Raw genomic sequence first — 57,671 nt, 5'->3', positions numbered from 1 at the left:
GCATAGCGCTCATCTCCAGGCTTGAAGCCAGGGAACGAATAGATGATCACTTCATCTGTGATCGGAGCCAGCGTAGCCAGCATTTTCGCGCCGCGTACGACCAACCCTTCCGGCGTTTCCTTGACGGCACCCAGGTGAGTGAACATGTCGTTCTGTTCATGGGAGCTCTTGCTGCGGTCGTTCTGCGGATTGATGATGGCGTGCGTCAGGAACAGGTCGTTATCGCGGATATAGCGATAGTAATTTTTGATGTTTACCGCCCAGTCAGGGTTGTACTTGTCGAGGAAGTCCGCGTTGCTGTACATCGATGTAACCACGACGTTCAGGAAGTCCGGCGTTCTGCCCATCAGACCGAATGTCGCTCTTGCGAAAACCTCGAACACCGCTCTGCGCTTTTGCAGATCTTCGTAGTTTCTTGGTACGAGGAAAGCGTTGTTGACGCGCTCCCCTGTCTCCTCACAGATGTGCGTGATTTGATCCTGGTATTTGGGATCATGCTGCATGTCATACAGATTGGCCATTTCGAGAATCGGACGTTTGAATACTGGCTCCTCGAAAACATTGGTGATTTTGCGTCCCGACATCCATACTTCCGGCTGGCGGGATTTTACCGCTTCGATATACTGAGCGCCTGTGCGAATACCCATAAGAAAGCCTCCTTTTTGCTGTCATGCTTATCGTTGCTGTTTTTAAAAGATTACGAATATTTACCTTGTGCTTGTCACCCGCCTTCTCGCTTTTCTTCGTTTGCGTGTGTTCCGCTCTTAGTTGCATTATAAACGCCATGCAAAATGCTTATTGTATTGTAGTTAACGTTTTGTTGAATAAGAAATGAAACTGTCGAAACTTTCCCAAAAGAAAAAAACCGCCCTTGAGCCTTCAAGGCCAGGCGGTCTTCTCACTGGAACGAGAGGGCAGGTCTACACTCATTCAGGATTACTTCCCCGAAGATTCGCTGTCATTGCCGTTCTCGTCATTGAATTTATCCAGCATGGAAATCGCATCAATCAAATGGTTGTTAAAAATCTGCCGGGCGATCTGCAGCAGATCTACAATCAACGGCTCGCGCAGCGCATAGAGCACCTTGTTGCCGTCTTTGGTTCCGTACACGATATTTTTTGCCCGAAGAATGCTCAATTGCTGCGAGACGGCGGAGCCCTCCGTGCCGATCAGCGACTGCAGCTCATTTACATTTTTGTCGCCTTCTGCCAGCAACTCTAGTATCCGTATGCGCAAGGGGTGAGCCAGGGCCTTGAAAAAGTCAGCCTTAAACTGTTGCAGTTCTAAATTCATCCGTCTCCTCCTTTTGAGTTGGTAAGAAGCGGTTTGATCGGATTGGACAGAAGCGTACATTCCTGAAATGCGAAATGTTTACATCCAATACACTTCTTATTTTCAAGTTTGGTCAGGGCAAAATCAATCGCTTTGCCTGTATGTTCAAAGAAATGTTGTTCGCCAATCATCCTGTATAATCCTGTTTTTTGCAGCATTTCGCGCGGTTGCGCCTGAATGCCCGAGACGAGCACTATCCCGCCGCTTCTATGGACTTGCTCCACAATATCAGCCAGATTTTGATCTGCCGTCGTATCCAGATAAGGTACTTTGCCCATCCGCAGCAGGAGGATCCTTTGGGTGTGCGGGAGCGTGTCTAGGACCAAGCTGCCAAATATTTTCGCTGCACCAAAAAACAGCGGGCCTTCTACCGTACAAATCCGAAATTGCGGACAATCATGAAGCTCTGACACGACATGCGCTCTCACTTTGTTGCTTCTGTCTTCATGATCCGGAAGCACCTTGGTCACCTTTACAGAATTGCTCATCTTCCAAATAAACTGAAGGATCGCCAACGCCAGCCCTGCTTCCACCGCTACAGTCAGATTGACAAATACGGTCAACAAAAAGGTTGCCAGCAGAATGACGGAGTCACTTGTCCTGGTCCTGAGCAGCGAAAGAAACTCTTTTCGTTCACTCATGTTCCAAGCGACTACCATCAACACCGGAGCCATGCTGGCGATGGGAATACGGGAAGCGTACGGAGCAAACAAGAGCAGGACGGCCAAAACGACCAGGGCGTGGACAATGCCTGCTACTGGCGATGCGGCACCGTTGCGAATATTTGTAGCAGTCCGTGCAATCGCCCCTGTCACCGGTATGCCTCCGACCAGTGGAGCCGCGATATTGGCGATTCCTTGCCCGATTAGCTCACGATTGCTGTCGTGCTTGCTTCCCGTCATCCGGTCCGCCACAACCGCCGAAAGCAATGATTCGATACCGCCAAGCAGCGCAATGACCAGCGCGGGCTGCAGCATATTCACCATGCTTTCCCATGAAATCGACGGCCAACGAAGAGCGGGAAAGCCGCTGGCAATCTCTCCGAAAGTGGAGCCAATCGTCGCCACCTGCCCGGGGTAAAAAAGATTGGCCACTACGCTGGCCACGATCAGCCCGGCTAATGGTCCTGGAATGCGTGGCAGAAGCCTGGGAGTAGCCAATATCAGTACAAGAGAGAGCAAAGCAGTACCGACGCTGTAGACATTCAACGTGTTCAGATGGGAGATGACCTCTGCCATGCTGGAGATAAAATCCTCGTGTCTCTCCATGCCGGAAAGGCCGAGAAAATTGCCGATCTGCCCCGAAGCGATGATCACAGCGATCCCGGAGGTAAAGCCGACTGTGACGGGGCGAGGGATAAATTTGATCAGGGAACCCAGGCGAAAAACGCCCATCAACACCAGGATGATACCCGCCATGAATCCGGCAATCAACAGGTTTTCGTATCCGTAGACCATGACGATGCCGAGCAGGATCGGGATGAATGCACCCGTAGGCCCGCCGATCTGAAAGCGGGACCCGCCAAAAAGAGAGATGAAAATACCAGCAATAATAGAAGAATAAATGCCGTACTCCGGTTTGACTCCTGACGCTATCGCAAAAGCCATGGAAAGCGGAATCGCCACAATCCCTACGATCAGGCCTGCCAGCAAGTCCTCTCGCAGCGATTGGAACGAATACCCCGAGAATCTCCCCCATGCTGTCTTCACAAAGCATCCCTTCTTCTTTAGTATTATTGAATATTTGATTTTTTGAATATACGTATTATAAAGCATGAGTGTTGAAGATTGTCAATCACCGAAAGCACCAGAAAATGAAAAAGCGCCCGCGATGGAGATGGCGCTTTCTCTCCATTACGGGCGCTTTTTTACTTCCTATCCATTAGTGAAACTCATGTACCTTTGTCCATTGCTTGCCGCCGTCCGAAGTCGTGTACATTACAGAAGGCTCGCTCGCATCTGTTGTAATCAGCCAGCCTTTTTGGGCGTCAGCAAAAGCCAAGAGCATCGGGCCGAAGCCGCTGAACTTCTGGTCCGATTTCCCCAACGTCTTCCCGCCGTCCTTCGTCCAGCCGATCGTATTGGGCACATCGCAGGCCATGCATTGTTCCCCCAGGAAGGCAACCTTCGTATCTACGACGTAAAAAGGACCCGGACTCGATCCGCCAAGCGACGGTCCCTCGCGATAATCTGCCGGGAAACCGGGAGCGGGACCTCCTCCTGCAGAGGACTTCGCGATTACGACCTGCCAATCCCCGCCGCCATTTGCCGTATGAAACAGCGAGTATGAGGTTTGTGTCATCCCCGTACCGCCAATCCATTCAACCCAGGCATCTTCTCGCCCCGCTGAACGGATGATGGCATTCACAGGCGGTTCTACCACTTCACGGGACATCACTGTTTTCCAAGTCTTGCCTCCGTCGACGGTTCGCTTCACCTGAGCGGTCTTCTGTTCCTGGGTGACTGCCCACCCATTTTGCTTATCGTGGAAATACGCCTCTCCTATGACATGCTCCGGAATCGGCAGCTTGCTCCACGTCTTTCCGCCGTCCGTCGTCCGCCAATTGCCGCTAAACGCCTCCTCTGGGGATACGAAGTGGAAAAAACCATTGCCCGGCACTTTCCCGGCAGAAGACCAATTTTTCCCGCCGTTGGTTGTATGAAGCAGCAGACGTTCCCCGGCTGTGGTCTCATCTGCGGAGACGGCCGCCCATGCTTCCTGTGAGTTGAGCGCAAACAATTGGCTGACGGTGCCATCTACCCGTTGCTGCACCTGCCAGTTCTTCCCGGCATCCTCTGTTCTGGCAATCCAACCCTCTCCACCGACCCAGCCTGTGGAAAAGTCGGCGAGTCGAACCGCTGTAACTTTCTTTTGGTCAGGCTGTGTCTCTTCTGATGAAGGCGTTTGATTATCCGTTTGTTGCGGGGGTTCGGTACTCGGGGCTGTAGCTGGTTGCGTCGTCTGTACGTCGCGGCCTTGGCTTTCCTCCGTGGACGTCTGGCACCCTCCCACCAGCAAACTCAAAACGAGAGTAAGAATGGCTGCCCATGCTCCCGCAAATCGAATCTTCATTGTTGATCACTCCCTCAGTTGGTTGGGATGAGCCTTCCACTACGACTCTCTATCAGTTTTGACGGACTGCCTTCATAAATATTACAGCTGATTTCACTTGGCATCATGAAAAATGATCCCCAACGTGTAGCGAAGCCCGGATGTGACCGTGCTGACGCCGTGACGAAGCGTGGCCTTGTAGAAGCCGCGCGTTCCCTGCACAGGCCGGTGATTTGTGGGAAAGACAAGCCCTTCCCCTCTCTCCAGAGTAATCACATGGCCCCTACTTTGCATTCGGGGGCGCTGCTCGACGAGAAGAAACTCGCCTCCGGTATAATCGTCTCCCTTTTGATTGAGGGCAAACACGACCTGGAAGGGAAAATAGACGTCGCCGTACAGATCCTGATGCAAACAGTTGTAGCCGCCAGCTTCGTATCTCAAGATCAATGGGGTAGAACGTGTCTGCCCCTGCTGGCGGCAATGCTCCAAAAAGGCGGACAATGCGGACGGGTAGACCGCTTCCTGCCCAAGCTGCTCACGCCAGCGATTGGCTGTTTTTGCCAGCTCCGGATACAGGCTCTTGCGAAGGTTTTGCAGAATGTCGGGCAGTGGAGACTGATAGTAGCGATACTCGCCCACGCCGAAGCGATACCTTGCCATATCGATGGTAGCGCGAAAAAGGGCAGGCTCCTCATAACCCCGGATCAAATCGTCGCATTGCTCCTGGTCCAATAGGGAGGGAATTTTGGCAAATCCCTGTTCATCCAGTGTTTGTTGCAGCGTGTCCCAATCCCAAGCAGCCATTTTTGTCGCCAGTCGATCAGGCATGTTGCCGGCTCCTTTCCTCCCGGGAAAACTCCTTCTCCCCCTGCAGCAGCTTCTTTTTCATCTCCAGGCCGCCACGGTAGCCGGTGAGAGAGCCATTTTTGCCAATTACCCGATGACAAGGCACAGCGATCAAGACAGGATTCGCGCCAATCGCCGCCCCCACCGCTCGTACCGCCGCCTTTTTGCCCATTCGTTCGGCAATCTCTGTGTAAGACCGGGTCTCCCCGTACGGAATCTCGCACAGCGCATTCCACACCTCTCGCTGGAACGGAGTGCCGTGCCAATCCAACTGGATGGTAAAGCTGTTTCGCAACCCTTGGAAATACTCACGAAGTTCTGTCGCATACGGATGCATGGTCTTATCATCCTGTACAAGCTCACCAGACGGAAAGTGCTGTTGCACCCAGGCAACCAACTCGTCTACGGGCTGATTGGGAGAGCCGACATAGCAGAGTCCTTTTGAAGTCGCAGCGATATAGAGGCTCCAGTCCTCCACTGACAGCAGCGTCCAGTATATCGTGGACACGGGTTTCTTTTTCATCAAGCGTACACCTCCATTGCGGATTTCATTTCGTTTCCCATTCCACGGAAAGTATACCCTCGATGGCTGTTGTCTGTACCCATTTTTGAATGGATGAGCAAGATTATGAAGGAAAAATTTTTCTCTCCGGCTTCCAATACAACAAAGCGGCCTTAAATCGATGTATATATGCAGGCTTGCCGTCGATCCACACCAGGTACTTGCGCAAAATCGCTTCTGCTTTCTCCCTGTCGTACTGGGTCTCCATAATCGCCCGAAGATTATCTTTTACAAATTCCTCCTCAGAGTCGTACAGATACGTCTTTTGAAGATCGAGAATCTTGCAATTTACGTCAATCCCCAGCTCGTACAGCAAGTTGGTTAGATGAATATAATCTCTTCTGGCAAAGCGAATGCGGTATCCGAGCTTTTCGTAAATCTCCCAGTAATGCGGCTTTTCCGGTCCGCTGGTTAAGCCGACTACGGCCAGACGACGCGCTGTATTGTTCATATGGAGCAATGCCTGGTCGATCTCCTTCATCCGGTAATAGCAATTCACCCCAAACACCACATCATAGTTCTTGGGAGATTCATATCCCTCCCATTTGGCATGGACAAAGCTCATGTTGGCAATGCCTTTTGTCTGGGCTTCCTTCGCCAGGTAATCCAGTACGCTGGCGGAACTGTCCACACAAGTGAGAGCGGATGCTTTGCTGGCTGCGGAAAACGTATAATTCCCCCACCCCGGCCCTATTTCCAGCACTTCATCTTCGGGTTGAATCAAAGCAACCAGCTCCCCGCAGATGTCAGCCACATAAGCATCAGGTTCGGGACGGTTCGATTTATCCTGCAAAAATTGGTTCCAGAACTTCTCTTCCAGCGCGTCGTCCGTCATGCGTGGCGGAAGTATGCCTTCCCAATTCTTCATTCCTTCGAGCCAGCGCGATTTGGAATCCAGCGACAACCTTACTCCATGGTACATATGGTTTCTCCCCTTTCTTTATCTGCTGACAGGACGAACGGCGGTCATTTTCAACCCGTAGCTGCCTGATTCGATCTCGACCTGTACACCGTATACCTGCTCGAGATGGGAAGGTGTACATACTTCCTCTGGTCTGCCGGAAGCAAAAATCTCTCCGTCCTTCAATAGATAGATGTGATCCGAATATCTGGCAGCCAGCTCCAGGTCGTGCAGAATGAGGACGATCAACACCTGCTGCTGAACAGCCAGCTCCCGAACCAGCTCCAGCACCTCCAGCTGATGCCGGATGTCCAGCGCGGAAGTCGGTTCGTCCAACAGCAGCACCTCCGGCTCCTGTGCCAGCGCGCGCGCAATGAGCACCTTCTGCCTTTCACCGCCGCTCAATTCATCCAGGTATCGTTCGCTCATGGCCGTAAGCTGCAGCTTGTCCATGATGTCGGTTACGACTCGCATGTCTTTTGCCGTGATGCCCCATTTGATATACGGTTTTCGTCCCAAAAGAATGGTCTCCATTACGGTCAGAGGAAAGCCGAAGGACGAGTGCTGCGGGACATAGCCCTGTTTTTTCGCCAGCTCATTCGCCGCAAACGAGCGGACATCCCGCCCGTCGAGCCACACCTTTCCTCTGGCCGGAGGGAGGATCGAAGCAAGGCTCTTGAGCAGCGTCGTTTTCCCCGCGCCGTTCGGACCGATGATGCTGACGACTTCACCGCGTGACATGCTCATCACGATATCCTGTAAAATGGTCTTGTCCCCGAATTGCACGGATAAGCCCGTAACCTGCATATACACGTGATCATCCCCCCTCATGCCCAGTAATCCCGGCGCTTTTTCACGAGCAGATAGACGAAAAACGGAGCGCCAAACAGCGCGGTAATGATTCCCACGGGTATTTCGACCGGAGACAGCAGCATGCGGGCTGCGGTATCAGACAGCAGCAGCAGCAAAGCTCCGACAAGACAGGAGCAGGGCAGCAGAAAACGGGTGTCCGTGCCGATGATGATCCGACTGATGTGCGGCGCAACCAGCCCGATAAAGCCGATAATCCCGGTAAATGCAATCGTCGTGGAGGCCATCATCGTGACGATGAGCAGGCAGACCCAGCGGATGCGTTTTACTTTTACCCCTAACGTCCGCGCCACTTCTTCGCCGGCGCTGAGCGCGTTCAGATCCCAGGCGTACTTGATCAAAATTGCCAATGATACGACCAGCAGCGGGATCAAAATCTGCAGGACCTGCCATTTCGCTCCCCAGAAGCCGCCCATGAGCCACACGACCAGATCCTTTAATGCTTCGTTGTCGGAAAAGTACTTCAAGCCGGAGACTCCCGCCGAGAATAATTGGCCAATCGCCACTCCTGCCAGCAAAAGCACGGTGGTAGAACTGTTTTTTAGTCTCGCAATGCCGTATACGACAAGGACAGCCAGACAGCCAAAGACAAAGGCATTGAGCGCAATCATCCAATGCCCCGACTGGACCAGATTGATCCCAAACACGCTTGCCCCGGCTACAATCGCCAAGGCCGCGCCAAAAGCCGCACCGCTGGATACCCCCAAAGTAAACGGATCTGCCAGCGGGTTGCGCAGCAAGGCCTGCATGATCACTCCGGCGCACGAGAGCGAGATTCCCGTCACGATCGCCATGACGATCCGTGGAAGCCGCACTTCATAGACAATGTAGGTAAGCATCTCATCCGAGCTCTGACCGAATAAGATCTTAAGCAGATCGTACAGCGGCACCTCTACCGCGCCCCGACTGATCGCATACAGTGTCGAGGCGATCAGGAGCAGCATGGTTGCGCCGAGCAAAAGCAGCTTTCTTCGGACACTCCCCTGATACAGGGCCATGACCTTCCCTTCGATCGGCACGCGGACGCTCCTCTCTTTACTTTGCATCTTTATAGGAATAGGTCCATATCCCTTTGTACGGGACATTCAACCACTTTTCATAATACTCTCGGGCATATTGCTCAGGGTCGACGTCCTGGAACAAGTCCGGATACAAATATTTCGCCAGCTGCAGCGTGCCGATATAACGCTTGTCCGACCCTACAAAATTGGTGTAGAAGAAGTAGATATCCCGGGTTTGCCCTGCCTTGAGCCGGGAAACGGAGGTCGTTTTCATGATATTGTCCAGCGCTTCTTCAAACGGCTTGGCATCTTCCGTCTCGTATCCGCCCAGCCAGGTGCCATGCAGGGTAATCACATCCGGGTTGCGTTTCAGCACGTACTCCTCGTCCACCATGATCGTGGTCGATGACTCGGCCGGGTTCCACTCCAGATCCGCAGCATCCTTTCCGCCCGCCAAGATCGTGGCGTAGCCTTCTCCCACTCCCGGTTTTCCGCCTATCGACTGACTGGGAAAAATGCGATAGCCGCCGTTCGTATTGAGAAAACCTGCGGATAGTGCCAAGACGCTTTTCTTTTCTTCCTCCTTCAAGCCTGCCACGCGATCTGCCAAAAGCTGCTCGATGGAATGCTTCCACTCAAGGAATTGTTCTGCCTTGTCGGTTTTGCGGAACAATTTCCCCAGCAGGCGAAGCTCCTCGTCCATCTGCTCCGGCAAGTAATTATTGATGCGGACGACCTTGATCCCCGCAGGCTCCAGCTTTTCCTCCAGCGTCTGATCCGGCCGGTTGGTATATGCAAACACAACTTGCGGCTTCAAGCTCAAGATCAGCTCCAGATTGACCTGTTTGGTCTCGCCCACGTCCGGCTTGCCCGCCAATTCCAAATAGGGGTTGTTTTTGATCGTCGTATCGCCTGTCGCCAGAATGGCATCTTTTGCCCCCAGCAAGGTGATGGCTTCCGCCGTATTACGATTGAGCACGACCGCCCGCTCGATTGGCAGAGGCAGGGTGATTTCTTTGCCTGCCGTGTCCGTAAACGTCAGGACTTCGGGTTCGTGGGTTTCGGTGGCAGGCGACGCCTGATTCGGCGGCGATGATGGCTGTTCAGGCTCAGAGCTGGGCGCAGAAGCGCAGCCCGTGAGCAGCAGGATTGCGAATATGGCGATCAACCACGGTATTGTGATTGTTCTTCTCTGTTTTGTGATTGTCATCTCGGTTCTCTCCCCGATTTTATTCCTTCTTGCCTGTTTTCTTGGAAATCCCCACAGAAACGTCTTGTGCAGGTACGAAACCATTCTGATACGTATAGAGGAGATTTTCTTGCAACGGCTTTCCTTCTCGTACATGCTGCGTGATGATTTGCTGCGCCAGGTCAGGCGTCACATCCTTGTACCAGACGCCGAGCGGGTAGATCATGACGACGCATGCATTCTCACAGCGTCCGTTGCACCGGGTCCGCGTCGTATGTATCAAATGATCGGCTTCGTTCTCCCGGATGGCATCGCGGATCGCTTGTGTTACCTCCTCTCCGCCACGCTTCATGCAGCTCCCCCCATTGCAGATGAATACATGCTGCTGGGTTCCAGACAGATTCCAGGTTGTCATTCTCTCTCCACTCCCTCTATACATCTTATTGCGGCTTCATAAATCGTAATAATTACGTTTTAAGGATAGCTGTTGCTTTTTTCCATGTCAACTCCTCCACGACACGAATGTATAATCGGGTAGGAGGCTACCCATTATTTGGGCAGCCGACCTCCCACACCACCGTACGTACCGTTCGGTATACGGCGGTTCCTAAGTTTACGCAGTGACTTGTCGATAATAATCTGAAAAGAATATGAAACCGAGTCCTTTGATCGTGTTGTTTCCGAGGGATTGGGCGAGGATGGGACTATTGGAGGTTCTCCAGTAGCTCTTTCTTGTGTTTGCGTATTCCCATGCCTTCTGGTCTTGGACTCCGAATAATTTCAGCATTTTAAACCTTGTCCTTATCCGTTTCCATTGCTTCCAGTAGATCATGCGAATTCGCCTTCGCATCCATTCATCCGTGGTTTGGAGCAGTTTCTTCATGTCGGCAATTTTGAAATAGTTCACCCAGCCCATGATATATCGTCTGAGCTTCACGGCTCTGTCTTCGTTTCCTATTCCGTTGCTTCTTGCGGTCAACTCCTTAACCTTGGTTTTCATCTTCACGATGGATTTCGGATGGATTCTGACTCTCGTCTGCCCCTTGAGGGAGTAAAATGAGAAACCAAGAAATTTGACCTTCCTCGCCTCATCCACGACCGTCTTCTCCCGATTTACTTTGAGGAAGAGTTTCTTCTCGATAAAGGGGAGGATGTTCCTCAGCGCTCGCTCAGCACTTTTTCTGCTCTTGCAGAAGATGAGCAGATCGTCCGCATAGCGGACGAACCTATGACCTCTGTTTTCCAGTTCTGTGTCCAATTCGTTCAGCATGATATTGCTAAGTATTGGACTCAGATTGCCCCCTTGCGGTACACCGACTTCCGTTTCTTCAAACTTATGCTTCACGATGACGCCAGCTTTTAGGTACTTGTGTATGAGTGAGATGACCCGCCCGTCCTTGATGGTTCTCGATAATACCTCGACGAGTTTACTTTGATTCACGGTGTCGAAGTATTTCTCCAAGTCCATATCCACCACGTATTTGTACCCTTCTTGTATGTTCGCCTGACTTCTTCTGATTGCATCATGTGCGCTTCGTTTGGGGCGGAAGCCGAAACTATTCTCGGAGAACTCTTTCTCATAGATCGGCGTAAGCACTTGCGCTATGGCTTGTTGGATGACTCGATCAACAACCGTCGGGATTCCCAGGTTTCTTTTCTTTCCATTCTCTTTGGGGATTTCTACCCTCCGAACGGGGTTCGGACGGTATTTCCCGTCCAGGATTGATTGCCTGAGTGTCTCCCCATTCTCTTTGAGATGTTGTAGAAGTTCATCCACTCCCATCCCATCAATTCCGTGGGAGCCTTTGTTCGCTTTGACTCTCTTGAACGCTTCGTTCAGATTGTTCCTGCTCACAATTTTCTCGAGCAATCCATCCTTCGGCAAGTCTGTGTTGGTGTTATCCGTTTCAGTTATCCTCGCAGGAATGTGCGCTCCCGCATATCCTTCGTGTTCCGCACTATCTTTCTGCGTGAAGCCTTCCGTTGGAAGTTGGCTGCCCTTTGCTCCTGTTTTGGTAACTTTCATTGACTCACACCTCCTTAGGTTCGGCCCTTCCCGCATGTTGTCGACTGCATGCGGTACTATGGCGTCTGCTGACTTCTCATGATAAATCTTGTTTCAACCGTGATTCGAAGTGCATCTCCTCACGTCCATGAGACCTCCCACGGTAAGACGATTCACTTTCCTTCCATATACCCACATCATTTACATTGGTACGTCCGTGTAGTTAATTGGACTTCGTCTTGTTTGGCAGACTCATCCCGTATCCTATGCCTGATGATGTTCGTGTTCCTTGGGCCGGAAGTTTGCCTCCAGCTTCCTTTGGATTCCACCTCGCGGTGGACACCCTTGCTCTTGGCTAGTGGTTGGTAACTACAAACCCCCACAGTGGACTTTCACCACCTAGTTAATCGCCATGCGTGGCACACCAAAAAGACCCCGCCATACCGGACGGGGTCAACGCAGATGATTCACATGAAATAGACACAAAAAGGCATTCTTTCCACGCTTCATCCACCTCTCCTTTCCGCGAAGGCACTTTGGGTGTGACAAACTAGGTAGGTCTCCTGGCTTCGGTTCATCGTGCTCTTTCGCCTTCCCCGGCAAACCGAGTGGCATCATCGAAAGAGAACTCACCTTTACAGTGGCGGGACCGCTCGGGATTTTCACCCGATTCCCTGTTACCCCTCGCTCTCGCAAGGGCACCTAGCAGCATCCGTATAAAATTTCGCACTCAGCTACAATTCCCTATATGTTTGGAAAATCCTTCATTGTTGATACATCTCCATCCCGAGACGGAGCCGGATTCGATCTGTGGGTCGTTACCCCCTCTTTTTCTGCCAGCTAAAATTACGAAGAAAGGTATCAGCAAGACCGGTAAGCAGTGCTGCACGGTCCACACAAAAATGGAGGAAAGAATGAACCAGGACACAGTCGTTCAATTGCGGGATGTTACGAAAAAAATCGGTCTGAAAACCATTATTCATACGATCAGCCTCGATATTCCGAGAGGAAAAGTATTTGGCTTGCTGGGACCAAACGGAGCCGGAAAAACCACCCTGATCCGCATGATGGTGGGCTTGACTTCCATCACTGGCGGTCATATCACGATCCACGGATCCAACGTGAAGCACGAGTTTGAAAAAGCGATTCAACACGTCGGCGCAATCGTCGAGAATCCGGAAATGTACAATTATATGTCGGGTTGGAAGAATCTGATCCACGCGGCCAATATGCTCCCTGGCGTGAATCGCAAGAGGATGAAAGAAGTAGTCGCGCTGGTCGGATTGGAGAAGCACATCCATCAAAAGGTGAAAACCTATTCGCTAGGGATGAAGCAGCGGCTTGGAATCGCTCAGGCATTGCTCCATCGTCCCTCTGTCCTGATTCTGGATGAACCGACGAACGGATTGGACCCTGCCGGGATTCGGGAGCTTCGCGACCATTTGCGTAGATTGGCGGATGTGGAAGGCACGGCTGTGATTGTCTCCAGCCATCTGCTTTCGGAGATGGAGCTGATGTGCGACGAGATTGCCATTTTGCAAGAAGGGAAATTGGTCGATGTGAAGTCCTTGAAGGATATGATGCTTACGGATACATCGAACGTGACGATCGTGCTGGATGTTGACCAGCCACAGGAAGCCTATGCGCTATTGATGCAAACTCCTTGGGACATCTCGTGCGCCATGCACAATCAGACACTGAAGGTACAGCTCTCCAAAGAACAGATACCGTCTGTAGTCTATGAACTTGCGCATGCACAGATCAACATCTATGAAGTGAAGATGTTGACGAAGTCGCTGGAGGATACATTCTTGGAAATGACGGGGGTTCATTAAGTGTACAAACTGCTGCGCAATGAAAACATGAAACTGTATTCCAAATTCGGCACCTGGCTCATGATGACGCTCCTACTGCTGATCGTTGCTCTCGTCGGAGTGGTCAACCAATACGAATCCCCTCCAGCGGATGTATCCCAATGGCGGACACACGTCGAGCGAGACATCGAGCAGATGAAAGCTGACATCCTGAACGAGCCCAATCCCCAAATCATCAAGCAACTGGAAAGTCGAATAAAAGTACAGGAGTACGCCTTATCTCACGGCATCGTCCCGCTGGATTACACGCCCTGGAGCTATACAATGGAAGGGAGCTCCATGATTCCTCTCGTCAGTCTGTTCGTCATTTTCGTCGCGGGAGGCATCGTTGCAAATGAATTTGCCTGGGGAACGATCAAATCCCTGCTCGTGAAGCCTCACAGCAGGGCCAAAATCCTGTTGGCCAAATATCTGTGTGTCCTGCAGTTTGCGCTGCTTCTGCTCGTGATGCTGTTTGCTGCAACCTTTGCTTGCAAAGGATTTTTCCATGGTTTTTCCTATTGGGATACTCCCTATCTGTTCACAGACGCGCAAGGCAACGTCCAGGAAGGAAATATGATTCTTCATCTGTTCTCTGCATATCTCCTGAATTCAGTCGAGCTGTTGTTTGTGGCAACGATCTCTTTTATGATTTCCAGCCTCTTCCGAAGTCCTTCGCTGGCGATAGGCGTTTCCATGCTGCTGCTCCTAGCAGGCGGACTGACAACCAGTTTATTGGCAGTCAAATACGACTGGATCAAGTATACCCTGTTCGCCAACACCTCCTTGTCGATGTACCTGGAGGGATCTCCCCTGATCGAAGGAATGACGCTTCCGTTTTCGCTAATCGTTCTTGGTGTCTATTTTAGTGTGTTCATCATTACTACCTGGACCGTTTTTACCAAGCGCGATGTGGTCAGCTAATGAAAATGAAAAAGCCTCCACCCTGCAATAGGGGGAGGCTTGATGCCCATTAGACGAAAGCATTTCCGGCAGCCTTGGGATTGGCTCCATATTGGTTGTCTTCTTGGCTGTCTTGGCACATAAATACAATCAGAACAATCGTACCGATCAGCGGAATCAACCCGATGAGAATCCACCAGCCGCTTCTTCCTGTATCGTGCAGTCGACGAACTGTAACACCTAAGCTAGGCAACAAAACAGCTAATGAATAAATTCCGGTTAATACCTGGGTAATACCAATCATATTCTCCACGAGGGAAAGCACGATGGATACGATGAAGTTGAACAAGATGAACATCCAGTATTCTTTACGTCTGGCTCTACCTGTAAATGCCACGTAATCCTTCAGAACCTTCAAATACCATTGCATCAAAAACACCTCCATTCTTGCGGGAAATCCGATACACTCAAATATCATATCACCAAGCCTCAGGAAAAAAAACCGTGAACAGTCAGGTTTTGCCTATTTGGTTCCATGGAATCATTTTCCATTTAGGTCCTTAGTAATGATCCGATTGGGCAACACCTCCCTCCCCATACCCTTTTGGCGGCCATAACTATACTCGTTCTTCACAACAAGTTGTATGAGATAGCCTGCCATTTCTGGCGTAAAATCCCGAGCCGATTTATACATGATGGTGAATGACACCTGGTAATCCCTCTATTATGCTAAATCTGATGTAGAAATATTCTAAATTTTATAAATGCTAGGAGGGTGTTTATGCCAAAGTGGCTACTCCGTATTTCTGTCACAGCCCTGCTCTTTAGTCTGGTAGCAGGGTGCAGTACAGCATCGACCGACACAACGAAACCTGCAGATGGTGCCCAGACCGTCGCTGAACCCGCAGCAGCCGAGCCCATGGTGTTGAACTGGAGCATTCCGGGTGAGCCGCCGACACTAGACCCCGGCATTGCTTCCGACGCGCCTTCCATGGATATGATCAATCTGGTGTTTGAAGGGTTAACCGCCGTCGACCGCCAAGGGGAGATGGTCAATGCGACGGCAGAGAGCTTCACCCAATCCCCTGATTTCTCTCACTACGTCTTCACCATCCGCAAAGATGCCAAATGGAGCAACGGCGATCCGGTCACCGCCCATGACTTCGAGTACGGGATCAAGCGAAACCTCGACCCCAAGACTGCAGCAGACTACGCTTATCAACTATTCTATATCAAAGGGGCCGAGGAATATTACACAGGAAAAGGCTCGCTGGATGATGTCGGCATCAAGGCAACGGACGACTACACGCTCGAGTTCACCCTGCGCGCCCCTACACCTTATTTTCGTGAGCTGACTTCGTTCACCACCTACTATCCGCTGCATAAAAAGACCCTTGAGAGCAATCCGGACTGGGCGAATGACGCCAAAACCATCGTCGGAAACGGTCCTTTCGTGATGGATGTCTGGGAGCACAAGGCCAAGATGCAATTCAGCAAAAGCCCAACCTACTGGGATCAAGCCAACGTCAAGCTGGACCGCATCGAGATCGCCATGATCGAAGACCCCAACACAGCCTTGTCCATGTTTGAAAACGGCGATCTGGATTGGGGCGGGTACCCTGCCTTCAACTTGTCTCCAGATGCGATCGGGAAGCTGAAAGAGGAAGGCAAAATTATCGTGGCGGACAATCCGGGGACGCGGGGCGTCATTTTCAACACGACCAAACCGCCTTTCACCAATAAAAAAATTCGTCAAGCCTTCGCCTATGCGATCGATCGAAAAGAGATCATCGACGGCATTCTGCAGACAGGAGTTGCACCCGCTTTCGGCTGGTCCCCTGTATCCATGGGCTTGAACCCGGACGGCTTCTTCAAGGAAGATCCGGAAAAAGCGAAGCAATTGCTGGCGGAAGGCATGCAGGAGCTGGGACTGAAGGAATTCCCCAAACTGACGTACTACTATGATGTCGGCGAAACGGACAAAAAGATTGCCCAGGCCCTGCAGGACAGATGGAAGCACACTCTCGGCATCGACATGGAAATTCGCACAGCCGAATGGAAGGTCTATTACGCCGACGTCCTAGAAGGAAACTATCAATTCGGCATCTGGCTGTGGGGTGCGGATTTCAACGACCCGATCAACTTCCTGGAGATGTTCAAGGACAAAGATGGCGGCAACAACGTCGTCCGCTTTGACAACCAGGAATACCGCGAGCTGTTGAATCAAAGCTACTATGAAACAGACCCGGAAAAGCGCAACAAGCTGATGTTCGACGCGGAGAAGATTTTAATGGAAGAAATGCCGGTCGCACCGATCCACTTCCGCGGAAATCCCTATATCAAAAACGACAAGGTGAAAGACTTTGTGATTCTTCCGCTGGGCGGCTCCTACTTTAAATATGCCTATGTAGAAAAGTAAGATCCGATGTGAGCCCTATCAAAAAAGCCGGTTCCCCACTCAAGGAGGAATCGGCTTTTTGCCTTTTTACATAGGCAGATTTTCGCTTTGCTCTGCTTTGCTGTTGCTGCGGGACCAGATCACTACCGGGATCAGCAGCAGCGACAACACTCCCCCCGCAAACGAGAGCGTGGCATAACTGGACCTTGCAACGACCATCCCGGACAGAGCCCCGCCCGATGCGCCAGCCAATGCGATCAAGACATCGATCGTGCCTTGCGTTTTCGCTCGGGTAGACAGATCCGTGGCATCGACAATGAGTGCAGTGCCGCTGATCAAGCCAAAGTTCCAGCCTAGGCCAAGCAACGCAAGCGCGGCGATGAGAAGCAGCATGGAATCGGCAGGTGCCAGCGCGGCAAGGAGAGCAGCAGCGAGGAGAATCCCTCCAGATGCATAGGCCATGGCCGTTCGCCCAATCTTGTCGACGAGCACTCCCGTCAGCAGGGATGGGAGATACATCGCGCCGATATGGATTCCGATGACCAATCCAACCTCACTCAACCCATGTCCGTGATGCATCATGTGTACCGGCGTCATCGTCATGATCGCAACCATTACGATTTGTGTCAAAATCATAACCGTCGCCCCGACAATAATTCCCCGGTTGGCATTGCCCCGAGTCGGCGAAGCCATCTGCGCCGATTGATTCTGCTCTTTTTTCTGCGCGGCGGCAATCGCCTTTGCGACCACGTATGGATCCGGGCGGAGCAAGCACAGAAGGACCAATCCAGCAAGGATAAAGGCTGCCGCACCCAAAATGAAAGGACCCGCCAGTGCCGGAATACCGAGCGACTCGGCAAATCGGCCCATTACATCCACCAGGTTGGGACCTGCCACAGCACCGAACGTCGTCGAGACCATGGCGATACTGACGGCAGTCGCCCGTTGGTTGGGCTTCGCCAGGTCAGTCCCGGCATACCGGGCTTGCAGGTTGGTGGCTGTCCCGGCGCCATAGACAAGCAGTGAAGCAAACAGCAGGAGAATATTGCGATCCACCGCTGCCACGATGACCCCGATAGCGCCAATACCCCCAGCCAGAAATCCTGCCGCGAGACCAGCACGGCGACCGAACCGTTGTGAAAGCCGACCGACCAGCATCGCGGCTCCGGCGGACCCAAGTGTCAGCAATGCTGCTGGAATTCCTGCATAACTGTCCGTGCCAAGCATATCTTGTGCCAGCAATGCCCCTACTGTTACCCCAGCCGCCAGGCCCGCTCCTCCGAAAATTTGTGAAATGACAACAATGATTAGCGTCCGTTTATACAGCCATCCCTGCTTTTCCGGAGAATTCAGGTAGCTGCCTATCTCATCCGTTTTTTGCGACATCACTCAGAACCACCTTTTTCGTACATAATGGGCAAACTGCTTTATCCGTGCTCATTTCCATGTTCATGACTTCGGCTGTACGTTTATTGACATGATGTCCCCTTTCTCCATCTAATCCAAGAGGGTCGTAATTGATTGAATTGGTAGTAGTGTAGTTCCCTTCCAGAAAGTTGTCAATTTTATAAGTGTTGGTTGATTCTTGGCACAAAAAAACAGCCATGACAGAGTCGATCTTGGTGTGATTGGAGCCCTTCCCTTCTGTAAAGTAACTCATAAATTCCGTGTCCAGGCCGACTGATCCGACTGTAATCGTCGGTTTGCCCGTCAGCTTTTTGACCCATCCGGCCAAATTCAGCTCGGAGCCTTCGAATTCGGGCTCCCAGAAACGGCGGGTGGAGCAGTGGAACACATCCACGCCCGCCGCGGTTAACGGCTTCAAGAACTGCTCCAGCTCAGCCGGTGTAGTCGCCAATTTCGCCGTATAGTCCGTCGACTTCCATTGCGAGATACGCAGGACGATCGGGAAATCCGAACCGACAGCGCGGCGGCAAGCTTCGATGACTTCTACCGCAAAGCGGGTGCGCTTCACCATGTCGCCGCCATAACGGTCGGTTCGCGGGTTCGTTTTCTCCCAGAAAAATTGATCGATCAAATATCCATGTGCGCCGTGAAGCTCGATGCCGTCGAAGCCCAGCCGCTTGGCTTCGGCTGCTGACTGAGCGAAGGCCTGAACAATGCTGGCGATGTCAGCTTCGGAATAATCGCCGACTTGGCCACGTACTCCCATATGCCAAATCTGCGGAAAGATCCGTCCTCCCGCCTCGTGCACCTCAGCCAACACATTTGCCCAACCGTTTAATGCGGTTTCGCCGTAGAAATGCGGTACGTTTGGTTGATTGGACGAATCCGGATGATCGATGATCGTGCCTTCGGTCACGATCAATCCGACGCTGTTCTCCGCCCTGCGGCGGTAATAGGCCGCTACATCCGCGGTCGGCACGCCTTCCGGAGAAAATTGACGGGTCATCGGCGCCATCACGATGCGATTGGGCAGCGACAGAGTTCCGATTGCGAACGATTGAAACAAGGCTTGCACGGATTCCGAGTATGTCATAAGAACCTCCTAATCATCCTTATTGCTTGATTTTTCCCCAGTTGCGTCTTACCAATTCTGACAGTAAGAAAAACCCCGGCCGCTTGGCAGGGGTGCACTCGGTTATGTATGACGATAATCGAGTTTCACAATCGATAAAAATCGTGCAGTTTATAGGCCAGCATCAAATTAAATCGTTCTTCCGCGTCCTCAAGATCCACCTTTAGAAGCTCACTGATTCGTTCCAACCTGTACTTTAACGAACTGCGGTGAATGAAGAGATGTTCAGAGGTTTCTTTTAAATTTCCATTCATTACTAAATATACTCTTAGCGTGTCGAACAATTCTTTCCCTTTACCTTTGCTGGTTTTCAATAAGGGACCGAGGTAATTGTCAATAAATTGTTCTGCGATCATCGTGTCCTGCAGGTTGCTCAGAACGATATAGGAACCCAGGCTGTCAAAGTCGATGAAACCCTTGTGCTGAAAACGGCTCTCCGCTATTTTTAAAGCCTGCATAGCTTCTTTATAGCACCGGTAATAATGATCGATTTTTTGCGTGCTAGAACTGATGCCTAAGTAAACTTTTGCTCCCTTTTCATGAGAAAGCGTGATCTTTTTTAATTGGTTATATACCCGCTCCCATTCGAGATGCTCCTCCCTGCCCCCCTGATCTGGAACAATCAGGATAAACAAGCCTTCCTTACGTGTAGCCACAATACTTGGGTAGTGCCGGGACAAATGCTCGCGAAATCGCTCCCAGATCAAGGTCTTCTTTGCCTCGATTTCCATGAGGTCTGATTCTTTCTCGATACTTTCTTCAAAGGAAAAAGAAATAATGGCAACCTTATGAGGCTCGAACACATTCAGCTTAAACAGGTTCGCATACTGGATGACTCGCTCTTTATCCTGTATATTTGGGACGAACAACTGGTTCAAAAAGCTTTCCTTCACCTGATCCTTAGCATCGAGGATTAGTTTTTGTTTGATAAATTGCGTGGCATACACATTGAGAGCATGGTTTAATGTCATGTGAAGCACGGCATCTACGTCATCCTTTGGAATCTGTATGGCCAAATATCCGTGTAATTCTCCCCCGCCTCGGATAGTAAATAGGCCAAACTCACTCCCATCTTCCAGCGAGAACCATTGTTCCATGCTGCTGCTTTTTCGAATTGCATGGTTCTCTGCCTCTGACTTTTGAACAATAGATTGGATGGTATGTTCAGAAGCGTCAATCGGAGCAAAAACCATCGTTCGTACGAACCTGTCGAACAAGATCACAGTCTGTTCTATCATTTGCGAAAGCGATGAGGTAATTTCACTAAACCCTTCCCCTATCAGCGTTTGCTTGACTAGCTCCTTCTGGTGTTCCATAAACATTGCCAAGCGCGCCTTGCTTTCCCGTTCATTTTTGTATAGCCTTGCGTTTTCAATCAAAACAGAGACATGGGAAGATATGAGATGTAGGAGTTCCGTATCCTCTTGGGTAACGATCCTGTTTGGTTTCTTCTTTACATGCAGTACACCAACCGTCTTTAAGTTGACGATGAGAGGAACAGTAGTTTCATTCTCCCCGTACCGATCTAAAAAGGGGAAGTATTCATATAGGTTATCTTTGTGTTCGACCTTTATCGCCGTTGGAAGAGTAACGAAGCCGTAGGCCGCCGGGTGAAGGACAAAACAGCTCTTAGCCTCATCAAAGAGATACATACAGGCCGCTTCCGCTTCCGTCCCTTTTCCCGCTCTCTCGACTGCACTGCCAACCAACTTCTCCAATGAAGAGCCAAGGGATACATTCTCTTGCAGCCACTCCATCCCTTCCAGTTTCTTTTTTTCCTTTTGTTTATTCATCGCGATACCGATCGCCGAAACAATATCTTTCCCAAATTCAACGAACAATCTGTTTGCATCCTCAAACAAAGGGACAAAGCTGCGAAACCCGATTAAGCAAACGCCGTAACTGTCCGAATCCTGTTCCTTAATCGGAACCGTAAACCACGTAGCGAATCTCTCTGCCTCGATACTTTCGTAAAAACGGCAACGTTCGTCTGCTTTGATAATATCGTAGCACCAAACTGGGCTTTCCAAAAAACGGGACGAACAGCCTGTGCGATGTAGCGGAAAAATAGATTCGAAAAAGTCCCCTTTTCCTTTCGCTACTTTCTTGTAAAGATGATCTCCTTCCAGAAAAATGATAGAGACATAATCACAGGAGAACTGCTTCCAAAAAGCATTCACCAGGAAGAGCAGGGTCTCGTCCAATGTTTCGAATTGAATTAATTGTCTGGCAGTTTTTCGCAAGTGAATATTGAGCCTTTCAACCAACGCACTTTGCTTTCTGTTGTCAACCACATAATCACCTCAATTCCATTCACACATTCTTATATCCATTATAACCACTTGAAAGAAAAAAGCGCCTCTGTTGTCCCTCTTGTAAAGGTAGAGAGATTTCGGCGCATGTATAGTTATACAGATTCCATTAGTGCATCCTTCAGCTTCGTCTTCTGAATTTTTCCGCTAGCCGTCGTCGGTATTTCTTCTACAAACACCACTCTGCTCGGAAGCTTATAGCTAGCGAATTGAGGCCTTAAAAATTCGTTGATCTCCTCCATCGTGCAGGTAACCTCATCCTTCAGCTTGATGGCCGCACAGACAAGTTCCCCCATGATGGGATCGGGAAGCCCGACAATGGCCACTTCCCTCACTTTAGGATACTTACGCAAGACATCCTCAATTTCCTGCGGGTAGATGTTATATCCGCCTTTGATAATCATCTCTTTTTTGCGTCCTACAAAACGGATATACCCCTCTTCATCCATCGTCCCCAGGTCCCCCGTGTAGTACCAGCCATCCTTGTCAATTGCCAGTGCCGTTTGTTCGGGAAGCTGGTAATAGCCTTTCATCAGTCCAAATCCTCTGTAGGCGATTTCCCCGGTAACACCTGAAGGTACTGGCTCTCTCTGTTCATTGACAATCCGTATCTCGACCCCATCAATCGCTTTCCCCACTGTATCCAATACATGATGGCCCTGAGCTTCATACGGAGTAAGCGTGACGCTCCCCGTCTCTGTGGTTCCAAAAGAAACACAAAGATTCATCCCCATCCGATCTCGAACCGCTTGAATCGTTTCGGGAGGGCAAAGGGAAGCTCCCGTAATCCCTGTTCGCAGCGAAGACAAATCATAGGCTGCGAAATCCGGATGCTGCAGTTCCATTGCAAGCATCGCAGGTACGGCATGATGCACGGTTACTTTTTCCTGCTCGATTAACTGAAGGGCCTTATGCGGGTGATATTTGTCCAGCAACACCATTTTCGACTGAAAATAGACGGCTGACATTAGATTGCATGACATCCCGAACACATGAAACAGAGGAGAAACGATGATGAACACATCATCCTGATCGCATTTCAAGCTTTTGCCAATGGCCATCCCGGATTGAACCACACTTCGATGCGTGATCATAACCCCTTTTGGCGAGCCTGTAGTTCCGGATGTGTAAAGGAAGCAGAAAATGTCGTTGTCGGGATCGGGAATGACCGAGGGAAAAGCTGTTTGATACTCTTTCTTCATCAACTCAGAAAAGGATTGATACCCTTGTTTTTCGTATCGTACGGTGACAACTGTCTCCACAAGAGAAGCAACAGATTCGAATCCGACTTTTTCAAAATCCTCACAAACAAAAACCACTTTTGCTCCGGAATTGGCCAGAATGTAATTCACTTCATGAGCACGGTACTTGGGATTGAAGGGAACGAGGATCGCTCCTACTTTGGAGATGGCAAAAAACAATTCAACAGTCTCGTGCCAATTGGGCAAAGAGACCCCGACGCGATCCCCTTCCTTGATTCCCAAAGAAACCAGCGCGCAAGCCAGTTGATGCACTTCTTTTTGCAGTTCGCCGTAGGTCAGTCTGCGTACAAGATCATAGACCGCTTCTTTTGCAGGTGTTCGTTCTGCCGTCTTCTCCAAAAGCTGCGAAACAGACAAAACTCGTTCCAGCGCCATTTCTCGATACCCCTCTCTACAGTCTTTCCCATACAGCTGCAATGCCCTGACCTCCACCAATGCATAGCGCAGAAGCACCGAATTTTTTGCCTCTTCGGCCCAATTCATATAAGAGAGTCAAAGAAATTCTTGCTCCCGAAGCAGCCAGAGGATGCCCCAAAGCGACTGCGCCACCGTTTACATTGCCGATGGCAGGATCAAAATCCAACTCCTTTTGGCAGGCAAGATACTGTGCCGAGAAGGCTTCGTTTATCTCCACCAAATCAAGGTCTGCGATTGACATCCCGGCCTTCTGCAGCGCTTCCCTGATCGCGGGAACAGGACCAATTCCCATAATTTTAGGTTCCACTCCAGCTACCGCCCATGAGACAAGTCGGCCGATTGGTTGCCATCCGCGCCTTTGCGCGTATTCGGCCGACGTGACCACGAGTGCCGCTGCGCCATCGTTAATACCGCTTGAGTTGCCAGGCGTGACAAGACCATCTCTCTTGAACTTGGATGCCGCTAGCGCTGACAGCTTCTCCAAGCTTGTTTTCCGCGGATGCTCATCTGTATCGACAACTCTGCTCTCCTTTCGTTCGTGAACCGTCACCGGGACGATCTCTTTGTGGAAGTAGCCTTTTTCGATCGCATTCAACGCTTTTTCATGACTGGCCAAAGCGTGCCGGTCCAGTTCCTCTCGAGTGAAACCATGAAGCTCAGCCAAATTTTCAGCTGTGGTGGTCATAAAGCATTCTCCATGGGTATCGTATAGCGCTTCATACAAATAATCCCTCATTGGATTTTCAAACAACGGAATTCCCCAACGGGCACCCCGAATCACATGCGGGATCTGACTCATATTTTCTGCTCCACCCGCCAAAGCAACCTTGGATTCACCCGTCATGATCATCCGTGCCGCCTGAGTAATCGCTTCCAGGCCAGAGCCGCATAAACGGTTGACCGTCAATGCAGGCACTTCCAGCGGTACCCCCGCTTTCAGGCCGACATGGCGTGCGGCTAATACGGCATCAGGACTTGACTGTATGACATTGCCAAATATCACTTGATCAATCTCTTCCGGTTCAACCTTGGAGCGTATCATCGCTTCTTTTGCCACTTGCACTCCCAGGTCAATGGCGGAAATGTCTTTGAATGAGCCTCCGAATTTGGCAAATGCAGTGCGGGCTCCGTCCAGAACCACGATTTCTTTACCCGTCATGACGCATTTCTCCTTTCACACTCTCAGACACAACCGGATTGGAAAACGACCCGATTTGATCGATGGAAATTGTAATGACATCCCCCTGCTTGATAGGAGCGACTCCATCTGGCGTCCCGGTCGCTATGATGTCACCTGGCTCCAAGGTCATGACATGCGAAAAAAGCTCAACCAACTCTGCGATGCCGCAAATCATGTCCTTGCCATTTACCTTTTGTCTTTCCTCGCCGTTAACGGTTAGTACCATATCCAGCTGTTGCGGGTCCTTTATATCTTCTGGGGTAACAATCCACGGCCCCATCGGAGTAAAGGTATCGAAGGATTTCCGCAGGCATCTTTCTTCTTCGTTTTGCTCATCCGGACGCAGTGTCACGTCATTCAGACCTGTGTAGCCGAAAATGTAGTCGTAGGCTTGCTCAGCTTTCACATTCTTTGCCGTTTTTCCGATGACGAAAGCCAACTCCAGTTCATGGTCAAACCGTCGTCCTTCCTTGCTCTCCGGTAGAACGATCGGGTCTTCCGGTCCGATCAACGATGTATTCGCCTTGAGAAAAAAACCTAACCCTCGGGCTGTATTCTCGACCTTCATTTCTTTTTTGTGAGCGAGATAGTTGACAGGAGCTGCGACAATTTTGCCTGGACGAGATACAGGGTGGCGCAGGCGAACATCCGCGAGGGAGTGGGAAGGCATGTTCAAAACATGCTTTGCAATCGTCTCTTTGACGTGCTCATAGCGATGAATCAAGTCTACCATTGGGCAGGAATGGGCCGGCTTTCCATCTGCCATCAAAGCTCCAATCTCGTAAACGTTGTCCTCTATTACCACTCCCAGCTGAAAGTCGTTAAACAATGCGAATTTCATCCTTTTCCTCTCCTTGACTGTAAGCGTTAGAGTGTGATGGGTTCAAATACGCTTTCAATCTGTTGATACCCGCCATTTTCTTGCAAGACATCTTCTTTTTCCAGGCCTAGCAGCTCCATTACCGGCCGGTCGTTCAGGGAGAACAAGAACGAGTCCGTTTCTCCGCTGTTGTGATGCTCATGCCAACTCCATGGTGGGACCACGAAGAAATCACCCGAAGACCACTCGAATTTTTGTCCGTTGATAACGGAGTACCCTGTGCCTTCCAGCACATGATAAACGACACTGTGAACGTGCCGATGGGCTCTCGTGTGAAAAGCGGGAGGGAGCTTTTGCATAGACGTACCTAATCTCGCATCTGCAGAACCTCCAGTTGTCGGATTAATATAGTCAACCGCGTAACCGTCGTATGGATCAGGTTCAAGCTTGCTTAAATCATTTATTGTTTTTTGAATATTCGACCATTTGTAGTTAATCAGAGGGGAAGGGTAGCCGTATTTTTTTCGCTCCGAAATGGCTCTCACTCCACTCGCATAGCGAAGAACGGAACGATCCGGCTCTCCGGTCACAGGATAGGTGTCATCATGATAGGGCTCAAAAAACGACCCCGTTAACGTTTTGACCAATCCTACATCAAGTCCGTCCATCCAGAAAACAGGCTCTCCCCCTTCATGACCGTGATCATGCCACGTCCACGGCGGTGTTAAGATTAAATCTCCCCGGCGCATATAGGTTTTCTCTCCGTCTACCGTGGTATAGGCCCCACCATCCCCCTCGATGATAAAGCGGATGGCTGCTTGTGAGTGACGATGTGATGGGGCGATCTCACCTGGCAATAGCAACTGGACACCCGCGTACAAGGTATTAGTGGCATATCCGATTTTTCCCTCTTTCAAGAGCGAAGGATTTTGCAAATAGATCACGCGACGCTCACTTGCCCTTCCGAGGGACAACAGTGAACCTGCCTCCAGCAAATATTTGCGAATCGTCTGCCACTTCCACAAATAAGGTGTGACGCCATTCGAAGGCTGCGGAGTAACCATTTCTCCAATGTTGTCCCACAACGGTCCCAGATGATGACTAGCCAGCTTGTTTGCAAATTGGTGCAACGCTTCTTTCGCTTCCGAAGTACTCATATCCGTGTAATCCTCCTTTGACAGGTCGCCTCATTCTTCAAAACAGCTAGATTAAGTAGAATGCACCATCAAACAATCCCAAAGGCCAATGTCCGGTTTCGAACACCTGCAGCATCGGTTCATATGGATTTGTTTCCCAGCCTTCTGTGTCCGCCAGCAGTTCCCAAGCGCAGGCTAATCCCGCTAGATACATGACCGAGCCGACAGCGGTTTGCACAATCTCCTTACCTTGTGAGCCAAGCTCACGGAACGCCCCATCAAAGGATTGGTGAAAAAGATACTCGGGGATGTGCTCCGCGATGGCGGTTAAATTTGGCATTCTACCGCTATCCTCTGCTTTCTCCCTGATCCTGTCAGGAATGTCATGGATCCGCTGCCAAAGCAGGCTGGTTTCCAATCTCACCCCTTCCAAAAACGAAGGAAGTTGGTCTTTTTCGAGCCACTGGATTCGATACTCGTCGATACCGAAACGATGGCTGATTTCCTGTAAGGACTTTTCTGCTGCTGCCCGACCTGGGCTTTTCCCTACCGTTGAAAACCAATCCGTTCTTGATACTCTCGTCATGAGATCAACCACGCTGTCTGTATTCGGACCGTAATCGATAGTAGCAAGCTGATATGAGGGAGCCGTCATAACATCCCCTCCCGTACATTCTCCTGGGTTCCATCATCCTTTTTTTGCATAGTGGCAAGTGCTTTGCGAATCTCATTTGGAATCGATACTGCCTTTGGCTTTCCGTTCGAGAAGTCGGCCCAGGCCCGGGTTTCATACCCGCTAGCAACCACTTCACCCATCCTGTGAAATTCATGTTCGATCGTAAATACCTTGTCTTTTAAGCTGATGATGGCTGAGCGGACGCATACCTCGTCTTCGTGCATGAGGGGTGATGTAAATTTGCACAGTGCCTCTAGGAGAGGCATTCCCGCTTTTTCCTCAGAAAAGAGATGGCCAAATGAAAAGCCGATTTCGTGAAAAAAGTGATGGGAAGCTTCATCCATCCATTTGTAAAAATTGGGATAGTAAACGATACCGGCAGCATCCGTTTCTCCCCATCGTACGCGAAATTGATACTGACTGGGGTTCATGGTTTGTTCCTCCATAGTTGTCATTCTCTTTCTATAAAATGATTTAGTACTTGGTGGTTAATTGAGGAGGACCAGACTTGGGACCATAGGGACCTTCGTCGAGCCAACGGCCCAAGCGCGGCAGGATGGACGACAAGGAGGCAGCAATCTCCCGTTTCATCCCCATGGCCGGCGAGTTTCCTTGAATGTGCTCCAGTGCAATCCCCGCACAATCCCGGTTGTACTGTGCCGCTATTTTTCTTTCTTCCGCTGCTTCCATAATGGCCTTCCTTGCCGTTTCGGGGTCAGAAGCATCCAGTGCTGTACGTATCGCCCGTGCCGCTAAAATGGCATCGGGTACGCCTGAATTCATCCCGCGGGCACCGAATGGGGCAAACAGGTGCGCTGCTTCCCCAGCGAGCAAGACACGACAGGAGACATCCGCAAAGGATTTTGCCACCACCTGGTGAAACTGGTACGTAGAGACCCAACTGATCCGATCTGCGTACTTTTCGTCCATGACCTTGGGCAACCATTGCCGTACACCTGACACGCCACCAAATTCTTCGGGATTGTCTCCCTCCAGGAGCTGCAAATCTACTCTCCATCCCCCTGCGAACGGCACGAACAATACGTTTCGTCCTCCCATCGTAGGATGCTTATAATGGAACACACGCTCCAATGGCAGAGGTGCTTCGGTGTCTTCCAGGACATCCACGACCAGAAAAAAGTCATTGGACCTTGGGCCTTCAAACTCGATTCCAACTGCTTTTCTCACGGTGGAACGCGCTCCATCAGCTCCGATCAGGTAATGACAAGACCACTTGGTTCCCCTTTCCGTGGTCACTGTAACTCCCTTATCATTGGCCTCGACATCTGTGACAGGAGAGTCCCAGATAAACTCTACGCCCGCTTTCAGACACGCTTCATACAAAAACCGCTCCGCCTCAACCTGAGGCAGACTGGCAAACGGGGGCAAATCTGTTGGATTCGGTGCAGGGTAGTGTTTGACATACACCTCCTTGCCTCCAAATAACGTTCGTTTTACCGGCCAGACAATCCCGTTCTTCGCATAGGTATAACCAAGGCCGGGACTTATTTCTTCCAGGTGCGAAAGCGTTGCCTTGTGGAAGTAAATGGCCCGGCTTCCCGGCCGCATCCGTCCCTTCGGCTCCGCTTCGATTACCGTTGCAGGTATTCCCAGGCTTCTTAGAGCAAGCGCAGCCGTCAATCCAATAGGGCCGGCACCCACTACCAGCACAGGTCGTGACTGCTCCAGGTGATGATCAATGCTCATGCTCCACTCCTCCAGTTACCTTCCCGAGAACACAGGTTTTCTTTTTTCTACGAATGCTTGCATGCCTTCCTTGCGATCATGGGTGGCAAAGGCATTTCCAAAGCAAGCGCTTTCAATCGTCAACGCCGTCTCCAAGTCTACGCTTGCGCCGGCATTTACAGCTGTTTTCATCATACGAAGAGCGACAGCCGGCTTTTGCACCAGCTTTTGCGCCCAATCCTTTGCGGTGGGCAACAACTCTTCTGCAGGCACCACTTTATTAATCAAGTGAATCTCCAGCGCTCTTTGGGCATTGATCATTTCCCCGAAATAAAGAAGTTCCTTTGCCACTGTTTGGCCAACCAGCCTCTGCAGACGTTGCGTTCCTCCGGCTCCAGGAATGATCCCCAAAGACATCTCAGGAAAAGCAAACCTCGCTTTCTCCGTGCTTATCCGCAAATCGCAAGCCAATGTCAATTCGCACCCTCCCCCGAGTGCAAGTCCATTAATGGCCGCTATAACCGGTTTAGACAGATTCTCGATTTTGGAAAAGGTCGATCGGGAGACGTTGTTCATTTCCATCATGCCGATATGATCAAGCTCCAGCATCTGATGGATGTCTGCTCCAGCTACGAATGCCTTTTCTCCTTGCCCGGTAAGGATAATGGCTCCCACTCCGCTGTTCGCTTCCAATTCCCCCATGATCTGCGCTAGTTCCGTCAGCACTTGCGTGTTAAGTGGATTCATTGGTGGACGATTAATGGTAACAACCGCTACTTCGTTTTCGATTTCACACAAGATAAATTCCGATTTCAACATGCGACCCTCCCTGTTTTACTTGCTATAGTCGTAAAAGCCGGCTCCCGTTTTCTTGCCCAAGCGGCCTGCCCGTACAAGCTGGCGAAGCAAAAGCGGTGCCGCGAATCGGTTATCTTTGAATTCCTCGTAAAAGTAATCCATTACATGCAGGCCAATGTCCACTCCGCCATAATCCTGCAGCGCGAATGGTCCCATCGGATAGTTCAGTCCGAGTGTCACTGCCTTGTCAATGTCTTCTGCGGAGGCTACTCCTTCCTCCAATAACCGGATCGCTTCGATGAACTGCGGCACCATAATCCTGTTTACGATAAATCCGGGCGTATCTTTCTTTACCACAACGGGCTCTTTGTTTAATCGTCGTGAAAATGCTTTGATTTCTTCCACCGTTTCATCACTGGTTTTGTATCCTCGTACGACTTCCACCAGCTTCATGATTTGTGCAGGGTTAAAGAAGTGCATGCCCGCGACGCGTTCCGGACGCTTGGTGGCTTCGGCTATCGTCGTGATTGACATGGATGAGGTGTTCGTTGCTAGAATGACGTGATCGGGAACAATCTCATCAAGTCTTGCAAACACGCTCTTCTTTACTTCCAAATTTTCAATGACGGCTTCAATGACGATATCTGCCCTCTTCATTTCTTCAAGCTGCGTAGTGACTTGAATCCGCCCCATGACCTCTGACTTTTCAGCCTCCGTCATTTTCCCTTTCGAAACACTTTTGACAAGGAACGAATCAATTCTTCCCATTGCCGACTGTAAAAACTTCTCTTCGAGATCTTGAAGGATTACGTGGAAGCCCGACATCGCTGCCAAATTGGCAATGCCGCTTCCCATTGATCCGGCACCGACAACTCCTACCGTGACCATTTCCATGCTTCTCGCCCTCCTCTTTTTTGTATGAATTGTTAGTCTATTCAAAATTATAGTTTGCCGCCGTTTCTAATAACTACCTACACCATGGACGAATCCGAGAAGCTTTCTTGTACTTCGTGTAGGAAAAAGAGAACCCTGAAAGGATTCTCCGTTGGCGACTTTCTTATGTCTGGCTCTTGAGCTCGACACCTGTTTCTTCGGGTAATCTCTTTATCGAATCCCCATGTTGTTCCTTGACAAGGAGGATTGCGATCGCACCAATTACACCGGAAAAGGCGAGCACTACCAGATTCGTTTGCGGCGACAGGCTCATGGAAAGCAATACACCTACAAGTGTCGGTGCAACAATCCCCCCGATTCTTCCAAAGGCCGTATACACACCGACTGCCGTAGATCGAATCTCTGCCGGATAATACTGGGAGACATAGGCATTCAGCAGATTTTGCAGACCAATTGATGCTGCCCCGACAATGGCAATCAAGATGTAAGCGACCCATAGATCCGTTTTGAGACCGATGGCACTGAGAGCAACAGCACCGCAAACATACAGGGGGATCAGAATCGTTTTGAACCCTTTCTTGTCGGTTAATCTTCCAAAAATGATCGTTCCCAAAATGGCTCCTGCGTTCAATACCATCACAAATGTCAAGCTGGAACGAAGATCATAGCCCGTTTCCATCATCAGCTTGGGCAGCCAGGTGTTTAAAGAAGATATGAGGATAAAGCAGCTGAAGCATGCAAACCAAAACATAACCGTGCTAAGGCGACGTTTGCTTTCAAATATCTTTCCAACGGAAGGCTTGGCTTCCTTCGCATCCGAGCCCATAGTAAACGAGTCCTGTTCACCCGGTTGGTATTCCGGATCCACTCTGCTAAGAATTTGTCCAACTTTCTTATGCTCCCCTTTTCGGAGCAGTTGACCGTAACTTTCCGGCAATGCCTTGAGGATAAATGGCAGCATGAGCAACGGAATTGCTGCGATCCAGAAAATAGGTCGCCATCCGAACTCCGGCAGAATAAGTCTGCTAACCAGTCCCGCCAAAATACCTCCGACCGAATATCCACAAAATACGAAGGAGACGATCGCCGCTCTCGAAGCTTTGGGCGCATATTCGGTTGTAAGAGCGATAATGTTGGGCATCACGCCGCCAAGCCCCAAACCGGCGATGATGCGGCAGATCGCGAACAGTACCGGATCAACCATCAAGCCCGCCAAGGGAACGCATATGCTAAACAAGACGACACTTAGTACAATCACTTTTCTCCTGCCGATCTTATCTGCCAGATACCCAAATGCTAACGCTCCGATGGCTGTCCCCAGGGTGGCGTAGCTGCCGATGGCACCAGTGGCGACGGACGACAGCGACCACTCCTCCATTAATACCGGAACGACCGATCCGTAAATGACAATGTCGTAACCATCGAACATGATAATGATAAAACTCCAGACAATGATTGCAAGATGAAAGGCATTGAACCGAGAACGGTCAACGATTTGACTTGCATTCAAAACTCTCATTGCAACTTCCCTCCTCAAAAGAATATGATCAGTCTGTTCCAAAACCGGATAATGAAAGCGATTACTTTTTTCACTTATTGTAATAATCTGATTTTTAATTTTCTACCTACGCCATAACGGAAAATGACTCTCGACTTTCATCTCTATGACAGGGTTTACGGGACGCATCATTCGTGGTAATCACGTTGTCGGGGGATTCATCATTTCAAGTAAGGATGAATGAAATAAAAAAACCTGTTACGGCACATGAGTTTGCCATAACAGGGACAAATATAGTGTCTTATCTACCAGCCGCCAATGCCTGGCTTACTGTGCCGTATATCCCCCATCCACCAGCAGGCTCGTCCCCGTAATAAACGAAGCATCGTCGCTCGCCAGGAACAGTACCGCTTTGGCTACTTCCTCCGGTTTGCCGAGACGTCCCATTGGATGAAGACTGATCAGATGCTCGTTCATGGCTTCATTGCGTCCAGCAATCAATGGGGTGTCGATATAACCCGGGCAGACCGCATTGACGCGGATGCCTTGTTGGGCATACGTAATTCCCAGTGTCTGGCTCAGCAGCTTGACGCCGCCCTTGGCGGAAGAATAGGCCGTAACACCTGCTTTTCCGGCGTGACTGTGAATGGAGCCGCAGTTGACGATGGCACCGCCCGTTCCTTGCGCCAGCATTTGCTCGATGGCGTATTTATCGCACAGGAAGACGCCGGTCAGGTTGATGTCGATGGTTTTCTGCCAATCCTCGAGGCTGAGCTGATCGGCTGGCGCATCCATGGCGATCCCTGCATTGGCGAACAGAATATCCAGCTTGCCGTATTTGGCCACCGTTGCCTGCACCATCTGCTTCACTTCATCTTCTTTGGTCACATCCGTTTTGACAAAGAGCGTATCGTAGCCTTCCCCGTTCAACTGCTCGGACAGCTCTTGTCCCCGTGCGGAGAAGTCTGCGATTACTACTTTTGCGCCTTCTTTTGCAAAACGAAGAGCTGTGGCTTTCCCGATGCCAGTGCCCCCGCCTGTGATAATCGCGACTTTCCCTTCCAGTCTTGCCATTGTAAACGCCTCCATTTCGATGGGCGGTTTGATAGATGTGAATGTGTTTCGTGCCCTTGATTCAAGTATAGACCTCCCTTATATTTAGTTATATGTAAATATAGTTACCGTTCCTTCACTTTTAGTAAAGGATGTGAATCTGCCATGCACCTGGAGCAGCTCGAATACATCGTTGAAGTCGCGAAAACCGGCTCATTGACCAAAGCATCGCAGAACAAGCACGTCACCCTGTCAGCGATTAGCCAAGCTCTTTCCAGTCTGGAGGCAGAGCTGGGCGTTTCCCTTTTTACCCGTTCTCGGCTGGGCGCCGTCCCTACGCCAGAAGGACGGATTCTCATCAAAAAAGCCGTTGAAGTGCTGCAGAAGCTGCAAGAGCTTCGGGAGGAGGCACAGTATTTTACCAATACGATCAGCGGCGAGCTGAGAATCGCAACCATTCCCGGCCCGATGAATCTGCTGGTAAACGCGATAGCCGGCTTTAAAAAGGATTACCCTCAGATTCGTTTTGAAATCGCGGAAAAAGGAACGCAAGAAATCCTGGAGGACATTCGCCAGGAGAAACTCGACATTGGCTTGATCATCCTGTACGGAGACCTCGTTCCCAAAAACGCAGAGCTGATCTTTGAACCCGTATTGCCGGTAAAAATGGTCGCAGGTGTAGCGAAGGACTCCCCTCTTGCTTTCCAAGACACGGTCTCGCCGGAGGAATTGCGGCGCCATCCCTTCGCGTTATACGAAGATGAATACGTCCAATGGTTTGTGGAGGACTTTTCCGCCACTTACGGTCCTGTAGACATTTTGTTTACAACCAACAACACCGCAGCCATTCGCAATGCCGTCAGAGAAAATCTGGCTGTCACCCTCGGCATTGACTACTCCTTTATCGAAGAACCTTATTTGCCCAATCAGGATATCCTCACCCTGGACCTGGACATCCCCAAGCAGTCCGTCTATCTCAGCTGGGTCCGCTCCGAGGAAAGACATTTCTCGCAAATCTCCAGGAACTTTGCAAACCGCCTGCAGTACGATTTGAAAAAGAGAATGGATTCTCTCCTCCCCTAGCTAACGATGAAAAAAGGCTGCCGAATCATACACGGCAACCTTTTTGAGGGGATCTCCTTAACCATGCAGCCCTCCTTCCAACCGAGGCCTCGGACGATAGGGACCAACTGGAATTTGAATCAGACTAGATTTTCCATGCTGCGCCATCTGGTAAAGCTCATCACAGGTGCTCACGTCATAGCCGAGGAGCGGGTGCCCGCCCATGCCCATAGCAGACGCCGTCAACAGCAGACGCTGCACGAGCATCCCCGCCTCCATCTGTTGGATGCGATACCCTCTGTATCCCAGCTTTTTCAGAAGATGATTCCTGTCCCCTGCCACGTGAAAACAAAGCGGCACCTGGAACAGATTGACATTGTCCAGATTCATTCCCTGCTGCAGCCAATGCCGATGGTCACCTGGACGAATCGGCCTCAGGGCATGAGCTGCACGGTCATAGTGGTAAGCGCCGTCTGGAATGTCCTCCACGTTATAGAAACAGCTGTACAGAACGACTCGGGAATCAGGATTCTCGCAGTCCTCATCCAAATCGTTCCGGTAAGAAAAGGAGGACGTCGCCTCATGCAGCAAAGCAGCTAGCTGCTCTCGGCTTACCTTGCCTAATACGAAATCCCGCTCCGGTGAGTACCTCTTTTTGCAAGCAGCCGCCAGGTCATAGGTCATCCGTTTTGCGTGAGGCAGTTCCAGCATAGGTCGGTCGCCGGCAGCCTTCTCCTCTCCCCCAATCTGCCGAACCGACCCCAGAGATTCCAGCCGCGATGCTTCGTTCATTTGGATCAGCATCGGGTACTCCAGGACCTTTTGAGAGCGGACGAAGTGATCATGTCGTACAGCTGTCAGCTCCTGGCACAGTTTTTCGGCTGAGACATTTCGCTCTCCTTCATTCCCTTTCGCAAACCACGCTATCCCTGACTCCAGCGACAGCGGAATAACCGCGTAGACACTTTCCTCTCGCTCAGACACACCAAGCAGATGGTGTATCGCCCGATCAAGAAACTGGAAGTACACCCCCGATTCATAGCCAAAACGTTTTGATACTTCCAGCAATTGTCCAATCACAGCACCTGCATCCAGTCCTTGCAGGCGATAAGCAAAGTTATAGTATTTATAAAAATTCTTCCAGAACATGGCTGTCACAAAAACGGTGCCAAAACAAGCCGACACGTCACAGCGATTGCCGAGCGCACGATTCACATAAGAATCGAAATTGCCTTGGCGCAGCAACACCAATCGATGATGTGCCACGTCGTAATGGTAGATTCCGCTGGGAACATCCTCCACTTTCAGATAGACATATAATTCATTGGGATACATCGCGCCCCCGGAAGGAACAAACCGCCGATAGGACTGCATGGTCCCACCGGAATCCCAGTCAAATACCGTCTGGCTAAATTGAGTAAGCCCGAATACATACCAGAGAAAGTGCCCCAGTTCACGCAGATCTGCCTTCGCAGGCCTCGCCCTTCCTTCCAGTGTGAGGGGTACTTCTGCAGATAGCGGTATGACAGGCAAGCCACGGTAGAGTTTAAACGGGAGCGGCGCATCATCCCAATCCACCTCAAAGTCAAGCGGTCTGGCTTTGTCAGTATCGAAATGCAGCTGGTGCAAAAATGCTTCCAGACTCATCCTTCTTCCCCCTCGTCATGCCTTATGGAAACGGATGCGGATGCGGATTGAGCTGTTCAAATGTCAACGGCTGCTTGGCGTACCCTAGCTCCACTGGCACATGCAATACCCGATCCAGCCCAGACAAGCGGGTCAGATGATGACCAAACGTCATCGGCAGCATCCCGGGAATCAACACTTTTACGCAATACAGTCCGTTTCGCGAAATCTCAGGGGTCGTCTGGTCCACCACGATCACATCGAGGTTCAACCGCTGAAAGGTCTGAAGCATGTCTTTCAGATCATCCGTCAGGTCGGCATGCCTCGGCTTCTGCGCGAATTCTTCTTCAAATGTACGCAATGGACGAGAATCATCCAACAAAAACTGCAGGCGCTCTTCTGCTTCCGGCAACGCATACAGCATGGAATGATGCTCCATTTTTTGCACCTGATAAGGATCGTGGAGCATCCGCACGTAATTCTCTCTGTTCGCCTCAAACTTCTCGTCGAGTGTCAGCAGCATGGCGGCCAGCTCATGTATCGAGCTTTTCACCGCCCGAACAGGGTCTGGATGGGCTCCGCCCGCACAAATCAGGTTTAACCCCTTTTGCTTTCTGTTCTTTGCCAGTGTCCACACGCTGGGAATCCCGTTCTCCATCGTCGCGTTAAACATATGGACCTCGTATCCCGCCACCGCCTGCAAACGTTCAAGCATCAGGCGCAATTCCTTGTCGTCAGCCGAATGAGGGTCCAGGCGCGGGAGGCTTAATTCTGCGTACCAGGTCATCAGGAACGAATCACGCTCTACCACTTCCAGGATGCCATACATGATCGCCTCTTCCAGGCTTCCCCCTAGTGCGCATCCGTTGGAGGTTTCAAAGACAAACCCTTCTCTGCCGCCCATGCTGTAATAGGCAAGCAGCTCCGGAACCAGGATCGGACGCCCTTGCAGGAAGGAATAGCCCCATACCCAAGGAATACGTTGTTCGGGATCAAATCGTTTGAATGGAAAGCCGCTCTTCTCATACTGTTCCTTTGCATGCAGTCCTACCTTCACAGGATCGAGCGCATGATCCGCAAGATTGTGGTAGCTGTCGTGGATGACCGTCCGTTTGCCGCGAGGTGCCAGACCGCAGTACCGCTCCAAGCCCTCCAGGATGGCTGTCATCTCGCTGTGCAAATAGGAATGAGTCCGACCAGAGGTGGATTCGTCTGCCGTGAACAGAGGAAGATTCACGCTCACATCGGCAAACGGCGACACCAGATCGCGCAGCTTTCCATTTAAAAAGCCTGTCCGGTAATCCAGATACTCCTTGCTGAGAACTTCTTTCAGATCATCCAAAGGACGGGAGCGGTAGCTGTCGGCACTGGGCTTGGGATTTGGTTGCAGGACTATACGGGCCGCCAGCGAAGAATCATCCGGCATTTGACCGCAAACCTCACAGGAAGGATCGGGCAAAAAGAAATGGCGCGAGCTTTTCAGCGTTTTCAGATTGATCAAAAATACCCGGCTCTCCAAGTGGGCTTGCTCGCCTTTCAGCACCCTTTGCACCTCAGCTGTGAGCACCTGCGCCACCTGCAAAAGCCCTGAATGCGATGCCCATGCATCACGAGAAATTCCCCCATTCTCCCCCAAACGCTGTTGCAGCTCCCACATCTCCTTGCGATCGCGGCCGGCCATGAGATGTCGCAGATCTGCACATTGGGAACACCCCGGCGTACCAGGGCGAATCAGAGGGCCGACCACGCCTTCCCCAAAAGAAACGAAACCGCGCAGCCAGGGGATGCCAGATGGCTGCAGCAGCATTTCCGCCTCCCGATGAACAGAAGGGTGCCACGCATCATGCAGCAACAGAGCCAATTCCGTAGCTTCTGGTACTCCGGCATTCAAATCGGCCTGACGAACCATTCGGCACAGCGTGGACAGCTCTTTGCACACAAAGTCCGCCAGCACCCCTTCTCCGACAACCAACACAACGCCGCTCATCAGGCCCCCTCCTCTCGCAGCGACACCCCGTACACCCCTGCCAATTCTTCTTTCCAAAATGGTTCCCATGCCAAATCGAAGAGGATCAGCTGCTTACGATGATTGTTCAATATCTGCAAGGCGGACTGCAAAACATCCTGATGGAAGGACGCATCATCGACGGCGGAGATCACCAATCGTTGCGGTTCCTTTTCCACCAGAAGAATGGACGAAGCCTGCTCCACTTGCGGCGAGGGGACTTCTCTTTCGTTTTGCGCATGCAGCAATGCCTGTTGCAACGACTTTCGCAACGCCAGGGTTACATGCAAGCCTGCACTGCCGTGCCAGCGTCCGCCCGAACCGACCCAAACAACAGGGAAGCCAAGCACTTCTTCTCCCAGTCCGATCTTGGGTGCTCCCTGCATGGTGGTCAATGCGTGCAGATAGTACTGGCAGCGTGCATCTTCTACCTCGCTCACATGCACCGGAAAGACAGCAGGAATGTGAGCCGTCTGCTGCTTGCCTAATTCTTTTGACAAGCATCTTAGCAATCCGCGGCAAACACCCTCCGCCATCGTCTCTCCCGCTCCGACACCGATGAAATCATCCGGTTCCAGTTCTCGTACCATACGCATGACATAAGCTTCGACTCCCTCCAGCCCCGATTCCCTGCGCGCCTCCTCATGCGTGAGACCTGTACACACCATCTCCGGCAACAGCCCAGCAGGTCCCTCGGACAGCGGATCGACAGCCTGGATGCGGCACTGCGCCAAAGGAAGCTGCTTCAAATCCCCTTCCTCCCAAATATGGAAGATCCCCGTTTCCGCAGAGGTTAACGTGCTGAAATAAGGAATCAGGCCATTCGATTCGCTTCTGTCCTTGTTCTGTTCGAGATGCCGCTCTAGGTCTTGTATCCTTTCCATTGTCATGTTTCCACGCACCAATGGATGAGGCAGGAATGAATGCCAGTTTCCCTCCAACGTCTCCAGATCAAGCAGGAACACTTTGTTTCTCGGCTCCTTTTCGTTCACGCCTGTAATGGTTTTAAACCATTCAAACACGACCACATTCGCCAGCATCGCTCCGGCTGTGGAAGTGAAGGCATGTCGCTCTTGTTCTTTACAAATCGCAGCTTGGTGTACACGGCGCCACGCCGATTCCCAGCATCCTTCAGAATCAGGATGTACCAGCGGACCTGCCATCCCCACCTGCTGCAGGCAAATAGCGGGGAATAACAGCTTGCCCTCTTCTCTGCAAATCGCGTTCAGCTGTCGCAAATCCTCTACATGGCCTTCCTGTGATACGTACAATACCGAATCAAACGGCTGCACAGCCTCGCGCCATGAAATTTTACCCTCTCTCTGCAGACCATGCTCCACAATCGCGATCTCAGGGTCCGTTTTGCGGGCATGTGCCGCCAATTCGTCTATCCGCTGTCGATTGGTCGGTATCGAATCTGTGATCAGCATGTGGAGCTTGGACAAGCCAGAATCCAGCAAAGCCGCAACGAGAGAGACAAAGATAGGACCAGAGCCTATCGCCAACACATTCGCCTGACGATAGGACATGAAACGATAAGCACCAGAATCCGCTACATTGCCTAAGAATTCAATTTGCGAAGCATACTTTTTCAGAACCTTGTCCGCCAACTGATGTGGACGATCTTGGCTCACATCCTGGACAAAACCGTTTTGAAACAAGCTTGCTGCAATGTCATAAACCCGTTCCTGGTATTCAGCAGGCAAATCTTCCGTCAGTTCAGCCAAAGTGTGCTCCCCGTTAAATACAGGCAACAGTATTTCAATCCACTGATCAATCCCGCTGCCTTCCATTCGGAACGACCCTACATTGTTGCGAAAATACACGCTTCCCTTTGGATCAGGGTAAAAAAACGTATCCCTTTTCACTTTCAGACGCATCGAAGCGTTCAGATTTTTCATGCCACCCCTCCTTGCCATGAGCCGTTCTCGTAACCTGCGCCATCACTTTCATCGTCATCTTATGTACCTCTATTTGTCCCTCATGCCAGATCTTTTAAAAGGCAGCCCCTGACAGCCTTGTCACTTGACCATACAGGAGCTGCCTCTTCATCTCAGGCAAGTACCATTACGTTTTGAAACCTAGAAGCAACGGGCGCAGCGACTGCAGCGGAAGAAGCAGTTGAAGAAACAGCTGAAAAAACAGCTGCAGAAGCAAGAGCATGAGCAGCTGCAAGAACATGAACAGCTGCAAGAACAACTGCAGGAGCATCTATGCGAACAGCTGCAGCGACCGCATCTTCCCTGAACCAACATGGCATCTTTCTGACTTTCATTGTCCCAGGGAGTCACGTCCCCGCCTTTGAATTTGTCTACCTTCAGTTTTTTCAGGTCTTTTTTGAAATCGTCCATTGTTTACCACCTCCGTGACACCGACATGTACACGAATGCCTATCGATGAAGCTACAATACATTTATGAAGAATGCTCCATAAATGGTTCCTCCTCCAAATGCCTATTTTTTGGGCGAAAAATAAAACAATCCCCCTACCGTCTATCCGCGGTAGGGGGATCTGGTTTACGCTTGCCTATTTCGTTCTACCTTTTGCACAAAGTTTGCCATCAGCTGCTCCAGCAATTTGCGGCCCATCTCATCGGTGAATTGACCTTCCTCATCAAACTTCAAATGCAGCTGCGGCACCAATACTTCCGGACGATTGACCGTGTCCAGATTCAGTGCGAAAAGCTGCTCGCGCAGATGCAGCTGTCCTCGCGAAGTACCAAAACCTCCCGGAGTTCCTCCCATGATCGCCGCAGGCTTCAAAGCGAGCGGTGTGCCTACTGCTTGACGGGACAACCAATCAAACGCATTTTTCAATACACCAGGAATGGACCAGTTGTACTCTGGAGAACTGATCAGGAAGCCGTCTGCCGACTTGCACAATTCCACGAGCTTCAGAACAGCCTCTGGCATATCCTCTTCCAGATCCTGATTGTAATGGGGCAGCTGCGAAATATCCGCCAATGTGAATGTATAGTGCTCAGGCAAGTATTCTTTCGCGTTCAGCAGCAGCTTGGTATTCAGTGATCCTTGGCGCAGGCTGCCGGAAATACCGACGATATGTGGTTTGCCAGACATATTCACACCTCCTAAGTATACTTACATATATTTTATGTTTAGAAACTCTCGATGTCATTATACTTGAAATGATTCTTTGAGGAAAGTTTTTTATCGAAAAGGAACATTCTTGGCAAAAGGAAACCCGGCAGAGGCCTCTCTAGCCCTACTGCCGGGTTGTGTTATTGTATTCTATGATTTCGTGATGAACGGTTCGAGCATCTGATTAAACTTCTCATCATGCTCCCAAAACATCATATGCCCGCCCAACACTTCAACAGCTGATTGCGGGGCATGCTGGGCAACGAAGTTCTTAGCGATGGGTGCCCAATGCTCGGCAACAATCGTAAGGGTCGGTACCGACTCGCACGCAAGCTTGGCTTCCGTCCGATAATCCGAGAACATGCCGGACGCGAAAAGATTGGCCGCGATGTAATGCGGTGTCTTGAGAGACTGCTCTACGATCCAGTTCAGTTCTTCTTCCTTCAGTTCTCTTTGCACCATGATGCCCGTCGCATATGCAGATATAAACTCCCGTTGCTTTTCCGAATCTCGCAAATACGTGTTAAAGGCCGCCGCAATCTCATCGAGGGGGCCTTCCACCCAGTCTTGTTCATGGTTGATCGATAGCGGCTTCGGAGACAAGTCGACAAAGACGAGGGCTTTTATATTTTGGGTTCCATGCTGTCTGATGTACTCCCACATCGTCAAGCACCCAAATGACCAGCCTATCAATGTCACGTTCTTCAATTCCAATGCTTCTATCACTTTTGCCAGATCGGAGCCGTGCGTCGTGTAATCATTCCCATGCATGGTGATAGACGACCTGCCATGGCTGCGCGGGTCGATCGCAATTACCCGATTGGTCTTTTGAAAATGTTCTACTTGCTTGTGAAAAACTTCCGTCGTAAACGTCCAGCCTGGAATCAAAACAATCGGGTCGCCATTTCCTACATCCTGGACAAAAAGCTCAACTCCTGGTTCTATCTTTACATACTTGCCGCCTTGGTTCATTTCCGTCCCCCCACTTTTCATGATAGAGATAATCATTCTAGAAAATTCCGAAAAATCCCTGCGATTGTGGTTGGTAATAATTAGGTAAATCCCAGGAATATCTGCTCCTCATTAGAGGCGGTCGCGCGACATCGGCGTCTTTGACAGTGAAAGATCGAACCTATGTCTTGTTATCGCATAAAAGCAAGAGCAAGGTCAGTGAGGAAGGAATCAAACTAGACCTTAGCTTGCAGCTTGATGTCGACGAAGATCCTACAGAAGCCCGGTTCACCCCTGCAAAGCTGAAAGAGCTGGAGTCTGCTGTCGCGGATACCCTCAAAAAGGATATCGAGGGCCAGATCAAAAAGCTTCAAATACTCAAAGTGGACCCTGCTGGCTTTGGAGAAAAATACAGAGTTGCACGCGGGGGCGAATTGCAAGCTGACGAGTGGCTGGACGATCTCTTCCCCGCGATGCCGGTACAGGTCACGATCAAAATACGTATCGAAAAGACAGGGATGTTGTCCTGAACGGCTTCACCCCTGTTTTCTGCTTGTTCTGGCATTCATCGCACGTCGTCTATGTTACACTGAAGGGACATACATCTTCGTTTGCTCAGCCCTGTCCAACACGATTGCAGGGAGGAATGGTCTTGAACAAAGCCGACCTAATCAAAAAATTCAACAAACAAGCTCCCATGTATGAACGGAATCGCAAAGCCCATGCGCTCGGTCCTTGGCGAAGCCGCCTGCTCCGATCAGCTCGCGGAAAGATCCTGGAAGCAGCGGTTGGAGCCGGTGCCAACTTTCCCTTTTACAAGAAAGATCTAGTGGAAGAAATAATGGCTGTCGACTTTAGTCCGGAAATGCTCAGAAAGGCAAAGGCCGCCTCGCAAGAGCTTGGAATACCCGCGACTTTTATGGAATCCGATATGGATGACCTGAGCTTTCCTCCCGATACTTTTGATACGATCGTGTCTACCTTGTCACTATGCAGTTATGCAGACCCGCTTCTCGTGCTGAACCAGTTCAACCGCTGGTGCAGGAAGTCTGGCAGCATCTTGCTTCTGGAGCATGGTCTGAGCTCTAACTCTTTGCTTGCTTTTGCCCAAAAGCGATTGGAACCGGTCCTCTATCGTTTCTCTGGCTGCCACCATGATCGGGATATGATGAGGATCATCGAGAGTTCGGAGCTGGAGATTGTGTCGGTTCAGCATTACTGGGCGGGATGTATGCATTTGGTGTGGGCGGTACCGGGAAAGTAAAAAGCCCCCCAAGTTCGGGAGGTCATTTTTTGCCGTAGCTCCACTTATTGCTGAGCTGGGAGTGTACGTGCCTTGACGTACTCAAGTGCACGTTGGATAAGCTCGGCAGACTCTTTACGGCTAATCTCGCCTTTTGGATTGAAATTACCTTTTTCATCGACCTTGGTGAAGCCGAGAGCAAGTGCTCGCTGAATCGCACCCTGGTAGGCAATAGTTAGTTCGCTTTCATCTGCTAACTTGACTGGAACCACGTTAATCATGGAGAGAGCGTTCTTGGATTCCATTACGTGCATCAGTTGATAGACAAACTCTTCTTTTGTCCACATTTTATTTGGATCAAGGTCGTTAGGTAATTCAAAGCCTTGATTCGCCGCAATGATGAGAGCATTTGCATACCAGGCGTTATTGTTCGCATTCTTGAAGTAATCGCTAGCAACTGGCATTTTTACAAAACGAATTCCATCGAGATTTAAGTCAAATGCATTGACGATCAGTTGAATTCCTTCGGCTGTGGTGATCGTAGCTTCGGGCAGGAAAAAATCAGCTGCCAACTCATCTTGATTCTGGCTATCAACCATGATATGCACAGTATCTTTATCAACAGCAGTGTTCTGATCCGTGTAGGAAGTAGCAGCTAAAGAGCCTTGCTGTATGAAACCTACAGACAGAATGGCGCAAGTGGAGAGTGCGAGGATCGTACGTTTCATTTTCATGGTTGAGACCACCTTTTCTTGTGTTGTGTGTACATTCTGACGACCTCTATCTAATAAACGTTTCACATATACGAGGCGTTTGCTTTCCCGATACAGTTTCATATAGCCAAAAATATAAAGAAGGAGCAGCCATGATCGCCCCTTCTTCTCCTCGAATTTTACCTAATTAAATTCACCTTGATTAACATTCTCTGTACAATGGCGGCCGTCTCTGCCCTCGTAATCAGGTTCTTCGGCATTAGTCCCGTGCTTGTACCGTTTACCAGTCCATTCTCGACTGCTGCAGCTACCGCGTCTTTGGCCCACGAATGAACCTCCATACCGTCTGGGAACCGAGACAACTGATCATTCACATCCGTGTCACGGTTTGTGGTTTCCATTCCCGCCAGCTTCATCGCCCTCGCGATCATCACCATTGCCTCTTCCCGTGTAATCGACTGCAACGGGCGGAATGATCCGTCCTCATATCCATTCACGATTCCGTATTGCGCTGCTTGCGCTACAATCCCTGCATACCAGTCGCTGGCATTCACATCCCTGAACACAACCGTATTCTCATCGTCAGCCAGACCAAGTCCGCGGACGATGATCGCGGCAAATTCCGCACGAGTGATCGGTTTGTCCGGGTGGAAATACCCTCCATCCATTCCGCTGACAATCATCCTGGACGCCAGGTCATGGACAGCTTCCTGTGACCAATGTCCGTTGACATCAACCAACGACACCGGGTTTCCAATCAGGGAATATGCACCGTCTGACAAGCTCTGAACCACAGCAACATATTTCCCATCAAGCACACGCACATAAGTAGGAACATGGTACGTTCCTCCCTTTTCATGGTAAACAACGGCGGTTGAGACTTGGTTAGCGGATACGCCATCAGGGAGCGGGATTTTACGCTCTACATACGAGTGAAAAGGATGAATCGGGATCGTTGTGCCACGATAAGCAGCCGTCAAAGAAAAGTCTACGGGGGGATCGACGACGGTGTACGTTCCTTTTTTCGCTGCGTCTTCCATCCGTTTTACCTGGGCCTGATCGCTCTTCGCAATTACGATCTGGATGGTCATATCCGACAGGTCCACGCGCTCTTTGAACTGCTTCGCCGTTAGCATGATTTGCAATTCCTCGGCGGGCAGCTTGTAGTGTCCGTTCGGCGTTTGCACTTCTAAGACAGCCTCTTTTTCCACCATTGCCTGCACCGCGTCACCTGTCAGGTAAACGTTCACTTTGTCTGTGGGAGACGTGACAGAAATGACAACAGTCGCTTGCTGATCCGACTTTTCAAGCTGATCCGCCAATTTCCTCCCATTCACGGTCACGGTATGTACCGTTTGCCCGCTTTTCTTTTCAACAGACATTGTCGCTACGGCTTTCTGCTGTTTGCCATCGATCATCACTTCAAGCCCTTTTGGCGTCGTATCCTCATCTTTGGAGGATTCTCTGGTGGAACGAGAAGAGCCTGATGACGAGGAGGCAGCTGCTCTCGTCACCTTTATCGTGTACGTCTTCGTCGTGCCGTCAGAAGCCTCCACTTCGACTTCAATGTCGTTGCTGCCGACGTCCAGACGGATGGCTTTGCTTTCTTGACCGCTTGGCACGGTTTTTCCTTCTATCGCAATGGTCGAATCCTGATCTTCCACGGATGCCGTCACTGTGACGGAAGTTGTCCGGTTTGAAACACGCGCCTTATACGAGGTAATCTCTGGATCGAATTTCGGACTCAAGGTTCCAGCAGACAACTGCAAGTCACGCAAATTGGCGTTGCCCTCTGGAGCCTCCTCTCGTGCCAGAACCATCAATTCAAATGATCGGGTCGCAGTGGCAGAACCTTTCGTTATCGTCGCTGTCAGGGTTACAAGGACATCGCCTTCCCCAGAATTCGGGCGTGTCACATCACCGCTGTCGTCGATGATATCGGGATTGTCGGAGGACCAGGTGATGGTGCTCCCATTCCGTCCTGAGCTAGCTAAAGTAAGACGTCGGGTAACGTGGTCCTCGCTGTCACCTGAAGCGAATTTGATCCTCAAAGCTTCACTGTCTGCCGCTACAGCAGCTTCATCGTCCTCTTCGCCTGGCGGTTCTGGTTCTTCCGGCGGATCTGGCGGACGCGGCTTGTCACGGACGGGACCGACTGCATGGCTTTCCACTGCCGTTCCCACTTGCGCACCCGATTTGGCGACAGGCGTGATTTCGAACGTCACATACTTGCCTGACAGCTCTTGCGTCAGCACTAGCGATTGTTCGTCCTCTTCCGCTAGTACTTGTTTATTCGCGCCTGAATCATCATCCGCCACGTACCATCGAAAGATCGACTCGCCTTCCGGGTCATCTTCCCGGTCGTCGTATGTATACCTCCCTATTAGTGTCTTGTTTACCTGCGGAGTCCCGTCAATGCGCACACTACTGGCTACAGGAGCTTCATTTTTTTGCGGTGTCGCGCTCACTTCCGCTGAGAAGTCACTTTCTCCGTCCCAATTCCCCGCCTTCACTGCAAAGAAACGAGTGATGTTATTGGGTAGCCCTGTTACTGAATAGCTGTCAGGATAGTCATGAAATCTCATCATACCCACGTTGTAGTTCCCTGAAGCCAGACCCTCATATACATCGTAATGGGTGGCTCCATCCACGCGCTCCCATGACAACCCCACTTCGCCATCCCCGGCTATTGCCTTCAAGCCGGTGGGGGCAGGGAGCACTGTACTCGGCTTAATGGTGACCGCGAGTGCTTTTGTTCGCTTTTCCCCAGTTGAATCCATCACCGAAATGGTAAACGGATACGTGCCTTCACCTGAAGGAGTGCCGGAGATCAGGCCCGTTCGAGAATCCAGGTTTACCCCGGAGGGAAAGCTGCCCGATTCGATTCCCCACGTTCGGTCACCGATGCCGCCGGAAGCTGTTAGCTGGCAAGTAAAAGGCTTCCCGGCAATTCCGTTACAAGTATCGGGAGACGTGATCGCTAGAGGCTCATAGATGTTGATATCCCAACTCTTCGCAAGCGACTGCTCAACCCCTGGAGCTTTTGCTGTTACAGTCACTTCCCCTGCAGTGGACGGGGCTGAGAATTCGGCAGAAAAATAGCCTTGATCATCGATTGTCACAGGGCCAATCCTACCCTCGGTAGCCGTCATGACAATCGGCAATTTCGCTTCAACATCCGTATGTCCGGTAAGGGTGATCGTTTGATTGATTTCCAATTTCGTAGGAATATCTAGTGAAATATCCGTCGGGGCTTGCAGTAACATGATCGATTGCAAATCACTACCAGAGTTGGACGTTGCCGAGATGTCAATCTCCATGCTCTTCTTTAGAACAGACAGAGCTTTGAATCGAAGTGCATAGCTGTCCAAGAGAGGATCGGTAGAGTCGATAGAAAGGGATTCTGAGCCTTGAACTACTTTTAGCGATCCATCGGCATCTCTCTGTGCTGTCCCTCTGCTTGCACCATCTACAGATATCTCAACCTGATTGGCGCTTTTTACCGAAAATAATAGATCCGCATTCGTTTCATGCGTGATATAGAAATGGGAATCGACTTTTCTAAACTTCCCGGGGTCATCTACATTCGGATGATCGGGGTCATGGGGAACAGGCCGCAACCCCGTGATCATTTTGCCAGAGTCTTTCCGTATTGGAAATGACGCACTGTCCGCTACAGTCGTACCCTCAATCGAAAATTCGATGACCGCCGCTGCGACGTCCTGATTCGTATCGGCATTGATGGCAGCCAGGCCTGTAAATGCTGCGATCCCTGCCGCATCGCTTGTGACCGTAGCATTTCCGTTCAACGTCCAGTCGCCGCTGCCAGCTTTTTTCTTTGCGCTAACCGTTACCCCAGGGATGGGATTGCCGAATTTGTCCTGAATCTTTAGCGCAGGCTGCGTGCTCAGCAAACCGCCTCCGTCTGCTGTTGGTCCGACTGGCTGCCGCTCCACGATAGCGGAGTGAACCGCATCTGGTGAGGGTTGAACCACAATCGCTTCCACATTTGGTTCCAGCAGTCCCTTCATCTGAAGCTGGAGAGTCTGCTTCGATGTCGAATGCAAAACAAGAGGTACAGTCGCGACCCCATTGGCAAAAGGCACCTGGATCGTCTTTTGCGTACCACTAAGTTCCTCGCCGGCAAATGATCCTGCTGTTCCATCCGGAGCGGAAACATAGCCGCTGATCGTTACATCCGCCAGCTGGCTGAAGGCGGTGTCGATGGCGTCATCTACATTGCGAACCTGAATAAGGACGTCTGCTGCTTGTCCTGCTTGCAGTTCCGCTGGATTGATCTCAGCCGTCCCCCGATACTTCTCATAGGCCAACATATAGTAGGAACTGCCGTCATCAGAATCGATAAAGGGTCCCATCACGATGGTATCCGATTGTAAATTAACGGCTGGTCGTACACCGTTGGGGGGATATACAGATGAAGTGCGAACTTCACCTGTAGAATTGTTCACCATGTAATAGACGAAATAATCAGGATAGATGGTTCTTGTCCAGTAATATCCCGATTTGTTTCCATTCGCCATCCTGTTCGTTGCATGATTGAAGTACGGAATAACGGTTTGGTCTGGATCGATAAATGGTTCATGAATGGTTGCTAATTCCGGGGCTGCAAGTACGAACAGAGTATCGTTTTCTAAAACATCCGAAAAACCTTTATCGTAGGTGGTCACAGCAATGGCGCGCCGGAACAAGGGAGAAATTTCCGGGTACAATGTTTCCCGTAACCAGATTCGAAGAGAGTCGTCTTTCCACTGCAATCTCCCTGCTTCGTGCCTCACATCTAACTCAGCCACAATTTCCTCGGAGACGAACAAGCTGGTGTTTCGCGCGTGCTTATCTTTCTCCACGAGAATCCAGGTGATGGGGGCTGTCTTGTACACGTCTTTCACAGTAGGATTCCAGCCTGGTTCCTTACCCGTGAAATAATCCCAATTCACGCTATCGCGAATTTTCGTCCCAACCGGCAAATTGCCAATGCGCTGGGCAGTCACTTCGGGTTCATCGGGTGGATCGCTGGCTTGTACAGCTTGAATAGGAAGGAATGCTAGAAAGAGGATGATTACGAGGAAAAGGGAAAGAAGAGAGCGTATTCGTTTTAATGCTATCGTGGTCACAGCAATTATTCTCCTCCAAACGAATCTTTTTCTCTACCTTATCCCCTCTCCATTCGTAATTCTATCCCCCGAACGGGGTATTTTGTTCATCGAGAAGCCGCAGTTGTTTGGCTCTCATCACGGCTTCGATTCGCCGTTTCACCTTCAGCTTGCGATAAATGTTTCGCATATGCGCTTTTACCGTCTCTGGAGCTACGATTAATTGATGGGCTATTTCCTTGTTGGACAAACCTGCTGCCATCAGGTGCACGATTTCCTTCTCTCTTGCTGTCAGACTGATTCCCCCGTCTGAAGCCGGGCCATTGTGCGGGTTATCTGCACGGGCCAAATATTTGGTTATGTACAGCACTTGAGAGGATAGCCGATGCAAAACGGTAAATCTCTCCGGTACAAACGCCTTTGGAGTCAAAGTGTTTTCCAAATACAAAACACCCCTGATTTTCTCCTGGATGAGAATAGGCAGACAAAGCACAGATCCTTTGCCTTTTTTCCCTTCGCCGCCTGAACGACTCACCGCTTGCGACAGGAGGCAATCAGCGACGATTGATTTTTCAGCTTCCGAACAGGCCTCTAGTGGCAGGCAGGGTCGTGCAACAACCAACTGATCGCGCTTTACTTCCCCGGTCCATTCAACGATTGCTTCGCCATTACGAACCGAAACCAGCCACCCCTTCTCTGCTCCAGCCTGTTTGATGATTAGAGACATCAGTTCCCGCCCTACCTGCAGCTCATCCGTCTCCATTCCAAAAATCTGAGAAGACTGCACGATTGCTGCCAGATCAAGAATCTGCGGGTAACTCATATGCTGTTCGAAGTATGATTCGATGGACGGAATCGGAGAGGTCCTCATCGATAGTCTTCGATCCGTAAAAGAGGGGTGAACTTCAGCCCCAATCGCCGCAAAATCAGCACGCAGTTCCCACGCATTCTGGTAGCGTTCCTCAGGATCCTTGGCTAACAGCTTGAAGAGAATTCGCAACAAAGACTGCGGAATGCGGAGGACATCGTCATGGGACAAAGCCGGGGGTATCGCCATATGGGCATGGGACCAGCCCAAAGCATCTGTAGCGTTGAAAGGCAGCTTTCCTGTCAGCATCTCAAACAAGGTCACGCCAAGCGCATACAGATCCGCGCGCTGATCGACCCTGTGATTGATTCTTCCCGTCTGTTCCGGCGACATGTACGGCGGACTGGCTTCCAAAAGCGCGGATCTTCCGTTCGGGTCTGGCTTCTCTGATACGGAAACCGCATAACCAAAGCCTGCAAAAAATACACGCTTGGTAGTCGGCTGAATGAGAATGGTCTCAGGCCTTATATTGAGGTGAAGAACCTGTTTGCGATGAAGCTCCAGCAGCAGGTTTGAAATGCGTAGACCAAGCTGAATCCATTCACTGACCGAAACCTCGTGCATGGCAAAATAACGGCGCAGCGTTACCCCGTTGATCGGTGCATATTCCAGTGCCATGACATCTCCATTCACAATGGGCAGAATGGGCCGAAGAATGCCATCCATCTTCAAGCGTGAAGCAATGCGATATTCGTTCATGATTTTCGCATTCTCAAGGGCGATGCGATTGCTCTCCTTGACCATTTTCATCAGCATCCGACGGGAGGATCCTTTGGGATAGGCATGGCCAATCAGGATATACGGGTCTTCGTAAATGATTTGGTTCATGTGGTATCCGGCAGTTGTATGCATGGCAGATTCCTTTTTTTTCGGGAATAATGACTCTCTTATATGTTTCGAGGAAAGTTTGAGATATCCCTTTTACAAGAAAAGGCACCCTCGACGGATGCCTTTTCGTTTACATCTACTATGCGATCCCAGCCGTAATCCCGCCATCCGCAAGGACAGGTACACCCGTCATGCAGGAAGAGAGATCAGACGCTAAAAACAGCGCAACATTGGCAATCTCGGCAGGCTGTATCGGACGTCCAATGATTTGGACATTGCCCAATCCCTCCAGCACCTTCTCACGACCGCCATACAACGCAGCGTGCGCGTCGTTAAAGGTCGTATCCACCCAGCCCGGGCAAATGCAATTTACACGGATGCTCGGAGCGCAATCCAATGCCATCGCTTTTGTCAGCTGCATAATCGCACCCTTGCTCGCTACATACGCCGCCAGCCTTGGCTCCGCTACAAAACTGTTGGCCGAAGCCATATTGATGACCGAGCCTTTTTCTTGCTTGCGCATATGCGGCAAAACATACTTGGACATCAGGAATTGAGATCTGATATTGACGTTGATCGTCTTGTCCCACAGCTCTTCTTCCAGCTCCTCTACAGAGCCTGGAATGTTGACCGCCGCATTATTGCACAGAATATCGACTTTCCCGAAACGCTCGATGGCGCTATCGACGAATGCCTTCACACTCTCCGTGTTCGAGACATCCGTACGAACGAAGAGGACTTCATGGCCGTGATCCGCCAACTCCTTTTGCAGCTGCTCCCCTTTTTCCACGAGAATGTCAGCAATGGCTACCCGGGCTCCTTCTTCAGCAAATCTTTTGACGATGGCAGCACCGATCCCCTGAGCGCCCCCTGTAACGATCGCAACCTTGTCTTGCAACATCATAGATTCTTCACTCCTTGTTTTCATCTGCTTTCTTGACTCCCATTACATATCCTTCAAAGTCGGGCTATTTTCCTTGTAGCCCTTTGACTTGATGAACCCGACAATCGCGCCTACCGCGATCCAGCTAAAGCCCGCGATATACGTAGCGATATCAAAGCCTGTCCAGACGAACGCACACACCGAAAACCCGATAAGCGGAAACAAAAGATAAAACATGATGCTCTTCCCATCCCGCTCTCCCTTGCGGACAAAGAAATAATAGATCACCGTCAGGTTTAACACCATGAAGGACGTCACTGCCCCAAAGTTGATGAAAAGCAGGATCGTCTCGAGCGACAGTGTGCTGGAAACAATCAGAGCAACTACGCTGGAGAACAGAATCGCGTTGACAGGCGTCTGAAACTTCGGATGAATTTTACCCAAAATGGATGCCCCAGGAATGACGCGGTCACGGCTCATCGCAAAGAGAATCCGGGACACCGAGGACTGCACGTTCAGAGTTACGGCAATACCCACTGCGAGTACGTTCACAATAATCATGATGACATAAAAAGCGGTGCCGCCCACTTCCTTGGCGATATCAAAAAAAGCCATGTCCGGGTCCAAATCCGTGTAGTTCGGATGCACCAATGCCGCCATATAAGACTGTACGAGAAAAATGAGTCCTGTAATTACAAGCGCTAATACGCTCGCTTTGCCAACAGTCTTTTTCGGGTCCTTCGCTTCCTCCGCCAATGTGGAGATGCCGTCGAATCCAAGAAAACCAAGCACGACAATCGATACCGCAGTCGCGATGAAATTCCAGTCAATATGCTCCGCCTGATAGAAAGGCGCTAGGGAAAAACCGGCAACCCCTAACCCGTCTACAAAGGTAAATTTGATCGCAAAGCCAATGAAGACGATCAGGGATACGATTTGCAGCCAGAATAGGACGAGATTGACCTTCGCATTCGTCTCAATCCCTCTGATATTAATGGCCGTGTTGAAAATCAAAAAGAACAGGCTCCAGACAATAGATGGAATCTCCGGAGTGATACCCGACATCCAGATCCCCGCGAACAAATAGAGAAGAGCAGGCGCCAAAATATAATCGGATAAAAGAGTCCAGCCTGCTACAAAACCGACATGAGGATTGATCCCCTTGGAAACGTATGTATAGATGGAGCCTGCATTGGGGAACTCCTTGCTCATCTGCGCATAACTGCACGCCGTAAAAAACATGAGAAGGATTCCGATTACATAGACGAGCGGCACCATGTTGAAGCTGTTTTGTGCCACCATTCCATATACTTGCCACGGCGCAAGCGGAGCCATCGTCACCATCCCGTAGATGATGAGATGTCGAAGCGTTAATGTTCGTTTTAATACGTTTGGTTCGACTGTGCCTGAACTTGAATTGGACATCCTTCCACTCCCCACATTGATGAAATTTTCTGTAAACAGCGACGAAATATAAACTTTTGTGAAAAAAGTTTAAGTGAATTATACAGACAATTGCCACAATTTGTCTATACCTTTTTCTGGGTTTGCGGGAAAAGCGGCTGCAATGTATTTGTATAAAAACAAACAAAATGACCATTTGTCCCTGAATTAATAAACGAAATAAATATTAGTTTGCAAAATCCAACAAAAAATCATTGCATCACGATGAAAACCAAGATAAACTATGCAGTAATTTCGAAGATGGAAGGAAGCGAAGATCATGAAAATACCTGCTACCTTACAACATAAGCCTGTCGTCGTGTCGGAAAACTATGAGCGGGTTGACGGCCGATTAGCCAGGAGCACAGATGCCAAAGGACTTTCTCTCGGCTTGGCCCAATGGAATGACAGTGAAAAAGCCACTCTTACGGCCAAAGTATGGAGAACCGCGGGAAAAAGCTGGTCAAGTCAATCGGAGGAACTGCCCCTCCATCGCGTGCTTGATTTGTCCATTCTGCTTTGCCGATCGTTGGCGCATTTTCGCGAAGCATACAGATATGAGCATCTCTATGACCCGCAGGAGCCCGTTATCGACCGGGTTGCCTTGCAAGGGGATGCAATGACCGTAGCCATATGTACCGACAACGAAAGCATTCATGAAGATATACAGCTATTCAGCCGAGCTCTGAGCAACGACGATGAGATGATCAGCGAGCGTCTGCGCACCTTGTCAAGAATCTTAAAGGATATGGGGTATTGAAATGACTAGATTGGAGGAGAAAGACGGTGATTGAATATGGAGAGTATCATTTGTCACCTGACAGACAGCTGACGGATGCAGAAAAAAAGCTGGTTTGGAAAAAACCATCCACTCATAGGGTCAGTGAAGCAGAACGACGCATCAGTAACGAAATAAAGCGCAACTGGAATCGCGGGGAAATGAAAATCGCCAATATTTTGCTGGAGGGTGACGCTGGCTCTGGGAAAACACAACTGGCAAAAGCGTTATCAGCTAATTTCGGGCTCCCCTATACGAAGGTGACCTGTTTTGCCGATATGGATAAGTCGGATATCATTGGCGCTATTTTGCCGGTGATTTCTTCTGAACGTTTAGCGAAAATGGAGGCTGCAGAACAAGCCGTATGGAAGGCCATCTATGAAAGCGATGGATTTCAAAGCATAACGGAAATTTTGATGGACGTACTGGGGATTACACAGGACGAGGCAGCCATAAAAATGAAGCAATTACTGAAGCGCGCAGCAGAAAACACCGATGGCGAAGCAGTTGAATACCGCTTTTACCCGTCGGAAATCGTCAGAGCCTATCAAAAAGGCTATCTTCTGGAAATCCAGGAACCCAACGTAATTCGTGATGCTGCGGTGTTACTGGCATTAAACTCTGCTTTAGAGCTGGATGGCAGCATCAATCTTCCCACCGAAATCATCCACAGACACCCGGACTTCATAGCGGTTATCACCACAAACCGCAGTTATGCCGGAACCAGACCGTTAAACGAAGCACTGCGCGACAGGGTTCAGCATACGGAAAAGATGGACCTGCCGACCAAACCAATCATGATCGAACGTGTCATGGCCAAAACCGGTTTTCAAGATGAAAAGGTGTTGGGTATTTTAGCAGATATTATTCTCATGCTGGACAATACAGCCCGGGCCAATGCGATCAAGGGCGTGGCTGGAATGCGTTCCTTTTTCTACTGGGCTGATGCGATTGCAGCAGGAGCTTCTGCAATAGAATCCCTTTATCATAAGGTCATCTACAAGATCACAACCGATTCGGAGGAAATCAAGCTTTTGGAAGAAGCACTTGAAAATCATGGCTTGTTTGCCAGCTTGGAAGAAGCCACGGTTGAATTAAAAAAAAAAACGAAAATCTGACGATGCCATAGAGATCAGGACATGGGGAGATATGGACGACACGGATTTTGACAAAGATAACGCTGTAGCGGAACAAGGAATCGCATTGAAACAATCTGCCGATAGTGACAGCAGCTCTTCCCTTGTCTCTGATGATTCTACCCATATGGAAAGGTCGGGTTTGGGGGAAGATGGCTCTCCCCGCTATCATCAGGCAAAACCAGAAGCAATATCAGAGGAGGCGAAACAGAAGGAACGCGATTTCCGGAAAAAACTGAATCAAGACGCAAGAGAGGTTATTTCCAATTCTATTCATAAAAAAGTAAAGCTCATTGTCCATCGCCCAGACTACGATCAGGAAGACCAGCAAGAATACCTCCGTCTAAGCAAGGGGCTCATGCCGATCGTGCAAGAGATTGCCAGAAAGACACTCCCCTACTTGGAACATGAGGTGTCTTCCGACTTCGCGAGGAATCGTTACTATGGCAGCAAATTTCAAGCAGACAGCGTTGCTTACAGGGATTACAAGTATTTTGCCAAGAAACGACCTCCTACCGAATCCCCTTCTCTTGTGGTGGGTCTCAGAGTTGATGAATCCGCCTCGATGTCAGCTTACGGGAGATTGGAAGCAGCCAAACGTGCAGTAATGGCCGTATATGAATATTGCCAGCTTTGTCATATTCCCATACTGATCTACGGCGATACTGCGGATGTTTCCAAGCTGGAGCAAATGTCGATCTTTGCCTATGCCGACTTTGATAAAATGGATGCCAATGATCGCTTCAGGTTGATGAAAATTCGTGCCAGAAGTAATAATCGCGATGGAATGGCGCTTCGAATTATAGCGGAACGGTTAGCCGTTTCCCCCCAAAAGACCAAACTGTTGATCAGCATAAGCGACGGACAACCGAAAGCAATGGATGACTACACCGGAAGCTATGCTGTTGCGGATATGCAACAGACTATACAGGAATATGAACGGAAAGGAATTGCATTTCTTGCAGCCGCTATCGGTCAAGACAAGGATGTGATTAGTGAAATCTATGGAAGTGAACGATTTCTGGATATTACAAATTTACATGAGTTCCCTGCCAAGTTAGTTCGAATAATCGCTCGGTATTTGTAAGTTTCTGTTTGTGCACCGGATGTCCAGAAGGGCAAAATCACAACAAAAACCCGACTTTTTAAAGTCGGGTTTGTTCATCAATCTTTTTACTTGATGGTATTGGGTCAATGACATCAGGCTTCCGTCCATAAGCCTTGTTCGTGATCCAAAAACTCACCCAGATTATTAATAGGGAAACAATCACTAGAATGGCTAAAAAACCGGGTGACATGATTGACATGAATGAGTTCCTCCTTGTGGCATTCTCCCTTAAATCAGTGATTCGCAGCGGATATGCAACTGGTTGGCGACTTTTTCAACCATGCGGCTGATCACAACTAACCTCAGATAGCGTAATGATATATCATGGATATGCGGTTGTACTCATCCACTCAGCTAGATATTAAGCAGTCCACTTGACGATTTCACGAAGGCATCATTGTGATTCCTTACTGTGATAATATGGGAGTGACATCCAGATCCACACCAATTTTCTGCACGGATGGGAAGTGAACACATTTTATGGACTGGAAACCAAATCGCCACAGCTCCATACCTGTCTACAAACAAATCGCGGCGCATATCGAGCAGTTAATTTCCAACGGAGAATATCCAGCGGGGTCCGTCCTTCCGTCTGAGCGTGCTTTATCGAAGGAATTACAGGTAAACCGCTCGACGATTGTTGCTGCTTTCGAAGAATTGCGCGCTTTAGGCATTATCGAAAGCCTGCAAGGAAAAGGGACGATTGTAAGTAAAAACATATGGGGAGGAACGAACAGACGAATCCCCAATTGGGAGAAATTAATTGAGACAGGCTCTTTCCTGCCTAATCCGTCTATGATGCGGACCATAAGAAAAGAGATGTACCATCAAGACCTGATTGACCTTGCAAGCGGAGAACTGTCACCCGAATTATCTGCATCCCCCTATTTCCGCAAGATTTTGGCAACCGAGGATTTCACCTATCATGTAGGCTATGATCATCCACAGGGAAACCTGAATTTGCGCCAAACAATCGCGCAGCACCTGAAAGAATATCGAAATATCTCTGCAACGCCTTCTTCCATCCTCGTTACTTCAGGGGCCCAGCAGGCTCTATACCTAATCGTACAATGCCTGCTGCAAAACGGTGACGCAGTAGCCATTGAAGATCCGTCTTATTGCTATTCATTGCCTTTATTTAAATCGGCGGGAATCCGATCATTTCTTTTGCCTTCGGATGAACAGGGAGTAGACCCAGAAGACATCATTGACTTGTATAAAAAGCATCGAATTAAAATGGTATTTCTAAACCCCAACTTTCAAAATCCGACCGGTTCCCTCCTACATATAGACCGAAGAAAAAGAATCCTTGAGATCTCTTCCTACTACGGGATTCCAATCGTTGAGGATGACCCATATAGCTTAACGGCCTTTGATCAGACAAAAGTGCCGACATTAAAATCACTGGATCAAAATGGAACAGTGCTCTATATCAGTTCGCTTAGCAAAATCGTAGCCTCTGGCCTTCGAATCGGCTGGATTTTCGGCCCACAGAAAGCGATCGAGCGTTTAGCAGATGCAAAACAACAGATCGATTTTGGCCACAGCATTATTCCAGAATGGGTCGCCAAACAATTTTTGTCCTCTGAGGATTTTCCGATACACTTGCAGAAGCTTCGCAACTCTCTTGCGTGCA

The 57,671-nt window shown here is 50.1% G+C and carries 48 protein-coding genes and 1 riboswitch (2 of these 49 running past the window's edge); of the genes, 10 read left to right on the top strand and 38 right to left on the bottom strand.

Annotated features, from left to right (window positions below; translation table 11 throughout):
• The 12 genes from T458_RS55600 to ltrA all read right to left on the bottom strand — a co-directional run.
• Nucleotides 1-647 carry the beginning of a 4-hydroxyphenylacetate 3-hydroxylase family protein gene (locus tag T458_RS55600; protein ID WP_023555547.1) on the bottom strand. It extends 832 nt beyond the left edge of the window, so only the first 647 of its 1,479 coding nucleotides appear in the window; the start codon lies at nt 645-647; its stop codon lies off the left edge, out of view.
• Between the two features lie 289 nt (nt 648-936).
• Nucleotides 937-1,293, bottom strand: a complete 357-nt coding sequence (locus tag T458_RS55595; RefSeq protein ID WP_023555546.1) for an ArsR/SmtB family transcription factor — start codon at nt 1,291-1,293, stop codon at nt 937-939.
• Nucleotides 1,290-3,041 (bottom strand): SulP family inorganic anion transporter, encoded by a 1,752-nt coding sequence (locus T458_RS55590; protein ID WP_023555545.1) that lies wholly within the window; start codon nt 3,039-3,041, stop codon nt 1,290-1,292. Before T458_RS55590 ends, T458_RS55595 begins: the two co-directional genes overlap by 4 nt.
• A 172-nt stretch (nt 3,042-3,213) precedes the next feature.
• Nucleotides 3,214-4,404, bottom strand: coding sequence for a hypothetical protein (locus tag T458_RS55585; RefSeq protein ID WP_023555544.1), 1,191 nt, complete (start codon nt 4,402-4,404; stop codon nt 3,214-3,216).
• A gap of 93 nt (nt 4,405-4,497) precedes the next feature.
• Entirely contained in the window at nt 4,498-5,211 is a 714-nt protein-coding gene (locus T458_RS55580; RefSeq protein WP_023555543.1) for a 2OG-Fe(II) oxygenase, read from the bottom strand.
• Nucleotides 5,204-5,752 (bottom strand): methylated-DNA--[protein]-cysteine S-methyltransferase, encoded by a 549-nt coding sequence (locus T458_RS55575; protein ID WP_023555542.1) that lies wholly within the window; start codon nt 5,750-5,752, stop codon nt 5,204-5,206. The genes T458_RS55580 and T458_RS55575 overlap by 8 nt, the downstream gene beginning before the upstream one ends.
• Nucleotides 5,753-5,855: 103 nt before the next feature.
• The gene (locus T458_RS55570) at nt 5,856-6,713 is read right to left on the bottom strand and encodes a class I SAM-dependent methyltransferase (RefSeq protein ID WP_023555541.1); all 858 of its coding nucleotides are present in this window, start codon (nt 6,711-6,713) and stop codon (nt 5,856-5,858) included.
• An 18-nt stretch (nt 6,714-6,731) separates the two neighbouring features.
• Nucleotides 6,732-7,499 (bottom strand): heme ABC transporter ATP-binding protein, encoded by a 768-nt coding sequence (locus T458_RS55565; protein ID WP_144083934.1) that lies wholly within the window; start codon nt 7,497-7,499, stop codon nt 6,732-6,734.
• Between the two features lie 20 nt (nt 7,500-7,519).
• The gene (locus T458_RS55560; RefSeq protein ID WP_023555539.1) at nt 7,520-8,581 is read right to left on the bottom strand and encodes a FecCD family ABC transporter permease; all 1,062 of its coding nucleotides are present in this window, start codon (nt 8,579-8,581) and stop codon (nt 7,520-7,522) included.
• Between the two features lie 16 nt (nt 8,582-8,597).
• Entirely contained in the window at nt 8,598-9,773 is a 1,176-nt protein-coding gene (locus tag T458_RS55555) for an ABC transporter substrate-binding protein (RefSeq protein ID WP_023555538.1), read from the bottom strand.
• A gap of 19 nt (nt 9,774-9,792) precedes the next feature.
• Entirely contained in the window at nt 9,793-10,167 is a 375-nt protein-coding gene (locus T458_RS55550; protein WP_023555537.1) for a (2Fe-2S) ferredoxin domain-containing protein, read from the bottom strand.
• 198 nt (nt 10,168-10,365) lie between these two features.
• Entirely contained in the window at nt 10,366-11,778 is a 1,413-nt protein-coding gene (gene ltrA, locus T458_RS55545; protein ID WP_023555536.1) for a group II intron reverse transcriptase/maturase, read from the bottom strand.
• A 515-nt stretch (nt 11,779-12,293) separates the two neighbouring features.
• Nucleotides 12,294-12,476: riboswitch (cobalamin riboswitch) on the bottom strand.
• Between the two features lie 195 nt (nt 12,477-12,671).
• On the opposite strand from ltrA, the gene T458_RS55540 reads away from it, so the two are divergent.
• Nucleotides 12,672-13,592, top strand: a complete 921-nt coding sequence (locus T458_RS55540; protein WP_023555535.1) for an ABC transporter ATP-binding protein — start codon at nt 12,672-12,674, stop codon at nt 13,590-13,592.
• On the top strand, nt 13,593-14,534 hold the full coding sequence (locus T458_RS55535; RefSeq protein WP_023555534.1) for an ABC transporter permease: 942 nt from the start codon (nt 13,593-13,595) through the stop codon (nt 14,532-14,534).
• A 49-nt stretch (nt 14,535-14,583) separates the two neighbouring features.
• On the opposite strand, the gene T458_RS55530 is transcribed toward T458_RS55535, so the two are convergent.
• Nucleotides 14,584-14,943: a DUF805 domain-containing protein gene (locus T458_RS55530; RefSeq protein WP_023555533.1), complete on the bottom strand. Its 360-nt coding sequence runs from the start codon at nt 14,941-14,943 to the stop codon at nt 14,584-14,586.
• Between the two features lie 351 nt (nt 14,944-15,294).
• Here T458_RS55530 and T458_RS55525 point away from each other — a divergent pair, with 351 nt between their 5' ends.
• Nucleotides 15,295-16,932 carry a peptide ABC transporter substrate-binding protein gene (locus T458_RS55525; protein ID WP_023555531.1) on the top strand — a complete coding sequence of 546 codons (1,638 nt, stop codon included), beginning with the start codon at nt 15,295-15,297 and terminating at the stop codon, nt 16,930-16,932.
• Nucleotides 16,933-16,998: 66 nt separating this feature from the next.
• On the opposite strand, the gene T458_RS55520 is transcribed toward T458_RS55525, so the two are convergent.
• From T458_RS55520 to T458_RS55460, 14 genes are all read right to left on the bottom strand, one after another.
• Complete coding sequence (locus T458_RS55520; RefSeq protein WP_023555530.1) at nt 16,999-18,297, bottom strand: MFS transporter; 1,299 nt, start codon at nt 18,295-18,297, stop codon at nt 16,999-17,001.
• Nucleotides 18,278-19,411 (bottom strand): NADH:flavin oxidoreductase, encoded by a 1,134-nt coding sequence (locus tag T458_RS0129620; RefSeq protein WP_023555529.1) that lies wholly within the window; start codon nt 19,409-19,411, stop codon nt 18,278-18,280. The genes T458_RS55520 and T458_RS0129620 overlap by 20 nt, the downstream gene beginning before the upstream one ends.
• Before the next feature lie 125 nt (nt 19,412-19,536).
• On the bottom strand, nt 19,537-21,102 hold the full coding sequence (locus tag T458_RS55515) for a helix-turn-helix domain-containing protein (protein WP_171819428.1): 1,566 nt from the start codon (nt 21,100-21,102) through the stop codon (nt 19,537-19,539).
• Nucleotides 21,103-21,857: 755 nt separating this feature from the next.
• Nucleotides 21,858-23,399, bottom strand: a complete 1,542-nt coding sequence (locus T458_RS55510) for a class I adenylate-forming enzyme family protein (protein ID WP_023555527.1) — start codon at nt 23,397-23,399, stop codon at nt 21,858-21,860.
• A 16-nt stretch (nt 23,400-23,415) separates the two neighbouring features.
• Nucleotides 23,416-24,600: an acetyl-CoA C-acetyltransferase gene (locus T458_RS55505; RefSeq protein WP_023555526.1), complete on the bottom strand. Its 1,185-nt coding sequence runs from the start codon at nt 24,598-24,600 to the stop codon at nt 23,416-23,418.
• The gene (locus tag T458_RS55500) at nt 24,590-25,462 is read right to left on the bottom strand and encodes a fumarylacetoacetate hydrolase family protein (protein WP_023555525.1); all 873 of its coding nucleotides are present in this window, start codon (nt 25,460-25,462) and stop codon (nt 24,590-24,592) included. The genes T458_RS55505 and T458_RS55500 overlap by 11 nt, the downstream gene beginning before the upstream one ends.
• A gap of 26 nt (nt 25,463-25,488) precedes the next feature.
• The gene (locus T458_RS55495; protein ID WP_023555524.1) at nt 25,489-26,598 is read right to left on the bottom strand and encodes a cupin domain-containing protein; all 1,110 of its coding nucleotides are present in this window, start codon (nt 26,596-26,598) and stop codon (nt 25,489-25,491) included.
• 46 nt (nt 26,599-26,644) lie between these two features.
• Entirely contained in the window at nt 26,645-27,232 is a 588-nt protein-coding gene (locus T458_RS55490; RefSeq protein ID WP_023555523.1) for a hypothetical protein, read from the bottom strand.
• The gene (locus tag T458_RS55485; protein ID WP_023555522.1) at nt 27,229-27,684 is read right to left on the bottom strand and encodes an acyl-CoA thioesterase; all 456 of its coding nucleotides are present in this window, start codon (nt 27,682-27,684) and stop codon (nt 27,229-27,231) included. Before T458_RS55485 ends, T458_RS55490 begins: the two co-directional genes overlap by 4 nt.
• 43 nt (nt 27,685-27,727) lie before the next feature.
• The gene (locus tag T458_RS55480; protein ID WP_023555521.1) at nt 27,728-28,960 is read right to left on the bottom strand and encodes an FAD-dependent monooxygenase; all 1,233 of its coding nucleotides are present in this window, start codon (nt 28,958-28,960) and stop codon (nt 27,728-27,730) included.
• A 15-nt stretch (nt 28,961-28,975) separates the two neighbouring features.
• Nucleotides 28,976-29,758, bottom strand: a complete 783-nt coding sequence (locus T458_RS55475) for an enoyl-CoA hydratase/isomerase family protein (protein WP_023555520.1) — start codon at nt 29,756-29,758, stop codon at nt 28,976-28,978.
• Nucleotides 29,759-29,773: 15 nt separating this feature from the next.
• Nucleotides 29,774-30,631 carry a 3-hydroxyacyl-CoA dehydrogenase family protein gene (locus T458_RS55470; protein ID WP_023555519.1) on the bottom strand — a complete coding sequence of 286 codons (858 nt, stop codon included), beginning with the start codon at nt 30,629-30,631 and terminating at the stop codon, nt 29,774-29,776.
• A gap of 163 nt (nt 30,632-30,794) precedes the next feature.
• Nucleotides 30,795-32,150 carry an MFS transporter gene (locus T458_RS55465; protein WP_023555518.1) on the bottom strand — a complete coding sequence of 452 codons (1,356 nt, stop codon included), beginning with the start codon at nt 32,148-32,150 and terminating at the stop codon, nt 30,795-30,797.
• A 306-nt stretch (nt 32,151-32,456) separates the two neighbouring features.
• Nucleotides 32,457-33,218 (bottom strand): SDR family NAD(P)-dependent oxidoreductase, encoded by a 762-nt coding sequence (locus tag T458_RS55460; RefSeq protein WP_436967342.1) that lies wholly within the window; start codon nt 33,216-33,218, stop codon nt 32,457-32,459.
• A gap of 129 nt (nt 33,219-33,347) precedes the next feature.
• On the opposite strand from T458_RS55460, the gene T458_RS55455 reads away from it, so the two are divergent.
• Nucleotides 33,348-34,265, top strand: coding sequence for a LysR family transcriptional regulator (locus T458_RS55455; protein WP_023555516.1), 918 nt, complete (start codon nt 33,348-33,350; stop codon nt 34,263-34,265).
• Nucleotides 34,266-34,322: 57 nt separating this feature from the next.
• Here the strand turns inward: T458_RS55455 and T458_RS55450 are convergent, their stop codons facing one another.
• The 6 genes from T458_RS55450 to T458_RS55430 all read right to left on the bottom strand — a co-directional run bounded on the left by T458_RS55450 (nt 34,323) and on the right by T458_RS55430 (nt 41,945).
• Complete coding sequence (locus T458_RS55450; RefSeq protein WP_023555515.1) at nt 34,323-35,891, bottom strand: SagB family peptide dehydrogenase; 1,569 nt, start codon at nt 35,889-35,891, stop codon at nt 34,323-34,325.
• A gap of 22 nt (nt 35,892-35,913) precedes the next feature.
• Complete coding sequence (locus T458_RS55445) at nt 35,914-37,857, bottom strand: TOMM precursor leader peptide-binding protein (RefSeq protein ID WP_023555514.1); 1,944 nt, start codon at nt 37,855-37,857, stop codon at nt 35,914-35,916.
• Nucleotides 37,857-39,776 carry a putative thiazole-containing bacteriocin maturation protein gene (locus T458_RS55440; protein WP_023555513.1) on the bottom strand — a complete coding sequence of 640 codons (1,920 nt, stop codon included), beginning with the start codon at nt 39,774-39,776 and terminating at the stop codon, nt 37,857-37,859. The genes T458_RS55445 and T458_RS55440 overlap by 1 nt, the downstream gene beginning before the upstream one ends.
• A 180-nt stretch (nt 39,777-39,956) precedes the next feature.
• Complete coding sequence (locus T458_RS58000; RefSeq protein ID WP_084568095.1) at nt 39,957-40,226, bottom strand: heterocycloanthracin/sonorensin family bacteriocin; 270 nt, start codon at nt 40,224-40,226, stop codon at nt 39,957-39,959.
• Nucleotides 40,227-40,391: 165 nt separating this feature from the next.
• Nucleotides 40,392-40,952, bottom strand: coding sequence for an NADPH-dependent FMN reductase (locus T458_RS55435; RefSeq protein ID WP_023555510.1), 561 nt, complete (start codon nt 40,950-40,952; stop codon nt 40,392-40,394).
• 171 nt (nt 40,953-41,123) lie between these two features.
• Nucleotides 41,124-41,945, bottom strand: a complete 822-nt coding sequence (locus T458_RS55430; RefSeq protein WP_023555509.1) for an alpha/beta fold hydrolase — start codon at nt 41,943-41,945, stop codon at nt 41,124-41,126.
• Nucleotides 41,946-42,085: 140 nt separating this feature from the next.
• Between T458_RS55430 and T458_RS55425 the strand changes: the two genes are divergently transcribed.
• Both T458_RS55425 and T458_RS55420 read left to right on the top strand, forming a co-directional pair.
• A complete protein-coding gene (locus T458_RS55425; RefSeq protein ID WP_354702703.1) occupies nt 42,086-42,454 on the top strand; it encodes a Ger(x)C family spore germination C-terminal domain-containing protein in 369 nt (122 codons plus the stop codon).
• Nucleotides 42,455-42,570: 116 nt separating this feature from the next.
• The gene (locus T458_RS55420; RefSeq protein ID WP_252989890.1) at nt 42,571-43,188 is read left to right on the top strand and encodes a class I SAM-dependent methyltransferase; all 618 of its coding nucleotides are present in this window, start codon (nt 42,571-42,573) and stop codon (nt 43,186-43,188) included.
• Nucleotides 43,189-43,232: 44 nt separating this feature from the next.
• Here the strand turns inward: T458_RS55420 and T458_RS55415 are convergent, their stop codons facing one another.
• From T458_RS55415 to T458_RS55400, 5 genes are all read right to left on the bottom strand, one after another.
• Nucleotides 43,233-43,901, bottom strand: coding sequence for an S-layer homology domain-containing protein (locus T458_RS55415; protein WP_023555506.1), 669 nt, complete (start codon nt 43,899-43,901; stop codon nt 43,233-43,235).
• A gap of 158 nt (nt 43,902-44,059) precedes the next feature.
• The gene (locus T458_RS56220; RefSeq protein ID WP_023555505.1) at nt 44,060-49,012 is read right to left on the bottom strand and encodes an S-layer homology domain-containing protein; all 4,953 of its coding nucleotides are present in this window, start codon (nt 49,010-49,012) and stop codon (nt 44,060-44,062) included.
• Nucleotides 49,013-49,073: 61 nt separating this feature from the next.
• Nucleotides 49,074-50,711, bottom strand: a complete 1,638-nt coding sequence (locus T458_RS55410; protein ID WP_023555504.1) for a protein kinase domain-containing protein — start codon at nt 50,709-50,711, stop codon at nt 49,074-49,076.
• A 115-nt stretch (nt 50,712-50,826) separates the two neighbouring features.
• The gene (locus tag T458_RS55405) at nt 50,827-51,591 is read right to left on the bottom strand and encodes an SDR family NAD(P)-dependent oxidoreductase (RefSeq protein ID WP_023555503.1); all 765 of its coding nucleotides are present in this window, start codon (nt 51,589-51,591) and stop codon (nt 50,827-50,829) included.
• 42 nt (nt 51,592-51,633) lie between these two features.
• Nucleotides 51,634-52,995, bottom strand: a complete 1,362-nt coding sequence (locus T458_RS55400; protein ID WP_023555502.1) for an APC family permease — start codon at nt 52,993-52,995, stop codon at nt 51,634-51,636.
• 298 nt (nt 52,996-53,293) lie between these two features.
• Here T458_RS55400 and T458_RS55395 point away from each other — a divergent pair, with 298 nt between their 5' ends.
• The 4 genes from T458_RS55395 to T458_RS55390 form a co-directional block, all read left to right on the top strand.
• On the top strand, nt 53,294-53,773 hold the full coding sequence (locus tag T458_RS55395; protein ID WP_023555501.1) for a DUF6530 family protein: 480 nt from the start codon (nt 53,294-53,296) through the stop codon (nt 53,771-53,773).
• A 26-nt stretch (nt 53,774-53,799) separates the two neighbouring features.
• Nucleotides 53,800-54,909 (top strand): AAA family ATPase, encoded by a 1,110-nt coding sequence (locus T458_RS57060; RefSeq protein ID WP_031306351.1) that lies wholly within the window; start codon nt 53,800-53,802, stop codon nt 54,907-54,909.
• Nucleotides 54,910-54,940: 31 nt separating this feature from the next.
• A complete protein-coding gene (locus tag T458_RS57055) occupies nt 54,941-56,014 on the top strand; it encodes a vWA domain-containing protein (RefSeq protein ID WP_252989889.1) in 1,074 nt (357 codons plus the stop codon).
• A 501-nt stretch (nt 56,015-56,515) separates the two neighbouring features.
• Nucleotides 56,516-57,671: the 5' portion of a MocR-like pyridoxine biosynthesis transcription factor PdxR gene (locus tag T458_RS55390; RefSeq protein WP_023555499.1), read on the top strand. It continues 278 nt past the right edge of the window; only the first 1,156 of its 1,434 coding nucleotides appear in the window; it begins with the start codon at nt 56,516-56,518; its stop codon lies beyond the right edge, outside the window.

The sequence above is a fragment of the Brevibacillus panacihumi W25 genome (assembly GCF_000503775.1).
GTDB lineage: Bacteria > Bacillota > Bacilli > Brevibacillales > Brevibacillaceae > Brevibacillus > Brevibacillus panacihumi_A.
Note: the sequence above shows the minus strand (reverse complement) of the source record. Positions and strands in the feature narration are given on the sequence as shown.

Excerpts from the sequence above, each read along its gene's own strand:
- T458_RS55595 (WP_023555546.1), bottom strand. The coding sequence starts at position 1,293 with ATGAATTTAGAACTGCAACAGTTTAAGGCTGACTTTTTCAAGGCCCTG.
- T458_RS55585 (WP_023555544.1), bottom strand. The coding sequence starts at position 4,404 with ATGAAGATTCGATTTGCGGGAGCATGGGCAGCCATTCTTACTCTCGTT.
- T458_RS55580 (WP_023555543.1), bottom strand. The coding sequence starts at position 5,211 with ATGCCTGATCGACTGGCGACAAAAATGGCTGCTTGGGATTGGGACACG.
- T458_RS55575 (WP_023555542.1), bottom strand. The coding sequence starts at position 5,752 with ATGAAAAAGAAACCCGTGTCCACGATATACTGGACGCTGCTGTCAGTG.
- T458_RS55570 (WP_023555541.1), bottom strand. The coding sequence starts at position 6,713 with ATGTACCATGGAGTAAGGTTGTCGCTGGATTCCAAATCGCGCTGGCTC.
- T458_RS55565 (WP_144083934.1), bottom strand. The coding sequence starts at position 7,499 with ATGCAGGTTACGGGCTTATCCGTGCAATTCGGGGACAAGACCATTTTA.
- T458_RS55555 (WP_023555538.1), bottom strand. The coding sequence starts at position 9,773 with ATGACAATCACAAAACAGAGAAGAACAATCACAATACCGTGGTTGATC.
- T458_RS55550 (WP_023555537.1), bottom strand. The coding sequence starts at position 10,167 with ATGACAACCTGGAATCTGTCTGGAACCCAGCAGCATGTATTCATCTGC.
- ltrA (WP_023555536.1), bottom strand. The coding sequence starts at position 11,778 with ATGAAAGTTACCAAAACAGGAGCAAAGGGCAGCCAACTTCCAACGGAA.
- T458_RS55540 (WP_023555535.1), top strand. The coding sequence starts at position 12,672 with ATGAACCAGGACACAGTCGTTCAATTGCGGGATGTTACGAAAAAAATC.
- T458_RS55530 (WP_023555533.1), bottom strand. The coding sequence starts at position 14,943 with ATGCAATGGTATTTGAAGGTTCTGAAGGATTACGTGGCATTTACAGGT.
- T458_RS55525 (WP_023555531.1), top strand. The coding sequence starts at position 15,295 with ATGCCAAAGTGGCTACTCCGTATTTCTGTCACAGCCCTGCTCTTTAGT.
- T458_RS55520 (WP_023555530.1), bottom strand. The coding sequence starts at position 18,297 with ATGTCGCAAAAAACGGATGAGATAGGCAGCTACCTGAATTCTCCGGAA.
- T458_RS0129620 (WP_023555529.1), bottom strand. The coding sequence starts at position 19,411 with ATGACATACTCGGAATCCGTGCAAGCCTTGTTTCAATCGTTCGCAATC.
- T458_RS55515 (WP_171819428.1), bottom strand. The coding sequence starts at position 21,102 with ATGTATCTCTTTGATGAGGCTAAGAGCTGTTTTGTCCTTCACCCGGCG.
- T458_RS55510 (WP_023555527.1), bottom strand. The coding sequence starts at position 23,399 with ATGGCGCTGGAACGAGTTTTGTCTGTTTCGCAGCTTTTGGAGAAGACG.
- T458_RS55505 (WP_023555526.1), bottom strand. The coding sequence starts at position 24,600 with ATGACGGGTAAAGAAATCGTGGTTCTGGACGGAGCCCGCACTGCATTT.
- T458_RS55500 (WP_023555525.1), bottom strand. The coding sequence starts at position 25,462 with ATGAAATTCGCATTGTTTAACGACTTTCAGCTGGGAGTGGTAATAGAG.
- T458_RS55495 (WP_023555524.1), bottom strand. The coding sequence starts at position 26,598 with ATGAGTACTTCGGAAGCGAAAGAAGCGTTGCACCAATTTGCAAACAAG.
- T458_RS55490 (WP_023555523.1), bottom strand. The coding sequence starts at position 27,232 with ATGACGGCTCCCTCATATCAGCTTGCTACTATCGATTACGGTCCGAAT.
- T458_RS55485 (WP_023555522.1), bottom strand. The coding sequence starts at position 27,684 with ATGAACCCCAGTCAGTATCAATTTCGCGTACGATGGGGAGAAACGGAT.
- T458_RS55480 (WP_023555521.1), bottom strand. The coding sequence starts at position 28,960 with ATGAGCATTGATCATCACCTGGAGCAGTCACGACCTGTGCTGGTAGTG.
- T458_RS55475 (WP_023555520.1), bottom strand. The coding sequence starts at position 29,758 with ATGTTGAAATCGGAATTTATCTTGTGTGAAATCGAAAACGAAGTAGCG.
- T458_RS55470 (WP_023555519.1), bottom strand. The coding sequence starts at position 30,631 with ATGGAAATGGTCACGGTAGGAGTTGTCGGTGCCGGATCAATGGGAAGC.
- T458_RS55465 (WP_023555518.1), bottom strand. The coding sequence starts at position 32,150 with ATGAGAGTTTTGAATGCAAGTCAAATCGTTGACCGTTCTCGGTTCAAT.
- T458_RS55460 (WP_436967342.1), bottom strand. The coding sequence starts at position 33,218 with ATGGAGGCGTTTACAATGGCAAGACTGGAAGGGAAAGTCGCGATTATC.
- T458_RS55455 (WP_023555516.1), top strand. The coding sequence starts at position 33,348 with ATGCACCTGGAGCAGCTCGAATACATCGTTGAAGTCGCGAAAACCGGC.
- T458_RS55450 (WP_023555515.1), bottom strand. The coding sequence starts at position 35,891 with ATGAGTCTGGAAGCATTTTTGCACCAGCTGCATTTCGATACTGACAAA.
- T458_RS55445 (WP_023555514.1), bottom strand. The coding sequence starts at position 37,857 with ATGAGCGGCGTTGTGTTGGTTGTCGGAGAAGGGGTGCTGGCGGACTTT.
- T458_RS55440 (WP_023555513.1), bottom strand. The coding sequence starts at position 39,776 with ATGAAAAATCTGAACGCTTCGATGCGTCTGAAAGTGAAAAGGGATACG.
- T458_RS58000 (WP_084568095.1), bottom strand. The coding sequence starts at position 40,226 with ATGGACGATTTCAAAAAAGACCTGAAAAAACTGAAGGTAGACAAATTC.
- T458_RS55435 (WP_023555510.1), bottom strand. The coding sequence starts at position 40,952 with ATGTCTGGCAAACCACATATCGTCGGTATTTCCGGCAGCCTGCGCCAA.
- T458_RS55430 (WP_023555509.1), bottom strand. The coding sequence starts at position 41,945 with ATGAACCAAGGCGGCAAGTATGTAAAGATAGAACCAGGAGTTGAGCTT.
- T458_RS55420 (WP_252989890.1), top strand. The coding sequence starts at position 42,571 with ATGGTCTTGAACAAAGCCGACCTAATCAAAAAATTCAACAAACAAGCT.
- T458_RS55415 (WP_023555506.1), bottom strand. The coding sequence starts at position 43,901 with ATGAAAATGAAACGTACGATCCTCGCACTCTCCACTTGCGCCATTCTG.
- T458_RS55410 (WP_023555504.1), bottom strand. The coding sequence starts at position 50,711 with ATGCATACAACTGCCGGATACCACATGAACCAAATCATTTACGAAGAC.
- T458_RS55405 (WP_023555503.1), bottom strand. The coding sequence starts at position 51,591 with ATGATGTTGCAAGACAAGGTTGCGATCGTTACAGGGGGCGCTCAGGGG.
- T458_RS55400 (WP_023555502.1), bottom strand. The coding sequence starts at position 52,995 with ATGTCCAATTCAAGTTCAGGCACAGTCGAACCAAACGTATTAAAACGA.
- T458_RS55395 (WP_023555501.1), top strand. The coding sequence starts at position 53,294 with ATGAAAATACCTGCTACCTTACAACATAAGCCTGTCGTCGTGTCGGAA.
- T458_RS57055 (WP_252989889.1), top strand. The coding sequence starts at position 54,941 with ATGGACGACACGGATTTTGACAAAGATAACGCTGTAGCGGAACAAGGA.